Genomic DNA, 56397 nt, shown 5'->3' with positions numbered 1-56397 from the left:
AGGTGCCGCCGAAGACCCGCTCGCTCGCGCCGACCCGGTCGAGGTACGGGGTGATCCCGCCCATCTGGAACGGCCAGCCGGCGCCGAGGATCATGCACAGGTCGATGTCCTCGGCTGCGTGCACCACGTCGTCGTCCAGCATCCGCTTGATCTCGTCGACCAGACCGTCTTCGACCCGCTGCAGAATTTGCTCGGCGGTCATCGGGGTGCTGCCGCCGGCGACGATCTTCAGTGCACCCTTGTCGAAGCCGGTACGGCGGCCCTTTCCGTCCCGCTCAAGGATCTTGCCGTGTTCGGCAAGCTTGTGCAGGTTGTCGCTCTCGAAGAACCGGTCGGGGAACGCCGCATGGTGCGTGTCGAGCACGTGAGCGCCCACGGTGAGGCCGACCAGCTCGAGCAGCTCGAACGGGCTCATCGGCAGCCCAAACGGTGCCACGGCGGCCTCCACGACCTCGAACGGGGTTCCGGTGTCGACGGCGTGCATCGCTTCACCGAGCAGCTTGGCGAGTACGCGGTTGACCACGAAGCCGGGCGTGTCCCGGGTGATCACCGCATTCTTGCGTAATTTGCCGGCGATGACCATGGCCGTGGCGAGGGTGACCTCGTCGGTCTGCGGGGTGTTGACCACCTCGATCAGTGGCATGACGGCGACCGGGTTGAAGAAGTGGAAGCCGACCAGGCGCTCCGGGTGGGCAAGCTTCGACCCGATCTGCTCGACCGACAGCGACGATGTGTTCGTCGCCAGAATCGCCTCGGGCGACACGAACTTCTCGATCTCGGCGAACACGTTCTGCTTGACGCCGAGTTCCTCGAAGACTGCCTCGATCACCCAATCGGCATCGGAGAACAACGACTTGTCGGTCGTACCGGTGACGAGCGCGCGCAGCCGGTTGGCCTCGTCGGAGGAGATGCGATTCTTAGCCTCAAGGGCCGCGATCTCACCGTGAATGTACGCGATGCCCTTGTCGACGCGGGCCTGGTCGAGGTCGGTGATGACGACGGGGACCTTGAGCCGCCGCACGAACAGCAGCGCGAACTGGCTGGCCATCAGGCCGGCGCCGATAACGCCGACCTTAGTGATGGGGCGGGCGAGCTTCTTGTCCGGCGCGCCGGCCGGCCGCTTGGCCCGCTTCTGCACGAGGTTGAAGGCGTAGATGCTCGCCTGCAGCTGGTCACCGGTGATGAGACCGGCCAGGGCCTCATCTTCGCGCTCGAAGCCCTCGGTGCGGCTGCCGCTCTTGGCGGCCTGCAGCAGATCGAGTGCCACGTAGGGGGACTTCGCGACCTCACCGATGCGGTTCACCAGCATCTTGCGGGCGATGCCGATGGCAACGTCCCACTTGACCAGGCGTTCGATCTTGCCGGGCGCGTTTGGACGCGACACCTTCGTGGTACCGGCGATCACCCCGTCGGCCCAGGCGATGGAATCTTCGAGGAACCGCGCCGACCTGAACATGACGTCCGCGATTCCGAGCGCGAGGGCATCCGCTCCGGTGAGGGTGCGGTTGTTCTTGAGCGGGTTCTCGATGATGACCTTCAGGGCATTCTCAATGCCGATCAGGTTGGGCAGCAGGTAGGAGCCACCCCAGCCGGGGATCAGGCCGAGAAAGACCTCGGGTAATGCGATCGCCGGCACGGCCGCGTCGACCGTGCGGTAGCCCGCGTTGAGGCCGATTTCGAGCCCGCCACCGAGTGCGAGTCCGTTGATGAAGACGAACGACGGCACACCCAGCGTGTCGAGCTTGCCGAGGGCGTGGTGGCCGAGCTGGCTGAGCAGCTTGCCGGTGTCGAGCGAGGGGATTTCGGCTACCTTGCTGAGGTCCGCTCCGGCGGCGAGAATGAACGGCTTGCCGGTGACGGCGACGCCGTGTATCTCGCCGCGCCCGGCGCGAGCTTTCAGCTCGTCCATGGTGGCGGCGAACTCGAGCAGGGTAACCGGGCCGAGCGTGTTCGGCCGGGTGTGGTCACGCCCGTTGTCCAGGGTCACCAGGGCGAGGGTACGGCCGGCACTCAGTGGCACGTCGCGCACAAAAGAGTGCGTGACTACCTCGTCAGCGGAGATCGCAACGAGCGAAGAGAAATCGAGAGAATCGTAGTTGGTCATCGCTTCGCTGCCTTCTTGTTGAAGTGCGGGTTTTCCCAAATCACGGTGCCACCCTGGCCGAGACCGATGCACATGGCGGTGAGGCCGTAGCGCACCTCCGGGTGGCGCTCGAACTGGTGGGCCAGCTGGTTCATCAGGCGAACGCCCGAGCTGGCAAGGGGATGTCCCAGCGCAATCGCTCCGCCGTATTCGTTCACGCGCGGATCCTCGTCATCGATGCCGAAGTGGTCGAGGAACGAGATCACCTGCACGGCGAATGCTTCGTTGAGCTCGAACAGGCCGATGTCGGTGATCGACAGGCCGGCCTTGCGCAGCGCCTTCTCGGTGGAGGGCACGGGGCCAAGGCCCATGACCTCCGGTTCGACGCCGGCGAAGGCGAAACTCGTCATGGTCATTTTCACGCCGAGGCCAAGCTCCTTGGCGGTGGCGCCGCTGGCCAGCAGGCAGGCGGATGCGCCATCATTGAGCCCGGAGGCGTTGCCGGCGGTGACCCGTCCGTGGGAGCGGAAGGGAGTGCGCAGGCCTGCGAGTCCCTCCATGGTCGTCTCCGGGCGCGGCGCTTCGTCGCGCGTCGCCAGGCCCCACCCTGATTCGCTGCGGGTCGCCACCGAAATCAGGTCGGGCTGAATCGTGCCAGCTTCGTAGGCCGCGGCGACCTTCTGCTGGCTGCGCAGCGCGAACCGGTCTGAACGTTCCTTGGTGTATTCGGGGAACCGGTCGTGAATGCGTTCGGCGGTCGCTCCCATGTTGAGGGCGTCTTCGCTGACCAGACGCTCGGACAGGAATCGCGGGTTCGGGTCGGCCCCGAACCCCATCGGGTGACGGCCCATGTGCTCGACGCCCCCGGCGATGGCGAGGTCGTAGGCACCGAAACCGATCGAGGACCCCATCATTGTCACCGCGGTCATCGCCCCGGCGCACATGCGGTCGATCGCGAATCCGGGCACCGATTTCGGCAGCCCGGCCAGCAGCGCAGCCGTGCGACCGAGGGTCAGGCCCTGGTCTCCGGTCTGCGTTGTGGCGGCGATCGCGACGTCGTCGATACGCTCCGGGGGTACCCCCGGGTTGCGTTCCATCAACCCGATGATCGCCTTGACCACGAGGTCATCGGCTCGGGTATTCCAATACATGCCCTTTTCGCCGGCGCGTCCGAACGGGGTTCGAACCCCGTCCACAAAGACGACTTCTGCTCTCTCGGCCACAATGCCTCCCGTACGTGTTGGATCAGATCCGAATCGACCTGTCAGGTCGTTTCGATCCTAGGGTGGTGAAATTTTCCACCCGAATCGTTTGCCGGATCCTACGACTCCAGATCCGACACGGGATCGGCAACTTGTGGAACTGCTACAAAAGCATCCGCTATTAATTGTGCAGTCGCGTCAACTTGCCAGCGGCGCGCCCCCAACTGGGTCAACGCTTCTCCGACGGATGCCGCATCCAGCGGCTCCGGCGGCGTCCACGCCACCCGGCGCAGAAAATCCGGTGTCAGCAGGTTCTCCAGGGGAATCGCCAACTCGTCGGTGACGGTCTGCAGCGCAGCCCTCGCCGCCTTATAACGCACGTCTGCCTCGGGGTTGCGGTCGGCCCAGGCACGCGGTGGCGGGAGGGTGTCGTTGCTCGCCTTGAGCGGTGGCAACTCGGTGGTGGTGCGGCCACGCTGAATGGCGGCCCACCAGCGGTCGAGTTCGTTGCGACTCGCCCGCCCGTTGAACTCGCGCAGGTCGGACAGCGCTTGGCGGGTCGCGGGAAGCACCCGTGCCGCGGCCAGCAGGGAGGCGTCGGGAACCAGGCGGCCGGGGGAGACATCCACATCACGGGCGAATTCGTCGCGGGCCAGCCAGAGTTCCCGGGCGACGGCGAGGTTGCGCTGGCCACGCAGCGAGTGCAGGCCGGACAGCCGGCGCCACGGGTCGACGCGGGCGGCCTTGGCTTCCTTGGCCAGGGTGGCGGCGAATTCTTGGTCGGCGATGTCGGTCTTGTCGGATTCCACCAACAGATCGACCATGCGGTCGCGCAGGTCGGGCAGCAGCTCCACGTCGAGGGCGGCGTAGACCAGCCACGATTCCGGCAGCGGCCGGGTTGACCAGTTCGCGGCGGAGTGTTCCTTGGCCAGGTGGATGCCGAGCAACTCTTCTACCACGGTGCCCAGGCCGACGCGGGGGAGGCCGAGCAGCCGGGCAGCGAGCTCGGTGTCAAAGATGCGTGCCGGGTCAAGCCCGACCTCACGCAGGCAGGCGAGGTCCTGGCTGGCGGCGTGCAGAATCCACTCCGTGTCGGCGAGAGCCTCGTTCAGCTCGCTGAAATCGCCGATCGGCGGCGGGTCGAACAGAAACGTTCCGGCACCGCGACGGTAAATCTGAATCAGATAGGCGCGTTGCGAGTAGGTGAAACCGGATGCCCGCTCCGCGTCGACCCCGACCGGCCCGTTCCCGGCCGCCAGGGCGGCCGTGGCGGCGAGGTAGGCCTCGCGGGTATCCACGACCCGGTGCAGAGCGATGGTCTGGTTGGATTGCGATTCAGCCACGGGCTGCTCGGCGTGCTGACAACATGCTGACTCCTTCCCCAGCGGGAGGGAGTCCGGCGAGCATGCAGAGCAGCTCGCCCCACCCCTCGACGTGGGCGGTGAGATTGTGATCCAGGGGTGTCCACGACGCGCGCAGCTCAATCTGCGCGCCATCTCCCTGTTTGGCGAGTTCGCCAAAGCCTGACGAGATTATTTTAGTCGCCGTTCCCGACGCCGCGGTGTACTTGGCCTTGCGGGAGTTCAGGGCGTCGACCAGCCAGGCCCAGGTGACCTCGGCCAAAAAGGGATCGAGTCCGATTTCTACCTCGAGCGGTGCCTGCGCAAAGCATACGACGCGAAAAGCACCGTTCCATCCCTCGGGCTCATCCGGGTCGTACAGCAGAATGAATCGGCCGGTTCCGAGCTCGGAGTCTTTGCCGGGTCGCATCGGCGTGATATTGGCCGCCAGGGCGAAGGAATACGGCGCAAGCTGGGCCGGCGCGGAAATCTCGGTGACGACTAATTCGGCCCGACTCGTCGCGCGACGAATCATTGACAAAGCCGCGGCAAACTCCACGGGCAGCGATTGATCTGTTTCGGGCACGTCTGCAGACTAGAGTTTTTTCTGGGTGTTGTCCGTGAGGCACGCCGACCAGTTGGAGGTGCGGGTGAACGAGGCACAGCCCCCAAACGGGCGCGCAGACGCTGCGCAGCGGTTGATTCTGGGGCCGATTCTGGCCGTCACGGGCCTGGCCATCGCCGGTGCGGCCGTCGTCGGTCTCGCCACCAGCGCCATTCTCGCCGCGGTCATGGCCAAAACCATCGTCACACCCCCGGCCAAACGCGCGGATGACACGCGGGTGTTCGCGGTCGACCTCGGGCGCGGCCTGATCACCCTGCAGCGGCACCGTGATTCGGTGCTCCCGGGTGACTACAGCTTTTTCTTTGGCGCCGACACCGGCCACGCCCGCGTCGGCGCGATCACCGATCGAACGGCCGCCACCGTCACCCGGCGTATCCTCGCTGTGGACTACGGCGACCTCCAGGCCGCCCGGCGCGGCCGGTTCAGCGGCTGGCTCTACACCGGCCCCGACGATCTCGGCTTCCCCTGGCACAGTGTCGCCGTCCCGACGGCGCTTGGCCCGGCCCCCGCCTGGCTCATTCCAGCGGATGCCGCAGCTGCGGGTGGTCGCTGGGTGATCCAGGTGCACGGCCGGGCGGTACGCCGGGAGGAGGCGCTGCGGGCGGTGCCCGTGTTTCGAGCGGCCGGCTACACGTCACTGCTCGTCTCCTACCGCAACGATGGGGACGCCCCGGCCAGCCCCGACGGGCGCTACGGGCTGGGCGACACGGAGTGGTCCGACGTCGATGCGGCCATGAGCTTTGCCGCTGACCAGGGAGCGACCAGCGTCGTGCTGATGGGCTGGTCGATGGGGGGAGCGATCTGCCTGCAGGCCCTCACCCGCAGCGCACAGGCGCCGCTGATCGTCGGGGTGGTGCTGGAATCTCCCGTGATCGACTGGGCCGACGTCGTGGCCGCACAGGCCATCGATCGCCGGCTGCCGAGGCAGATCGCCCGCGGAGCAGTCGCGCTGATGGGGTCACGGCAGGGACAACGGCTGACCGGACTCGGAGCGCCGATCGACTTCGGGCGGCTCGACTTCGTGGCGCGCGCCCGTGACCTGCACCGGCCCATTCTGCTGCTGCACAGCGACGATGACGGTTTCGTTCCGGTCACCGGGTCGCGCCGCCTCGCCGACCGGCGGCCCGACTCGGTGACCTTCGTGGCCTTCACCGAGGCACGCCACACCAAATTGTGGAACTACGACCCCGGCCGGTGGGACGCCGAAATCGCCGGCTGGCTGGCGCGGTTAACGCCGCGTTAACCGCGCCGAGCGTCAAGCAGCCACACGCTCCCGCAATTGACGTTTGGCCCGGCCGAGCATCGCGCTCATGCCGCGCAGGCGCAGCGGTGAGACGGCCTCACTGAGTCCGATCGTCTGCGGGTAGTCATCGGGAACGCCCAGCACCTGCTCCACGCTCAGGCCGTCGAGACCCTGCGCGAGGATCGACGCGAAGCCGCGGGTGGTGGGTGACTCGCGGGGAGCCGTCGCGTGCAGGTGGAACAAACCATCGGCATCCACTTCAACGAAGATGAAGACCGGCGACTGGCATTCGACGACGCGTTCGAGCAGGTCGGGGTGATCCTGAAACTTCTGCGGAAGTTCCGGCAGTTCGTTGGCGAACTCGAGCAGCAACAGCAGTCGGTCCTTCTGCTCGAGGGCGAGGAAATCCTCCCGAATCTCGGCCAGCAGGTCCGCGGTCATCGGCGAGGTGCCGGGGCGTCGCCGGGCTCGGTGCCGACGGCGATCGGCACGGCGACGGCGTTGCCCCACTCGGTCCAGGATCCGTCGTAATTGCGCACATTCTCGAAACCGAGCAGGTGGGTCAGCACAAACCAGGTGTGGCTGGAGCGTTCGCCGATGCGGCAATAGGCGATGACGTCGTCGCCGTCGGTCAGTCCGGCCTCATCCCGATAGATCGCGTCGAGTTCACTGCGCGAGCGAAAGGTCGAGTCGGTGTCTGCGGCGCGAGCCCACGGCACCGAGGCGGCCGAGGGAATGTGGCCGCCGCGCAGGGCACCCTCTTCCGGGTAGGCGGGCATCGTCGTGCGGGCTCCGCTGTATTCCTCGGGGGAGCGTACGTCGATGAGCGGCTGTCCGAAGTGGCCGAGTACGTCGTCTTTGAACGCCCGAATGGGAGCGTCGTCGCGTTCGACGACGGGGTAATCGGTGGGGGTGACGTTCGAAGCGTCCGTGGTCATCTCGCGTTCCTCGGCGATCCATTTCTCGCGGCCACCGTCAAGCAGGCGCACGTCGTCGTGTCCGAACAGGGTGAAGACCCAGAGGGCGTAGGCGGCCCACCAGTTGCTCTTGTCCCCGTAGATGACGACGGTGCTGTCGCGGGCGATGCCCTTGCTCGACAGCAGGGCGGCAAAGGCGGCGCCGTCGATGTAGTCGCGGTTGACCTTGTCGTTGAGGTCGGTGTGCCAGTCGATCTTGACCGAGCCGCGAATGTGGCCGACTTCGTAGAGCAGCACGTCTTCGTCGGACTCGACCACCACGAGACCGGCATCGCCCCGGTGTTGGGCCAGCCACTGCGTGGAAACCAGTTTCGAGGGGTGCGCGTAGGCGGCAAATTTCTCGGTCGTGTCGAACGGGGCAGACATGTAACCTCCAGGTGGGCAGCGGATGCATTCGCAAGTCGGGTTGACCGCGGATTAGGCTTATCGATGCCCACCAGTTAAACCTACGCGGTGCCGGCACACTGCGCATTTTGGTTACACCGCGCATTTCGCAGAACGAAGAACGAGAACGGGCGTTTCAGCATGGCACCAGAGGCCCACGAAAAGGCACAGCACACGGTTCCGCAACTCGCCGACCGCACGCCGACGATCACCGGTCGCGAAATCGTGGCCGAGCTGGTGCCGCCTCCCCAGTTTGAACACGCCTCGTTTGAGAACTACCGCCCCGATCATGACTATCCGTCGCAGATGACCGCGGTCGAGAAACTCATCGAATTCGTAAACCCCCGGCCGGCCGGGTTCTTCTCCCGCCGCCGTCAGGCCAAGGACGACCTGCCCGGCATCTACCTCGACGGCGGTTTCGGCGTCGGCAAGACCCACCTGCTCGCAGCGCTCTGGCATGCGGCGACCGGCCCCAAGTATTTCGGTACCTTCATCGAATACACTGCGCTGGTCGGTGCGCTCGGCTACCAGGAAACCATCAAGGAGCTGCGCAGCGCGAAGCTCATCTGCATCGACGAGTTCGAACTCGACGATCCGGGCGACACCATGGTGATGACCCGGTTGCTCGGCGAACTCGTCGCCACCGGCACCCGGGTAGCCGCCACGTCGAACACCCCGCCGAACTCGCTCGGCGAGGGCCGGTTCGCCGCGCAGGACTTTCTGCGGGAGATTTCCGCGATGAGCGCCAACTTCGAGACCCTGCGCATCGACGGGCTCGACTACCGTCGTCGCAACGTGTCCGGCCAGGCCGTCTCCGTCGAACCCGAAGCCCGCGAACACCTGGTGAATACCCTCCTTCAGCGCGGTTCGAAGGTAACCGAAGACGACTTCGGTGCCCTCATGCGCCACCTCGGCACAGTGCATCCCTCCAAGTACGTCAAGGTCATTCGCGACGTCGAGGTCATCGCCATCCGCGGGGTGTACCTGCTGACCGATCAAACGGATGCCCTTCGCCTGGTGGCCTTCATCGACCGCGTTTACGACGCTGAAATTCCCATCGTCGCGAGCGGGCGCCCACTCAACGAGGTGTTCGACGACGAAATGATGGCGGGCGGCTACCGCAAGAAATACCAGCGCTCCCAGTCGCGTATGGTCGCCCTCACCACCGGTGAGCTACCGCCGCACACCGATTAGCGCACATTTAGCGCACGAGGCACGAAACGTGGCGTTAACAATTCACTCAGGCTCGTAACCGGCAGGAAACACGTCGGAACGTTTGTTGTAACAGCCACCTCAGATACTTGACTCGTATCCGAGGTGGCTCACTTCGCGTTACACCCTGCACATTCGAGACGCGTGAGGACAATCTATGGATACCGGAAGCATTGCATGGGGGCTGACAGCCACCGCACTGGTGTTGTTTATGACACCGGGTGTCGCCTTCTTCTACGGCGGACTGGTCAAGGCCAAGAGCGTCATCAGCATGATGATGATGAGCTTCGGCGCACTGGGTCTCATCAGCGTCCTCTGGATTCTCTATGGCTTCAACATGAGCGCTGTCGGCAGCCCCACTCAATTCGCCGGAAACCCGTTCTCGGACTTCGGCCTGGGCCAGCTCGCCATGGGCGAGACCGGCAGCATCGATCTGCTCGGTGCCACCTACGGTGCCACCTTCGCCATCATCACCGTTGCCCTGATCAGTGGCGCGGTCGCCGACCGGGCCAAGTTCGGGTCCTGGATGATCTTCGCCGGCGTCTGGGCGACCCTCGTCTACTTCCCGGTCGCGGCCTGGGTCTGGGGCGGTGGCTGGATCATGAAACTGGGTGAGACGCTGAGCCTCCCGGGCGTCATCGACTACGCCGGCGGCACCGCGGTGCACATCAACGCCGGTGCAGCTGCTCTCGCCCTCGCGCTGGTTCTCGGCAAGCGGGTCGGCTTTCAGAAGGGCATCACCAAGCCGCACAACGTGCCGCTCGTGCTCATCGGTGCCTCCATTCTCTGGTTTGGCTGGTTCGGCTTCAACGCCGGCGCCGAATGGCTCAACGGCCTCGCCAACGTCGGCATCATCGTCGTCAACACCCTCGGTGCCACCGCCGCGGCCATCCTCGCCTGGATGCTGGTCGAGAAGTTCAAGGACGGCAAGGCCACCTCGGTCGGTGCAGCATCCGGTGCCGTTGCCGGACTTGTCGCCATCACCCCGGCCTGCGCCAACCTCGAGCCCGGCTGGGCACTGCTGCTGGGTGCCGTCGCCGGTGCCGTCTGCGCCCTCGCCGTCGAACTCAAGTTCAAGCTCGGCTTCGACGACTCGCTCGACGTGGTCGGCATCCACCTCGTCGGCGGCATTATCGGCACCCTGTACCTCGGCTTCTTCGCCATCGGTACTGGCCTGTTCACCGGTGGCGACCTCGGTCAGCTCGCCGTGCAGGCTATCGCGGCCTTCTCGGTCCTCGTCTACTCCTTCGTCATCGCGTACCTGCTTGGTCTCGCGATCGAGAAGACCATCGGTTTCCGCATCAAGAACGAAGACGAACTGGCCGGAATCGACACCAGCGTGCACGGCGAAGAGGGCTACGCCCTCGAGCGTGTCTAGGCTCTGAACAGTCCCGACTGGTCGGGTAACGGGCGGTACGGAAGCGGGATCATCCGCTTCGGTACCGCCTTTTGCGTACCCGCCCACGGTGCCGCCGGTGAACGGATACCGCGGGTTCACCGGCAACTGCCGGTGAACGGATACCGCGGGCTCACCGAAGTGCCAGCGAATGGATGCCGCTGGCCCTTCCGTGACTGCCGATAAGCAATAGCTTTGCCGCAACTGCGGGTGAGCGGATGCCGCTGACTCAGCCGCGAACGCAGGTGCCGGACGAGACCGGGGTGTTCCGGCCCGGTGCCTCGTTGATGACCGGCTGAACCTCATCGAGCGCGAGGGCGTAGCCGACATTGTCGGTGTTGGACGCCTTGGCAAAGATGACGCCAACGACGAGGCCGGACTCGTTCAGCAGCGGACCGCCCGACTCGCCCTGCTGCACGTCGGACGCCACGGTGTACACCTGGCGCGGCGTCGGGTCCTGGCCGTAGATGTCGGCGACGCTGATGGTGCCAAGCGAGATAACCTGGGCCGGGTCGGAGACGTAGGGACCGCCGAAGGGGTACCCGTCGGCGACCGCGCCACTGCCCGCGGAAAGATCGGAGCCGACAGTGAGTGGGGCTGCGTCAAGTCCAGGCACCGAAATGACGGCGAGGTCATCGACCGGGTCGAAGTAGACGATTTCCCCGGCCAAAGCCTCCCCGGACGGCGTCTCAATCACGGGCTGGTTCACCCCGGCCACGACGTGGGCGTTGGTGATGACGCGGCCGTCGGACACCACGAATCCGCTGCCCGACTGGCTCTGGCCACAGGCGTAGGCCGTTCCGGTGATGCGTACGACGGACTGCGCGGCCACGGCCAGTGCCGGGCTGCTGGTGTCGGCCTGGGCAGCATCCGGTGTCGGGCCGGTGAAGGCGTCGACGATGCGCGGCAGACCCTGGGACACCGCAACGGAGCGAAGTTGCGCGAGGAGGGCCTTGACCCGGTCAGGGGTCGCCGAGTCGATGCGGGACACCACGGTAGATTCAGCGATGGCGGGGGAGAGGAATGGTATGCCCAGGGCACCGATGCTAAACGCGACCATCGACGCCACGAGCGCCGAGGCGACCGCAGCGAAGGCTGCACCGAGTACGCGGTTGATCGTGCCGAGCGGGGAACGCTTCGATTTGCGGCCGACCATGCTGCCGGCGGAAGCACCGACCGAGTGTCCAATGAGTACGAGCAGAACGGCCACGGCGATCGTGCCGGGGGTGCGCCATTCCGGCGCGGGAATCCAGCCGCCGACCAGCGGTACCACGAAGAAGGCGGCGAATCCACCGGCGACCGCGCCGATTATGCCGGTCAGGCTGCGCAACAGGCCGCTGCGGTAGCCGTTGACGAGGGCGACGACCAACAACAGAATGAGCAAGAGGTCGAGCACGGTTGAGCCTGGCATTCGTCTCCCTTAGTTGATGCTGCACGTGTTGTTCGGTCACGATCTCGTATTGTTCATGGTTACACAGGCCTCCTTCGCGATTGCTGAGCGCAGCCGGCGCCCCGCGTGCTTTCCCGGCCGATCAACAGGCGCGGGGCACGCCAAACTGAAGTATCGTGAACCGACTACCGACGTCGGCCCGAAAGGACAGCGGTGACTCCAGCAGAGTCCTTGCCCATCTCCACGATCGCACCGCCCCTGGCCGGGCGGGCTGTGGCTAGCCAGCGCTGGTCGCACCTGGTATTTCTGCATTGGCGAGTGGATGCTGCGCTGATCGCGCCGCTCCTGCCCAGCGGCCTGGTTCCCGATGAGCATGACGGATCGAGCTGGGTGGGCCTGATCCCGTTCGTGCTCGATCGCGCGACCGTTCTCGGGAGCCCGCCGATTCCGTACTTCGGTACCTTCGTCGAGGTAAACGTGCGCCTCTACGCCGTTGACGCCCGGGGGCGTCGCGGCGTTGTGTTCGTGTCGCTGGAGGCCAGCCGCCTCGCTGCCGTGCTCGCTGCGCGTGCGCTCTTCTCGCTGCCGTACATCTGGTCGCGCACGCGGCTCTCGGTTGATTCCGGACAGTACCGGTACACCGCGACGCGCCACCGCGACCGGACCGCGCACACCGAGGTGGTGGCTCGGCCGGGTTCAGTCGCCGTGCTGGATGACCCGTTGGCCGATTTTTTGACCGCGCGCTGGGCCCTGTTCACAAGCATCCGTGGTCGCATCGTGCACCTGCGCAACCATCATGAGCCGTGGCCGTTATACCGTGCTGAGCTCCTGCGTATTGACGACAGCCTGCTGGCCGCAGCCGGTTTCCCCGGTCTGGCCGATCGCGCTCCCGACTCCGTGCTCTACTCGCCCGGCGTGACGACCTGGTTCGGACGGGGCAACTGACCGGGTGGGCGTACTCAGAAAGTTCTGAAAAAATGTTCTGATCGACCACGATACTGAAGGAGTACACCATGGGATTTCTTGATTTTCTGCTCGGCCGCAAGGAGCAGGCACCCACCGACGATCGGCCAGTGCGGTCGAACAGCGGTCCGGTCCGCAGCGAGGACGAGATCGCCGTCGAGCGCTACCAGTACCTGCTGCGCACCGCACCGCCCGAGACCATCGAGAAGGTGCACACCGAGGCGTTCTCGAAATTGACCGAGGAACAGCGCGATATTCTCTTTCGCCAGCTCACCGAGAACCTCGAACCGAGTGAGCGTCCAGCGGATGCCGCACCGGCCCACCTGGCCCAGGCGGCGACCCGGGCCGAGCTCCGCGAGCCGGGCACGCTCACCCGGACCTTCGGAAACCAGAACGGCATGGGCTTTGGCAGCATGGTCGGCGGATCACTGCTCGGTACGGTCGCCGGTTTCGTCATCGGATCGGCGCTGGTCAGCTCCTTCATGCCGATGGACGGTGGCGGCACGGATGCCGGTGCCGACGCGAACACCGAGACCAACGCCGATTCGGGCAGCGACTCCGGTGGAGACGCTGGAGGAGATTTCGGCGGCGGCGACTTCGGTGGAGACTTTGGGTTCTGATCTCCCAGGGCCGTTAGTGGACGGCGGCGATGGCCTCACCAACGGGAACGTCGCCGTCGGTGAACTCAATGAACTTGCCGATGCTGTTGTCGCTCGCGAGCACGGCTGCGGCGACGAGCGCGACGTTCTCGCGTGAGGTGTCGCCGCCCGTGCCGTCGGACCCCACCATGATGGAACCGCTCGCGGCGTCGAGGGTCAGCGCGCTCGGTCCGAGGATGGTCCAGTTCAGTGAGGTTGCTCGCAGGTAGTCGTCCGCTGCCGCCTTGGCCTCGTAGTAGGCGAACATGCCGTCGTCGGGGGAGGCGCCGTGGTCGGCGCGCGATCCCTTATAGGAGACCATCACGTAACGGGAGATGCCGGCCTGCGCTGCGGCGACCATTGAGCGGATGGCCGCATCGCGGTCGACCGCATAGGTGCGCTCAGCGCTTCCCCCGCCGGCCCCGGCGGACCAGACGATGGCGTCGTGGCCGGCCAGGAGGGTCGTGAGCTGATCGGTGGACAGATTCTCGACATCCGCTTGCAAGGGGGTTGCGCCGGTCGCCGAAACGTCGGCGGCATGCTCGGGGTTGCGGATGAGGGAGCTGACCTCGTGGCCGGCAGTCGTGAGCAGACGGGCCAGGTGGAGGGCAACTTTTCCGTGCCCGCCGATGATTGCAATATTTGTCATGTGATTAAGCCTGTCACGATTGGCTGCCGGCAGCGCTCAGGGTTGAAGAAAACCCAGCAGTATCGCGGCGAGCGTAACGCAGCCCAGTTGGACGCCGAGAAAGACGGCCACCCAGAACAGCCCCGGAACGTGGGTGAGCCGAGCCAGCTGGTCGGCGTCAGACGATGACCCGGCCCTGCGCGACCGGGACTGTTGCAGCTCGAGGGACGTGCGCAGCGCACCGAGCAGGAGAAATGCCGTTACCAGTAGGGCGAACACGCCCTGTAGCTGCGGCGTGCCGAACCAGGAGACACCGAAGACGATGGCACCCGTGACGGCGACCGACCAGAGCCCGAACCAGTTGCGAATCTGCACGAGCAGCAGCGCGAGCGCCGCGAGCAGCGCCCAAAGCAAACCCAGGTCGTACCCCCGGCTGAGCAGCCAGGCCGCGCCAAGGCCGAGCAGCGCGGGGGCGGGGTAACCGGCCAACAGGGTGAAGATCATGCCCGGCCCGCTCGGGCGACCGCGGCTCACGGTGAGTCCTGAGGTGTTCGAATGCAAGCGGATGCCGCCCAGCCGCCGCCCACAGACCACCGCGACGACTCCGTGGCCGCCCTCGTGCACGATGGTGATGGCGTGCCGGGCCAGGCGCCATACCGGCGGAAAAAACACGACCGCCGCGGCCGCCGCCACGGTCAGCCACGCGGTGAGGGGGGCGAGTGCGGCCTGCGGAGTCGTCATGCGCTGCCAGATGTCGAGGAGCAGGTCCATGCGTCTCAGACTAGGTGTCTGCCGAGCAGCCCTGGATAGCTGGGGCGGCGAGCAAATGCCACCGTGCGCCGGCGTGCTTCGGGAGGAACGCGCACTTGGGGTGCGTAAGCGAGATGGGCCGCTGGACACTGGTTCCATGGAGAAACGCACGGAACGGCAGAATATCCACGAAATTATCGAGCGGCTGACGGCGCAGTTTTCGCTGGTTACGCGATCGCGAGTTGACCACGTCATTGAACTCGAATACGTGAAATTGAATGGCAGGCCGGTTCTTCAGTACGTTTCCAATCTGGTCGAGCACGCTGCGAAGGCCCGCCTCGCCCGGGTTGCCGTGGTCAACGTTGCTGCCTGAGGACGGCGTGAATCAGGCGACTTAACCATGAAAAGCCCCGATTTCTCGGGGCTTTTCATGTATTCGCGGTGGGCGATGCGGGACTTGAACCCACGACCTCTTCCGTGTGAAGGAAGCGCGCTACCAGCTGCGCCAATCGCCCAATTGCACTCACACCACAAACCAAAGTTGCTGGTGCGACTTTTGATACTAGCCCAGACTGGCGGGTCGTCGCACATCGACGCCGCTCTCGGTGTGGCGCGGACCACCCCCGCACCAGCTCGACGGCACAGCCACGTCGCGCGGGAGCTTCGCCGCTGCGCGGGAGACGGCGGAACTGGCGCAGGTCCAGCGCAGCGTGTTGCGCGCGGGTTGTGGCCAGCGCGCTTACTCCTGGCGCAACTCCCGTGCCGCCCGCACCCCACCCACGCCACCCGGCGCAACACGCCGTAAAAGCCTCGGTTTGGTTTCCGTCTGGCTATTCAGCTAGAGTCTCTGAGTACGCAGAAATGCGAACAGTTGCGGATGTGGCGCAGTGGTAGCGCATCACCTTGCCAAGGTGAGGGTCGCGAGTTCGAATCTCGTCATCCGCTCGAATGAACTGGAATCGCACCTTTGGGTGCGGTTCCAATTCGTTTGGTATGAACCCAACTGGTGGATTGGCCGAGAGGCGAGGCAGCGGCCTGCAAAGCCGTTAACACGGGTTCGAATCCCGTATCCACCTCAATTCCTGGTGCACTCGCCGAGAACTGTATTGCAGAGACACCGTAATTCCCAGAATCTTGGGCGATTGGCGCAGCGGTAGCGCGCTTCCCTGACACGGAAGAGGTCACTGGTTCGATCCCAGTATCGCCCACACAGCATTTGAAGAAACATGAAAACCCCGGTCAGCCGGGGTTTTTTTGTACCCAAAACCGGCCGTGCACTATCTGGGCAACACCCCGGCTGGTGTGCCCTTGTGCAGCATCCACTGCCCGCGTAGTTTTGCGCGCAGGAGGTGAGTGCAATGCGCGCCACAGACGGAGATCGGATTGTCATTCGCGGCAAAACGGTGGAACGGCCAGACCGTCGCGGCGAGATACTCGAGGTTCGCGGGATCGACGGTGGGCCGCCGTACCTCGTGTTGTTCGACGACCGGCACGAGAGCATCGTGTATCCCGGTGCCGACTTCGTGATCGAACGTTCGTCGGAGTCGGTTTAGGTCAGCGCCCGATTTGCGCGTCGGCCAACCCGCGAAAGCGGATGCCGCGCCCAGGTCGACGGGAGAGGGTGAGAGTTCAGCGACGCTGAACTCTCACCCTCTCCCGTTACCGAATAACCCGCACCAATCGCGGCAGGGTCAACGCCGGAGCGTACTTCGTCGTACCCAGATAGCGGGCCACGAGCGCGTGCGTGCCCACCTTCAATGACGTGTATTTGAACGTGGCTGAACCTTTCGAAAGCGCTACCGGCTGGCCGACCTTGGTCGCCACGTCATAGAACTGCACGAACCCGGTCACCGTTCCGGCCGCTGACGTGAATGTCGCTGTGGCCGAGACGGGCGTTCCCACGTGCACATCACCCCGGGGCCTGACGGTCAGCGTTCGACTTACCCGGGCCGGCTTCGCCACGACCGTGACAACCACTGTTGGTGAGGTCGATGGGTTGTAGAAGACGGCGAAACTCTCCGCCGTGATGCGGTGCACCCCCACGGACAACCTCGTCGTCGTGATCGTCGAATGCCACTCGCCGAATACCTGGTCGCCGACCAGCGGGCGGCCATTGTCGAAGAAGGTGATCTCTTCGCTGGAACGATCACCGTCCAGGACGCGGCCCTGACTGTCCGTGACGTCTGCGGTGAAGGTGATGCGCTGGCCGGCCGTGATGGTGCCGGACGGCGTCGCGGTCAGGGTCGTTTTGGTGTCGGGTCCGGTCGGCACGAAGTAGTTAAAGGTTTTCGATGCCGGGGAAAAGTTTCTATCCCCGAGATAGTCCACTCGAAACTGGCGCGTACCGGCCTTGCTGGGGTAGGCATCGGAGAAGAAGATGCCGGCCGTGTCGCTCGGCAGGAGCGTGGGTGTCTCGGTGCGGTTGCCGGGCTCAAGCGACACGACGCGCACACTTCCCGTCGGAACGGCGGTGGCGGGGGCAACGGCCGAGATCTCGCCGTAAACGGATGCCGCCTGGCCGGCAAAGTAGAAGTCAAAGGTGCCAGCCTCAATGCTGACCGTGCCCCGCCCCGTGGAAAGGGCCGGGGCATCCGTTGCTCCCGATGCGGCGGGTGCGACGATCAGGGCACCGAGCACGGACGCAATCACCAATGCGGGCAGGCGCCAGGAACGCTTCGCGCCGCTGCGGGCGGCTGGGGTTGGGTGCGGTAAAAGTGTCATGGCTCGCTTCTTTGCGGTCAGTGGTGCTCGGACCCCCAAATCACGGACAAAGTACTCCCATATCGGCTCGGTTTGTAGGGCGTGCGAGCGCTATCGCGGGCTCGAAGTCGCTCAACCGACGATCAGCCCGGCGCACGCCGCTAAAGTTGACGGGTAGGCAAACAACAGGGAGTAATACACGTGGCTGACGGCTTTGCGCTTTTCACCGACCGATCCGTTGTCGCAATGCGCGTCAACGGTGAGTTGAAAGATCTGGCGGCCACCGTGTTGCCGACGGATGCTGTCGAACCGGTCACCATAGATTCTCCCGATGGCCTGAATATTCTGCGCCACTCGGCCACCCACGTGCTGGCCCAGGCCGTGCAGACCGTCAACCCGGCCGCCCGCCTCGGCATCGGCCCATTCGTCACCGACGGCTTCTACTACGACTTCGATGTGGCCGACCCGTTCACCCCCGAGGACATCAAATCGCTCGAAAAGGCGATGGACCGCATCATCCGCCAGGGCCAGCGGTTCGTGCGTCGCGTCGTCACCCACGACGAGGCCCGCGCCGAACTGGCCACCGAACCCTACAAGCTCGAGCTCATCGGCATCAAGGGTGGTCCCGGTGAGGGCGACGCTGCCGCCAACAACAGCCCGACCGCCGACGACGAGTCGGTCGAGGTCGGCGGCGCCGAGCTGACCATCTATGACAACGTCGACCCGAAGACCGGGGAAACGGTCTGGAAGGACCTCTGCCGCGGCCCACACTTGCCTAACACCCGCATGATCGGCAACGGCTACTCACTCACCCGCCTGGCCGCCGCCTACTGGCGCGGCTCAGAGAAGAACCCGCAGCTGCAGCGCATCTACGGCACCGCCTGGCCCACCAAGGACGAACTGCGCGCCTACCAGGCCCGTCAGGAAGAGGCGGCCAAGCGCGATCACCGCAAGCTCGGTGCCGAACTTGACCTGTTCAGCTTCCCGGAGGAGATCGGCTCCGGCCTGGCCGTGTTCCACCCCAAGGGCGGGATCATTCGGCAGGAGATGGAGAGCTACTCCCGCAAACGCCACGCCGAGGCTGGCTACGACTTTGTTTACTCACCGCACATCACCAAGTCGACGCTGTTCGAAACCTCCGGCCACCTCGACTGGTACCGCGAAGGCATGTTTCCCCCGATGCACCTCGACGAGGAGCGCGACGACACCGGTCACGTCACCCGCCAGGGCGTCGACTATTACCTCAAGCCGATGAACTGCCCGTTCCACAACCTCATCTTCAAGTCCAGTGGCCGCAGCTACCGTGACCTGCCGATGCGCTTGTTCGAATTCGGATCGGTCTACCGGTACGAGAAGTCCGGCGTGCTCAACGGCCTTACCCGCGTTCGCGGCATGACCCAGGACGACGCCCACATCTACACCACCAAGGAAGGCATGAAGGAGGAGCTCACCAGCACCCTCAACTTCGTGCTGCAGCTGCTCGCCGACTACGGCCTCGAGGACTACTACCTCGAACTCTCCACCAAAGACCCAAAAAAGTTCGTCGGCAGCGACGAAGCCTGGGACGAAGCCACCGAGACGCTCCGCGAGGTCGCCGAAGCCTCCGGTCTCGATCTGGTCGCCGACCCGGGTGGAGCTGCCTTCTACGGCCCCAAGATCTCGGTGCAGGCCAAGGACGCCATCGGGCGCACCTGGCAGATGTCGACCATTCAGCTCGACTTCAACCTGCCCGAACGGTTCGACCTCGAATACACCGCGAATGACGGCAGCCGCCAGCGCCCGGTCATGATTCACCGCGCCCTGTTTGGCTCGATCGAGCGCTTCTTTGCCGTGCTCACCGAGCACTACGCCGGGGCGTTCCCGGTCTGGCTGGCCCCGGTGCAGGTTGTCGGTATTCCCGTCTCCGAGCAGTACGGCCCCTTCCTCGACGACGTGATCGCCACCTTGAAGAAGGCCGGCGTGCGCGCCGAAGTCGACCATTCTGACGATCGCATGCAGAAGAAGATCCGCACTCACACCAAGGCCAAGGTGCCGTATCAGCTCATCGTGGGCGAAGATGACCAGGCCAACGGCGCGGTGAGCTTTCGCTTTCGCGATGGGACGCAGCAGAACGGGGTGCCGGTAGACGAGGCCGTGCGCATCATCGTGGAGTCGATCGAGAACCGCGCGCAGGTGAGCACGACCCCGGTCGCCCCCGCTGTGGCCGAAGTGCAGGCCTAGCGTGCCGGCGATTCCGGCCGATCGGCTGCGCGGTTCCGACGCGCTCGGCGCGGGTGCCAACGAAACCGATGCAGAATTCGCGGGTGTTCCGGATGCCTTCCAACGGCTCTGGACGCCGCACCGGATGGTCTACATCCAGGACGGGCAGCAGCCGCACCCCGACGACTGCCCGTTCTGCATCGCGCCGACCCTGGACGACGAGAAGGCGCTGATCGTGGCGCGCGGCACCCATGCCTACGTGCTGCTCAACCTTTTTCCGTACAACAGCGGCCACCTGCTGGTCTGTCCGTATCGGCACGTCGCCACCTACGACCAGGCCACTCCGGAGGAGATCGCCGAAATCGGCGAGTTCACCCAGATCGCCATGCGGGTGCTCACCCAGGTGTCGAACTGTGACGGCTTCAACATCGGTATGAATCAGGGACGTATCGCCGGGGCCGGCATCGCCGAGCACCTGCACCAGCACATCGTGCCGCGCTGGGCCCTGGACTCGAATTTTTTTCCGATCATCGCCGGCACCAAGGCCATCCCGCGCCTGCTCGGCGACGTTCGCCGCGAAATTGCCGACGGCTGGCCGGGCGCGTTGACTCCCTCGACCTCCACGGCAGCTTCCCTCTAGTTTTGCTCTAGGCCGGGCAGCGTGCTGGCACGCCCCGGTCATCCGTTCAACCGACACCAGCCGCCGACCAGATCACCACCGCGCAAGGAATATAATCGTAGCTATGACTCAATCAAACTCTGCCGAACAAGTTGGCTCGAGCCGCGTCAAGCGGGGACTCGCCGAAATGCTCAAGGGCGGCGTCATCATGGACGTCGTCACCGCTGCCCAGGCTCGCATTGCTGAAGACGCCGGCGCTGTAGCCGTCATGGCGCTCGAACGCGTTCCCGCCGATATCCGCTCGCAGGGTGGAGTTGCCCGTATGAGCGACCCTGACCTGATCGACAGCATCATTGCCGAGGTCAACATCCCGGTCATGGCGAAGACCCGCATTGGGCACTTCGTTGAGGCGCAGATTCTTGAGGTGCTCGGCGTCGACTACATCGACGAGTCCGAAGTGCTCAGCCCGGCCGACTACGTCAACCACATCGACAAGTGGAACTTCACCATTCCCTTCGTCTGTGGTGCCACCAATCTCGGTGAGGCGCTCCGCCGTATCAACGAGGGCGCCGCCATGATTCGCTCCAAGGGCGAAGCCGGCACCGGCGACGTCTCCGAAGCTACCAAGCACATTCGCACCATTAACGGAGAAATTCGTCGTCTCGGTTCGCTGAGCAAGGAAGAGCTGTACGTTGCCGCCAAGGAGCTGGCGGCGCCGTACGAACTGGTGGCTGAGATCGCCGCAACCGGAAAGCTGCCCGTTGTTCTCTTCACTGCAGGAGGTGTGGCCACCCCGGCCGACGCCGCCATGATGATGCAGCTCGGTGCTGACGGTGTGTTCGTTGGCTCCGGCGTCTTCAAGTCGGGCAATCCCGAACAGCGTGCCGCCGCCATCGTGAAGGCTGTTACCTTCTACGACGACGCCAAGGTCATCGCTGAGGTCTCCCGCGGGCTCGGTGAAGCCATGGTCGGCATCAACGTGTCGGACATCCCCGCACCGCACCGCCTCGCTACGCGCGGCTGGTAGCCCGACCGTTCGTGACGATTCTCTCGATGGGCACCCGACCGACAGAAACCGCCGTACCGGCAGGTCTGCGGGTCGGGGTTCTCGCCCTGCAGGGCGACTTTCGTGAGCACGCGCAGGTACTGCGCGCGCTCGGCGCGAACGTCGCCCTGGTGCGCCGTCCGGAAGAATTGCTCCAGGTCGACGGTCTGGTCATTCCGGGCGGCGAATCGAGCGTCATGGACAAGCTCGCCCGTACCTTCGGCCTCGCCGAACCGCTCCGCGCAGCCATCCGCGGCGGGCTGCCAGTCTATGGAACCTGCGCGGGGCTGATCATGCTCGCCGACACGATTCTCGATGGCATGAACGGCCAGGAGAGCCTCGGCGGACTCGACATCGCCGTGCGCCGCAACGCCTTCGGTTCGCAGACCGCTTCCTTCGAGACCGACCTGGACATTCCGGCGCTCGGCGAGAAGCCCGTGCACGCGGTGTTCATTCGGGCGCCGGTCGTGGAGATCGTCGGGCCTCGGGCGACCGCACTGGCCACCCTCGCCGACGGCCGCTGCGTCGCCGTGGAACAAGGCAACCTGCTCGGAACCTCCTTTCATCCGGAAATCACCGGCGAATACCGTTTTCACCAGTATTTCCTGCAGAAACTGGTCGCCGCCGCCCGCTGATGCCAGGCGCAATTGTGCCGCGCGCGCGAGTGTGGCTAGGGTTCAGACATGACTCAGACAACCGGTGGTCAACGATGACCCGATATGTAGCACTGCTCCGTGGCATCAACGTCAACGGCATCACCATCGCAATGAGCGATCTCGCGGACACATTTCGCGAACTCGGCTACACCGACGTCAAAACGGTGTTGGCGAGCGGCAATGTGATCTTCAGCATCGACAGTCCGCTCGTCGACACTCCGCTGATTAGCAAAGTGGATGCCGCAGCCCTCAAGGCGCGCATCGAAGCGGCCCTGACGGCTCGCTTCGAGTACGAAGCATGGATCGTGCTCGTCGACGCCGAATCGCTCGACCGCATCGTGCGCTCGTACCCGTTCGACGCCGACCGCGACGGCTGGCACCCCTATGTCATGTTCTCCTCCGACCCCGGCCACCTCAGTGAGCTGGCCGGACACGCCAAGGAACTCGATGCCACCGACGAGCGCATCGAACTCGGCCACGGCGTGCTGTACTGGGAGGTGCGCAAAGCCGTCGGCATCAAGAGTGCCTTTAGTAAGAAGAGCGCCAAGCTCAAATACCGCGACACCACCACCACCCGCAACCTGCACACGCTGCACAAGCTGCTGGAAGTCACACCGGGATAGACTGAGCCGGCACCAAGCGTGCACCAACTTCGCAGCGATCATCAGAACTTGATCGAGCACAACTCATTCGAACACAGCTAGTTCGAGCACAACAACGGGAGATGTATGTCCGGGCATTCCAAATGGGCCACCACCAAGCACCAGAAGGCGGTCACCGACTCCAGACGGGCCAAGGCGTTCGCCAAGCTCATCAAGAACATCGAGGTTGCGGCCCGCCTGGGCGGCGCTGACCTCTCGGGTAACCCGACGCTGGTCGATGCCATTCAGAAGGCCAAGAAGACCTCCGTGCCCAACGACAACATCGACCGCGCCGTCAAGCGTGGTGCCGGGCTGTCTGGCGAACAGGTCGACTACACGACCATCATGTACGAGGGCTATGCCACGCACGGTGTCGCGATCATGATCGAGTGCCTCACCGACAATAAGAACCGTGCTGCCGCCGAGGTACGCACCGCAATGGCCCGCAATGGGGGAGCCATGGCCGACCCGGGCAGTGTCGCCTACAACTTCCACCGCAAGGGTGTCGTCGTGGTCAAGCACGTGCCCACGATCACCGAAGACGACATTATGCTCGCCGTGCTCGACGCCGGCGCCGAAGAGGTCATCGACGAGGGCGAAACCTTCGAGATTCACTCTTCCGTTGGCGACCTCGTCGCCACCCGCACCGCGCTGCAGGCCGCCGGCATCGACTATGAGTCTGCCGATATCGCCTTCATCCCCTCGCTCAAAATCGAGGTCGACGTCGAAACCGCCCGCAAGGTGTTCCACCTGATCGACGCGATGGAAGACCTCGACGACGTGCAGAACGTCTATTCCAACTACGACCTGTCGGCCGAGGTACAGGCCGCACTCTCGAGCGAGTCCGAGTAGTTCGATGGCGGTCCGGGTTCTCGGCATCGACCCGGGCCTCACCCGCTGCGGTGTCGGCGTGGTCGATGTCGAAGGCAACCGTTCGGCCCGCCTGGTGGACGTGACCGTGCTGCGCAGCGCGCCCGACCTGCCCCTGGAGCAGCGGCTGCTGCTGCTGTCGCAGGGCCTCGAAGAGATGCTCGACCGGCACCGGCCGCAATTCATCGCCATCGAACGGGTTTTCGCCCAGCACAACGTTCGCACGGTCATGGGAACGGCCCAGATCAGTGGGGTGGCCCTATTGCTCGCCGCCCAGCGCGGACTACCGGTGACCCTGCACACCCCGAGCGAGGTGAAGGCGGCCATCACCGGGTACGGGTCCGCCGACAAGCAGCAGGTCGGCACCATGGTCGCGCGCATTCTCGGGCTCACCGAAATTCCTAAGCCCGCCGATGCAGCGGATGCCCTGGCCCTCGCGATCTGCCATGCCTGGCGCACCGGCGCCTCCGGCGGCACGCTGCCGACCGTCGTCTCGGTCAAAGCGGCCACGGGAACGCCTGCCGCGCTGACCCCGGCGCAAAAGGCCTGGCGTGCCGCCGAACGCGGGTCGGTGCCAGCGGTGTCGGCGGTGCCCCGTAGTCTTAAGCGGTGATCTCTTCCGTACGTGGCCTTGTCCTGTCTGCCGTGGGCTCAACAGCCAGCTCATCAACGGTGGTAATCGAGGTCGGGGGAGTCGGCCTCGGGGTGCAGGTGACGCCGGCTACCGCCCTCGGCGTGCGCATCGGTGACGAGGCGCGCCTTGCGACCACGCTCATCGTGCGCGAAGATTCCCTTACCCTCTACGGTTTTCCCACGGTTGATGAACTCGCCGTGTTCGAACTGCTGGTCGGCGTCACGGGTGTTGGCCCCAAATCCGCCCTCGGCGTGCTCGCCGTGCTCACCCCCAACCAGATCGGGCAGGCCGTCAATGCAGACGACGACGCAGCCTTCCGCAAGGTCAGCGGCATCGGTCCCAAGACCGCGAAACTCATCGTGCTCTCCCTCGCCGGAAAAATCGCCGTCACCGCCGAAAGCGCCCCGACTCGCCGACCCGGCGCTACCTCGGTCGCCGCGAGCGTGCAGGCTGCCCTGATCGGTCTGGGCTGGTCCGAACGGGTCGCCGCTGAGGCCGTCGATGAAACCCTCACCGAGCTGGCGGATGCTGCCGGTGCCGATTCCGTGCCGCCGACCGTCGCCGCTGTGCTCCGGCTGGCCCTCGGCCGCCTCGGCCCGGCGGCGCACCATGCCACCGGGTCTGCAGCTGCGTCGACCGGATCGGGCCGTTCGTGACCACGGACCCGGGCGTCGAGCTCACCAACCCCTCGCTCGAAAGCGAATCCGAGCTCGCCTTCGAGGGCGCGCTGCGCCCGGCGAGCCTGGCCGAATTCGTCGGCCAGAAGAAGGTGCGCGGGCAGTTGCAGCTGCTGCTGACCGCCGCGACGATGCAGAACCGCACGCCGGACCACATCCTCCTGGCAGGCCCGCCCGGCCTCGGAAAGACTACCCTCGCCATGATCGTCGCCTACGAGGGCAACCGGCCGCTGCGCATGTCGAGCGGACCGGCCATTCAACACGCCGGTGATCTCGCTGCGGTGCTGTCCTCACTGGTTCCCGGTGAGGTGTTGTTCATCGATGAAATTCACCGCATGGCGCGATCGGCCGAAGAGATGCTCTACCTCGCGATGGAAGACTTTCGCATCGACATCATGGTGGGCAAGGGCGCCGGGGCCACCTCGGTGCCTCTCGACCTTGCCCCGTTCACCCTGGTGGGGGCCACGACACGCTCCGGCCTGCTGCCGAACCCGCTGCGTGACCGATTCGGCTTTACCGCGCACCTGGAGTTTTACGCCGAGAGCGAGTTGGAACAGGTGCTCTATCGCGCCGCCCAGCTCATCGACCTGCCGATCGAACGCGACGCGCTGGCCGAGATCGCCGGCCGGTGCCGGGGCACACCCCGCATCGCGAACCGCCTGCTGCGCCGGGTGCGCGATTACGCGCTCGTGCACGGGGGCGGCGCCAACATCGCCGCGGTGCACGCGGCGCTCGAACTCTACGACGTCGATCCGATCGGCCTGGATCGTCTGGACCGGGAAGTCATGAAGATCATCCTGACGCGATTCGGTGGTGGACCGGTCGGCCTGAACACCCTGGCCGTCTCGGTCGGCGAGGAGTCCGAAACCGTCGAAGCGGTCGTCGAGCCGTTCCTGGTACGGATAGGATTCCTCACGCGTACCCCGCGCGGCCGTGTTGCGACCAGCGCGGCCTGGCAACATTTTGGTCTCACACCGCCCCTGGGCATTACCCCACAGGGAAGTGCGACCCTTCTTGACCTATAATTCAATTTGGCCCGCCTGTCTAGAGGCATATTCTCTCTAGGCCTACTGGCGGGTCTTCACCCACAAGCTTCGGCCACCCGCGCCGCAATCGGAAGGTTTTACCGCTCCATGGATTCTTTGACTCTCGTCATGCTGGCCGTTTTGGCCGTACTCGTCTTCTTCATGTTCCGCAACGGCCGCAAGCGCAAGAAGGACCAGGAAGCCCTGCAGGCGACCATGGTTCCCGGCGCCGACGTCATGACCAACTTCGGTATGTACGGCACGATCATTGCCATCGACGAAGAGGCCAACAAGGTCGAACTTCAGATCGCTCCCGGCGTCATCGTTGAGATCCACCGTCAGACCATCGCTCGCGTGGTGGAGCCGATTGTCGCCGACGACGTCGAAGATGACTCTGCCGTTGAAAGCATCGACTCACTGCGTGAATCGGAACTGTCTGAGCCGGAATTCGGCCAGCGCGTGGTCGAGAGCGACACCGACACCACCGAACAGCCCAAAAAGGGCGACGCATAATCTAGCTCCCGCACCAACAACGCACGTACTGCAACACGCGGCGCGCCCACACATTCTGGTGTGGGCGCCAACAGAAAGCTGAGTTCATAGGTGGCTAAGTCGTCGTCTCCGGCCAAAAAGGCCTGGCGTTCCCTGACCTGGCTGGGCGTGCTCATCGTCGGCCTGATCGCTCTGAACGCGTTCGGCGTGTTCACTCAGAACGGGTCGTGGACGCCGAAGCTGGCGCTCGACCTCGAGGGTGGAACGCAGATCATTCTCGCCCCGCAGGTCGAGAGCGGCGCGACCGTCACGTCTGAGCAGCTCACCGAGGCCGTGGGCATTATTCGCCAGAGGATCAACTCCTCGGGAGTCTCCGAAACCGAGGTCAACACTCAGGGCGGCCAGAACATCGTCGTATCGATCCCCGGTACCCCCGATGACGCCACCCTGGAGCGCATCAAGTCTTCGGCCAAACTGGAATTCCGCGCCGTGCTCGTGGCCGGTCAGCCCTCGGGCCAGACCGTCGGTGCCGACGGTACCGCGACCCCCGCACCGGAGGCAACCGTCGACCCGAGCCTGTCCACGACTCCGACGGTCGAGCCCACCGACGCGAGCGACCTGAACTACGTCACCCCGGCCCTGCAGGCCGAGTATGACGCCTTCGACTGTGCCGCGATCAACACCACGAACGTCGCGCCGGCCGATGAACCCCTCATCACCTGCGAAACGGATGGCTCGATTAAGTACATCCTCGGCCCGGTCGAGGTTGACGGTTCCACCATCACCGACGCGACCAATGGTCAGCGCACCACCTCGTCGGGCGCAACCACCGGCGAGTGGGTCGTCAACATTGTGTTCAACAGCGAGGGCACCACGAAGTTCGCCGACGTCACGACGCGGCTGAACAGCCTGACCGGGGCGCAGAATCAATTCGCCATCGTGCTCGACGGCGCTGTCATCTCGGCGCCGTCCAACACGCAGGGAGCCATCCTCAACGGCAAGCCGGAAATTTCGGGCTCCTTTGACCAGGACAGCTCGAAGGCCCTCGCAGACCAGCTCAAGTTCGGCGCTCTGCCGATCAGCTTCACCGTACAGAGCCAGGACACCATCTCGGCCACCCTGGGATCGACGCAGCTGCTCAACGGACTCATCGCCGGCTTAATCGGTCTGATCCTCGTCGTCATGTACTCGCTCGCCCAATACCGTCTGCTGGGCCTCGTGACCGTTGCTTCGCTCGCAGTCGCGGCCGTGATCACCTACCTGCTCATCACGATCCTGTCCTGGCGTGAGGGCTACCGTCTGTCGCTGGCCGGTGTTGCCGGCCTGATCGTGGCGATCGGTATCACCGCCGACTCCTTCATCGTGTACTTCGAACGCGTACGCGATGAACTGCGTGACGGTCGCGGGCTGGAGTCGTCGGTCGAGGCCGGCTGGAAGCGTGCCTTCCGCACCATCGTCGCCTCTGACGTCGTGAACTTTCTCGCCGCCGCCGTATTGTTCGTGCTCGCCGTCGGAAACGTGCGCGGCTTCGCGCTGACCCTCGGCCTCACCACCATCGTCGACCTGCTCGTGGTGAGCATGTTCACCCACCCGATGTTGCAGCTGGTTGCGAAGACCCGGTTCTTCAACGAGGGCCACAAACTCAGCGGCCTCGATCCTCGTGCCCTCGGCGCGGTTTACCGTGGCCGTGCCCGCTTTGAACCCTCGTCGACCATGTCGGCGACGAAGGTGGCGTCCTCGAGCAAAGAGGCCGCCAAGCGACAAACGATCGCCGAACGTAAGGCGTCTGAGCTGGTAAGTACCAGTACTGATCGATCGACAGACGGGAAGGATTCCTGATGGCCAGCTTCTCGCAGTTCGGAAATGACCTCTACACCGGGGCACGGTCGCTCAATATCGTCGGGCGCCGCAAACTCTGGTACCTGATCGCCGGTGGCATGATCCTCATTGCCCTGGTCGGCCCGTTCCTGCTGCGCGGTGGTTTCGTGTTCGGCATTGAATTCACCGGCGGCAGCGAATTCGTCGTCTCCCAGACGACGAGTCAGTCGCAGACCACGGCAACGGATGCCGTCGCGAGCGTCGCTCCCGACGTCGTTCCGAAGGTCTCCACCGTCGGCTCAGACGGTGTTCGGATCCAGACCGACCAGATGTCTGAGGGGGAGACGACGGAAGTACGCGACGCCCTCGCCGCCGCCTATGACGTTCCGGTCACCGAAGTGGCCACCTCTTTCATCGGAGCGACCTGGGGGCAGGACATCACCGGCCAGGCGCTGCGCGCCCTGATCGTGTTCCTCGTGCTCGCCGGTATCATCATGGCGATCTACTTCCGCACCTGGAAGATGTCGGTCGCGGCGATGGTCGCGCTGCTCCATGACCTCGTGATCACGGCCGGGTTCTACGGCATCACCGGATTCGAGATCACGCCGGCCGCGGTGATCGGGTTCCTGACCATTCTGGGCTACTCGCTCTACGACACCGTCGTGGTCTTCGACAAGATTCGGGAGAACACCAACTTCGATGGATCCGGCTCAAGCCGCACCTTCGCGGAGTCGGTCAACCTCGCCGTGAACCAGACGCTGGTGCGCTCGATCAACACCTCCGTCGTCGCCGCCCTGCCCGTGGCATCCATTCTGTTCATCGGTGCCTTCGTGCTCGGTGCTGGCACCCTGCGCGACATTTCGTTGGCATTGCTCATCGGCATCCTGGTCGGTACCTACTCGACGATCTTCATCGCTTCGCCGCTGTATGTTCAGCTGCGCGCCGGCGAGGCCGCCATTCGCAAGCACGACAAGCAGGCTTTGGCGGCACGCGCCAAGGCTTCGACGCCGGCTGCGGAGTCCGTTACCGCGTAGCATTCGCTCCATGATCGAAACGGCCAGCCCCGATGGGCTGGCCGTTTCGCTGCATGTGGGCAGGGCGGATCGCTTGCAGCGTACGGGAGAGGCGTCGCGAACCGGCATAATTGAGGGAACGCAAACACAGCCCGCGCGGTTTCAACCGCTGTGAGTTAAGAGGTGAGACTATGACGGACACGACGACGCCATCTCCGGCCTCGCTGCGCCGTTTGGTTCCGCGCATCTTCTCTCGGGCCCAGCCCGCTGGTGCCGTCGACCGCCTGATCAAGACGGTGCGGCTGAACCACCCCAAGGTCGACCTGTCGATCATTGAGCGCGCCTACACGGCCGCCGAGCGTGCCCACGACGGGCAGATGCGGCGCAGCGGAGAGCCGTACATCACCCATCCCGTTGCCGTGGCCCAAATTCTGGCCGACCTCGGCATCGGCACCAAGACCATAGCCGCTGCGCTGCTGCACGACACCGTCGAAGACACCGACTACACGCTCGACGCCCTGCGGGCCGACTTTGGCGACGAAATCGCGATGCTGGTCGACGGCGTCACCAAGCTCGACAAGGTGAAGTACGGCGACTCTACTCAGGCCGAGACCGTGCGCAAGATGATCGTCGCCATGTCCAAGGACATCCGCGTACTCATCATCAAACTCGCCGACCGGCTGCACAACGCGCGCACCTGGGGCTTCGTACCCAACGAATCCGCCGTGCGCAAGGCTACTGAAACCCTTGAGATCTATGCACCGCTGGCTCACCGCCTGGGTATTCAGACCATCAAGTGGGAACTCGAAGACCTCTCTTTCGCCGTGCTGTACCCCAAGCTTTACGCCGAGATCGAAAGCCTGGTCAAACAGCGCACTCCGCAGCGCGAAGAGTTCGTGCAGCAGATTATCGACACCATCAGTGATGACCTCAAGTCCGCTCGAATTCGGGGAAAGGTTGCCGGGCGCCCCAAGCAGTACTACTCGATCTACCAGAAGATGGTCGTGCGCGGCCGCGAATTCGACGAAATCTACGACCTCGTCGGCATCCGCGTTCTCGTGAATTCGGTAAGGGACTGCTACGCCGTGCTGGGTTCCATTCATGCCCGCTGGACCCCACTGCCCGGGCGGTTCAAGGACTACATCGCCACCCCCAAGTTCAACCTCTACCAGTCGCTGCACACGACGGTGCTCGGCCCGAGCGGTCGCGCGGTCGAGATCCAGATTCGTACCACCGAAATGCACCAGCGCGCCGAATTCGGTGTCGCCGCGCACTGGAAGTACAAGGAGCAGGTCAACGGCAAGAGCGCCGGCGGCCCGGGCCCGCAGAGCGACACCGATATGGCTTGGCTGGCGCATATCTCCGACTGGCAGGCCGAAACCGCCGATCCCGGCGAGTTCCTCGACTCCCTGCGTTACGAGATCGGTGCCAAAGAGGTTTATGTCTTCACGCCGAAGGGCCGCGTCATCGGGCTGCCCTCGGGCGCGACCCCGGTTGACTTCGCCTACGCGGTGCACACCGAGGTCGGCCACCGCACCATGGGCGCCAAGGTCAATGGCCGTCTGGTTCCGCTGGAGAGCGAACTTATCACCGGAGACGTTGTCGAGGTATTCACCTCGAAGAACCCCGACTCCGGGCCCAGCAAGGACTGGCTCAATTTCGTCAAGAGCCCCCGCGCGCGCAACAAGATTCGGCAGTGGTTCACCAAGGAGCGCCGCGACGAAGCCATCGAGCAGGGCCGCGACGCCATCGCCAGGGCCATGCGCAAGCAGAACCTTCCGCTGCAGAAGCTGATGAACCAGGACTCCTTCGCGGAGGTCGCGGCTCAACTCAAATATGACGACGTGTCGGCCTTGTATGCGGCGGTCGGTGAAGGCCACGTCTCGACGCAGTCCGTGCTCGAAAAGGTTGTGTCCTCGGTGCAGAGCATCGACGACAACGACAGCAACGACTTTCCGGTTGCTGCCCGCGGCCGGCCGCAGACCACCCGGAACACTGATTCTGGTGTGCTCGTGCGCGGTGCCCCGGACATTCTGGTCAAGCTGGCCCGCTGTTGCACGCCGGTTCCCGGCGACAAGATCGTCGGGTTCGTCACCCGTGGTGCTGGTGTCTCGGTGCACCAGGCGGCGTGCCACAACGTGCAGTCCCTGCTCAAGGAACCCGAGCGAATGATCGAGGTCGACTGGGCGCCAACGTCGAAGAGCCTGTTCCTGGTGCACATCCAGATCGAGGCACTCGACCGATCCGGTTTGCTTTCCGATGTCACCCGGGTGCTGTCTGAGCATCACGTGAACATTCTCTCGGCCACGGTCAACACTTCGAGTGACCGCCTGGCGCTCAGCCGGTTTGTGTTCGAGATGGGTGACACCACCCACCTGGATCGCGTCCTCAACGCCGTGCGCCGCATCGATGCTGTCTACGACGTCTACCGGGTCAACGACGGCTAGACGCCCACTGCTTTCTCGGTTGCTGCGCTCGACTGGTACAGGGAGCGCAACGCCTCGTTGACCGCCGCGAACCTGGCCACGGCGACGACGCTGTACGCTGGGCTGCCGCGCTGGCAGAGGCGCACGGCCGCGGAGATGTCAGCATACCCGCCGTAGTGCAGCAGCCGGGCTAGAAGCGCGATGATCTCGGCCCCCGAGGTCGCGGGCGGATAGCGCGCCAGGTCGACGGCGGTACGCAGGGGAGTGGTCACCCGGACATTCGCGATGGTGCGCACGTCTTCGGGAGAGCGCACGATTTCGCGCAGCTGAACACGTGGTGACCAGACGGCCGTCGTGCGCGCACCGATGAGCACACAGAATTGGTGGCGACGGGGCTCAGGTGCGACGCCGTAGATCCACGCGGCGGTGAGGCGCTCGGCGATGGCGCGGGGTGGGACCAGCCGGCTGGCGGAGACGGCCCGTGTGGAGCATCCGTCTATTTCATCGATCACACACCAGGAGTCGGCGAGTTGAAAAACCTGCCCGTCGAGCCGGGCGCTGCACAGCTCGGCGAGGGGCAGGTCGTTGACCGTGCGCGTTCGTTCCCGGGGATTCATCATGCCGCCATGCTGTCCCTTAACGAGGTCCAGGCCCCCGAAGGAGCCTGGATCTGTGGAGAAAATAGCACCGGTTTGGGGTGGGGATAGTTCCTGCCGGGTGTTGCAGTCGTGCCTACTGGCCCATCGCCTTGAGCCAGGCCTTGCGGGCCTCGAGCGCTTCGTTGGCGTCCTTGATGGCGCGGGCGTTCTGGCTCTTCTGAGCGGTGGCCAGTTCATCTTCAAGCTTGGCGATCGCGTCGTTCAACTGGCCGGCGAAACCCTCGGTGCGGGCCTTGGTCTCTGGATTATTGCGCTTCCAGTGGTCGTCATCGAGCTTGCGCACGACGGCTTCGACCTTGCGCAGGCGATCCTCGATCGGCTTGACCTGGTCGCGCGGAACCTTGCCGATGACATCCCACTTGCGCTGGATGACCGTGAGCGTCTCGCGAGCGGCATTGCGGTCGGTGGTCGTCAGCAGGGTCTCTGCCTCGGTCAGGAGTTCCAGCTTGAGTACCAGGTTCGCGGAGAACTCCTCGTTGTCCTGAGCTTCCACCTCGCTCTTGACGGAGTAGAGCACGTCGCCGGCAGCCTTGAACTTCGCCCACATGGCGTCGTCCTGCTTTTTGCCGCTGCGGCCGGCCTGCTTCCACTCGTCGAGCAGCTTGCGGTAGGCGGACACCCCGTCGGCACCCTGCGGCGCGAGCGCCTCAGCCTGCTCGATTAGGTGCTGCTTCTTGGTGCGAACGTCCTTGTGCGTGCTGTCGAGCTCGGCGAAGAACGCCTTGCGGTTTTGCTCAATCGTCGTTCGGGCCGCCCGAAAGCGCTTCCACAGGTCGTTGGCCTCGCCCTTGGGAATGCGCGGGGCATCGTGCTGGTGCGCCTGCCACTTCGCAAAGAGGGCGTCGAGGGCAGCGCTGGTCTGCTTCCACTGCGTCTTGGCCGGATCTTCGGCGGCGAGGCGCTCGGCCTCGGTCACGATCTCGGCCCGTTCGGCGACGGCGGCAGCGGATGCTGCTTTGGTCTCGATGCTCTGCTGCTCGGTGAGTTCGGTGACGGCTCCGCCGAGCGCGCCGAGGCGTTCTGCCAGCGCGGCCAGGTTACCGACGGCGTTGGCGTTGGCAACGGCGACGGTGAGATTGGCCACCGATTTGGCCACGTCTGCGGCCGGAGCGCCACCCTTCGCACGCTGCTCGAGCAGGGTGACCTGCCCGTTGAGTTCAACGTACTTGCGTTCGAAGTAGGCCAGGGCCTCTTCCGGAGTGGCATCCGGGTATTGGCCGACGGCGCGTTCGCCATCCGCCGTGCGCACGTAAACCGTGCCGGTTTCGTCTACGCGACCCCATGGTTGCTGATCTGTCGTAGTCAAGAGCCTCACCTTTGCTGAGTTGTTGTGTGGGCGCCGCGGGAAGAAAAAATGCGGAGCCAGGAAATACCCTGATAAGCCTATTGCAATAGCGCAGGGGGATCGATCGATCCTACTGAACTGTTATGCCGGTAATCGTGGTCGGTACGACGGGCGAGGCGCCGCCTGCCGTGATTCCGGCATCCGTGATCTCGGTTTTGATCTGGTCGAGGCCACTCGTGACGCGCCCGAGCACCGTGTAGCCGCCCGCACTGTCGGCGGGGATGGTGCTGTCTTCGTAGACGATGAAGAACTGGCTGCCGTTGGAGAAGCCGTCGTTGCCGGAACGTGCCATGGCGAGGGTTCCAGCTGGGTACACGTCGTCGGTCGGTGCATTCTCCACCGGTCCGTAGCTGTAATCGGGGCCGCCGGTGCCATCGCCCACCGGGTCGCCGCACTGCAGCACGAAAATGCCCTCCACCGTCAGACGGTGGCAGGTGAGGCCGTCGTAAAACCCGGTCTGAACGAGGCTGATGGTCGACGAAACCGCCTGCGGCGCCAGGGCGCCGTCGAGCTCGATTCCCACCGGAATGTCGTTGAGGGTCATGGTGCCGGTCCAGGTTCGATCCTCGGCCAGCGTGCTGGCGGGCACCACACCCGAATTGGCACCGGCGGCAGCCGTCGGCGTCGTGGTCGGGGTGTCGGTTGCCGCAGTGGTCGCTTCCGGAGTACCTGGTCCGCCGGTGAAGTAGAAGACCTGCGCCACCACGATCAATGTGAGTACGACGAGCAGCCCCCCGCCGGCGATCAGGTTGTCCCGCACGCGCCGCTTCGACTGGTGCTCGTGCACCGCACGTCGGGCCTGGTAGGAACGAACACGTCCGCGCTCTTCACGTGCTGCACGCTCGAGCTTGTAATTCGAAGCCACTTGGAACCCCTCCAGGGCCGTCGGGGTTGGCGACGACCGGACAAACGCAGTCGGGCGCCAACGCTCCCGACCTCGTAGAACTCTACGCACAAACTACGCTAGAGGAATGTCGGATGCTCAACCGGGTCTGCGGAGTGGCCAGGCCCCCCTCGCCGTACGAATGCGCCCGAAAACCCTGGACGAGGTGGCCGGCCAGCGTCATCTGCTCACCCCGGGGTCGCCCCTGGTCAGTCTGGCCAGCGACAAGACGGGGGAGCGCGGCAGCGTGTCGGTCATTCTTTGGGGACCGCCCGGCACCGGCAAGACCACGCTCGCGCAGGCGATCGCGCACAGTTCCGGACGTCGTTTCGTTGAACTCTCTGCTGTGACGGCCGGCGTGCGCGACGTGCGCCAGGTGATGGAAGACGCCCGAACCAACCGCGACCTCTACGGTCTCGCGACGGTGCTCTTTCTCGATGAGATCCACCGCTTCTCCAAGGCCCAGCAAGACACCCTCCTGCCAGGGGTCGAGAACGGCGTCGTCATCCTGGTCGCCGCGACGACCGAAAATCCGTCGTTCTCGATCATTTCCCCTTTGCTGTCTCGTTCACTATTACTCACCCTCGAAGTTCTGAGCGACGACGACCTCGGGATCGTCGTTGATCGTGCGGTCACCGATTCGCGCGGCCTCGCTGACCGGTTTGAACTCGAGGTCGAGGCTCGCGGCGCGATCATTCGCCTGGCCTCGGGGGATGCGCGGCGGGCGCTGACGGCGCTGGAGGCGGCATCCGTTTCGGCGGAATCGACGCTCGAACCCGGCGCGACCGGCAAGCCTGTCATCACGACCGACATCGTCTCGCTCGCCGTTGACCGTGCACTGCTGCGCTACGACCGCAACGGTGACGAGCACTACGACGTAATCAGCGCGTTCATCAAATCGGTGCGCGGCAGTGACGTCGACGCGGCGCTGCACTACCTGGCCCGCATGATCGAGGCCGGCGAAGACCCGCGATACATCTGCCGCCGCATCATCGTCCTCGCCTCCGAAGACATCGGCATGGCCGACCCGCAATCGCTCCTGATCGCCGTCGCCGCCGCCGATGCCGTCGCGCTGATCGGCATGCCTGAGGGGCGAATCCCGCTCGCCCAGGCCGTTGTGCACCTCGCGACGGCCCCCAAATCGAACGCCGCCTACATGGCGCTCGATGCTGCCATAGCGGATGTCCGCGCCGGCAAGATGGGCCGCGTGCCCAAGGGCATGCGTGACGCGCACTACCCCGGCGCCAAGCGCCTCGGCCACGGCAAGGGCTACGTCTACCCGCACAATGACCCGCTCGGAGTGGTCACCCAGCAATACCCCCCAACGGAGCTGAAATCCACCCGCTACTACGAGCCGACCGAGCACGGCCACGAGCGCGATATCTCCGCCCGCCTCCTAAAAATCCGCCGTATAGTCCGCAACGAATAGACCGCGCATCCAGTTTTCATGAGAGGGCTCGCGACCGACGCTGCCCGCCTTGGGAACTCGCGCTGGTCTGCAGAGCCTGAGCAGGGCATCCGCTGTGCTAACCTTGACTCTGCCTACAACTGGTTTCGGCATGCGGCTGCGTCCGTTTCCAGTTTGGAGGGGTTTCGTTCTGTAGCCGAACGTCCCATGGCACCCAATCCTCTGATCTCCCATGACGAATGTGTCGATTAGACACTGTGCTGAAAAGACGCACTCGCCCTGGTATCCCTGTTATTGAGTCCGATTGAAAGGAAACCGTGTCTACCAAGTCACGTACCCGCAGTAAAACTCGCCTCTCGCGCGCCCTGGGCATTGCCCTCACGCCGAAGGCAGCCCGCTTCCTTGAGAAGCGCCCCTATGCACCCGGTGAGCACGGCCGCACCAAGCGCAAGACCGATTCGGACTACGCCGTTCGTCTGCGCGAAAAGCAGCGCTTACGCGCCCAGTACGGCATTCGCGAAGCCCAGCTCAAGATCGCCTTCGAGCAGGCTCGTCGTCGTCAGGGACTGACCGGTGAGAACCTCGTCGAGATCCTCGAGACCCGTCTCGACGCCCTCCTCGTGCGTTCGGCCATCGCCCGCACCACCGCCCAGGCTCGCCAGATGATCGTGCACCGTCACATCCTCGTTGACGGCGAGCTCGTTGACCGGCCCTCCTTCCGCGTGAAGCCGGGCCAGCTCATGCACGTCAAGGCTCGCAGCGAGGGCATGGAGCCCTTCCAGGTTGCAGCAGCCGGCGGACACGTCGACCTGCTCCCCAAGCTCCCGCCGTACCTCGAGGTTGAGCTCGACAAGCTTCAGGCCCGCCTCGTGCGCGCACCGAAGCGCATCGAGATCCCCGTGACCTGTGAAGTTCAGCTCGTCGTGGAGTACTACGCAGCTCGCTAACCTGTGCAGGTGGATAGTTAGTTAACCGGTCTTTGACCGGTACGCTGAAGGGCGGATCATCTCTGGGTGATCCGCCCTTTTTTGTATTCCCGGGCCTCCCAGGGGCCCATTGATCTGAGTGGAGTCACCGTGTCGGGTGGAGATATTGCAGGGCTGATCGCCGCCGGCGTATTCGCGATTCTGGTGGCGGTCATCGCCGTTCCACTGGTCAAGCTGGGCCGGGTGTTCGATGAAACCACCGCGGCCATCCACGATCTCAGCGAGGGAATCACCCCGATACTTGCCGAGACGACCGAAACCATCCGATCCACGAATCAGCAGCTGGCGAGGGTCGACACGATCACCAGCAACGCAGCGGATGTCACCGGTAACGTCTCAGCGCTCGTCGCGCTGTTCGCCGCCACCGTCGGCGGTCCGCTGATCAAGCTCGCCGGATTCTCGGCCGGCGTGCGAGCCGCCTTTCGTGGCGGGCGGTCGGGGTCCGGGCGAAATCGGGGTTGACCGGCTACTCTGGAGACGGCGCTGATATTCTCGCGCCCGACTTATCGATAGCTGCGGCTAGCGGTGCCAGGCTCCAGTCAATTCGGTTCTATTGACTGAAAGCACAGGCCGCGCAGATTCAGGGAGAAGTGCCATGAAGAACGTCATCTGGTTGGTCATCGGTGTGGCCGCTGGCTTCGTCGTTGCCCACGAGGTCAACAAGACTCAGCAGGGTAAGCAGTTCTTCACCGAACTTGACACCAAGGCGCGCGAGTTCGGCGAGGCCATCTCCGAGGGGTATCGGCAGCGCGAGGCCGAGTTGCACGCAGCGCTCGGTGACGTTGCGGATGCCGTTGGCGACGCGCCGGCACCAAGCGCGTCCTGAGCATCCGCTTGAAAAGGGCACCACGCTCCACCTCACTCATGCACTTCAATAGCTACGGACACCATGCAGACTGCTGACATTCGCGGGCGCTGGCTCGACTTCTTCGCCGATCGTGGACACACCGTTGTGCCGTCCGCTTCCCTGGTGAGCGACGACCCCACCCTTCTCTTCACCGTGGCCGGCATGGTGCCGTTCGTGCCGTACCTGACCGGGTTGGTTCCGGCACCGTATCCGCGCGCCACGAGCGTGCAGAAATGCATTCGCACGAACGACATCGAAGAAGTGGGCAAGACCCCGCGCCACGGCACGTTCTTTCAAATGAACGGAAATTTCAGCTTCGGCGACTACTTCAAGGAAGAGGCCATCGGCTTCGCCTGGGAACTGCTGACTACCCCGGAAGACCAGGGCGGGTACGGCTTTCGCGAGAGCGACCTCTGGGTCACCATCTACCTCGACGACGATGAGGCGCACCGCTACTGGCGCGCGCTCGGCGTGCCGGACAACCGCATCCAGCGCCTCGGCATGGACTCCAACTACTGGTCCACGGGCCAGCCCGGCCCGGCCGGCCCCTGCTCGGAGATCTTCTTCGACCGCGGCCCCGCCTACGGCGCCGATGGTGGCCCGGCCACCGACGACGACCGTTATGTCGAAATCTGGAACCTCGTCTTCATGCAGTACCTGCGCGGCGAGGGCAACGGTAAGGGCGACTTTCAGATTCTGGGCGACCTGCCGAAGAAGAACATCGACACCGGCATGGGCCTCGAGCGCGTCGCTTTTTTGAAGCAGGGCGTCGAGAACATGTACGAGATCGACCAGGTGCGCCCGGTATTGGACCGGGCCGCCGCACTCTCCGGACGACGTTACGGCGCCGACCACGCCGACGACGTGCGCATGCGCATCGTCGCCGACCACGTGCGTTCCTCGCTCATGCTGATGAGCGACGGCGTCATGCCGTCGAACGAGGGTCGCGGCTATATCCTCCGCCGCCTGCTGCGGCGCAGCGTACGCGCCATGCGCCTGCTCGGCGTCGACACCGTGAGCATGCCCGAACTACTGCCGGCTTCCCGCGACGCCATGAGCGCCGCCTACCCGGAGGTGAAGAGCGACTTCGGGCGCATCAGCCAGGCCGCGTTCGCCGAGGAAGAGACGTTTCTGCGCACCCTCGCGAGCGGAAGCGCGGTGCTCGACCTCGCCGTGGCCAAGACCAAGAAGGCCGATAAGACCGAACTGGCCGGACCGACCGCTTTTCTGCTGCACGACACCTACGGTTTTCCGATCGAGATCACCCTCGAAATCGCCGAGGAAGCCGGCCTCAGCGTCAACCGTGACGCCTTCGACGTGCTCATGACCAAGCAGCGCACCATGGCCAAGGCTGACGCGAAGTCCAAGAAGACCACCCTGGCCGACCTCGGGGTCTACAGCGCGTTCCGCGCCCTTGGCGAGACCGTGTTCACCGGTTACGAGAACCTGCAGAACGAGTCCAGCGTGCTCGGTCTCATCGTCGATGGTGAGTCGGTGACGAGCGCCGTTGCCGGAGAAACAGCCGAGGTCATCCTCGCCGAGACGGCGCTCTGGGCCGAAGCGGGCGGGCAGGTAGCGGATGCCGGCCTTATCGTTGGCCCCGGCTACGAGCTCAAGGTGCTCGACGTACAAAAGCCGGTTAAGGGTCTGATCAGCCACAAAGTGCTCGTGCAGTCCGGCGAGGTCGGCGTGGGCGAGCGCGCCACGAGCGTGGTCGACGAAAACTGGCGCCGCGGCGCCCGCCAGGCGCACTCCGGCACGCACGTGCTGCACGCAGCCCTGCGCCAGGTGCTCGGCCCGAACGCGCACCAGTCCGGTTCGTACAACAAGGCCGGCTTCTTTCGCCTCGACTTCTCCTGGAACCAGGCGCTCTCGCCGGCGACTCGCACCGAGATTGAAGAAATCTCCAACAACGCCATTCGCGACAACCTGCCGGTGACCACCCGGGAACTGCCCATTGCCGAGGCGAAAGCGCTCGGTGCCATGGCGCTGTTCGGCGAGAAGTACGGTGACGTCGTGCGCGTCGTCGACATCGGCGGCCCGTGGTCGCGCGAACTGTGCGCCGGTACCCACGTGGGCAGCAGCGCTGAAATCGGCATGATCAACCTGATCAGCGAGGCGTCGGTCGGTTCGACCAACCGTCGCGTCGAATCCCTCGTCGGCCTCGAAGCCTTCCGCGACCTCGCCGCCGAGCGCATGCTGGTGTCGCAGCTGACCTCGAGCCTGAAAACTCCTCGCGAGCAGCTTCCCGAACGCATCAGCGACCTGGTAGCGAGCCTCAAGAGCGCCGAGAAGAAGATCGCGGCCTTCGAAGCCCGGGCCCTGACCGACCGGGTCCCCGCGCTGCTGGCCACGGCCCGCCGGGTCGGGGCAGTAACGATCGTGGCCGAAGACCTCGGCGTGCTCGGATCCCCGGACGACGCACGGATGCTGGCCCTCGCGACCCGCGAACGCCTCGGCACCGACGCCGTCGTCGTGGCGCTCTCGGCCATTGCCGCGGACAAGCCCGTCGTGATCGTCGCCACCAACCAGGCAGCTCGAGATGCCGGCCATAAGGCCGGTGCCCTTGCCAAGACCGTCGCCGGAATCCTCGGTGGTGGTGGCGGCGGCAAGGACGATCTGGCTCAGGGCGGCGGCCCCAACGGCGCCGCCATCCCGGCCGCTCTCCAGGCGGTTGTCGCGGCGGTCAGTCGCTAACGATGAGGTCCGACCGCGCTCGCTCACGCTCTGGCTCCGCCGACCCTGGTCGTTCGGCGGCGCTGTCCGGCTGGGTCGCGCCGGGTGCGGTCGCCGGCACGATGCGCTCAGGCGTGCGCCTCGGCGTGGATGTGGGCAAGGTGCGCATCGGCCTGGCCCGCAGCGACAACCACGGCATGCTCGCGACCCCGGTGGAAACCGTCGCCCGCGACGATGCCGGAGTGACCGATCTGGCCCGCATTCTCGCGGTGGCCCTCGAGCTTGACGCCGTCGAGGTCATCGTCGGCCTGCCGTTGGCGTTGTCAGGCAATGAGACCGCCTCCACGGACGACGCGGTCGGTTTCGCCGCGCGCCTGGCCGCAACTCTCGCCGTGCCGGTGCGGCTCGTCGACGAACGTCTCTCGACGGTGTCGGCGCAATCCGCGCTGCGGGCATCCGGTCGTGCCGCGAAAACGCAGCGGCCAGTAATCGACCAGGTGGCCGCAACTATTATTTTGCAACATGCGCTCGACAGTGAGCGTTCCTCCGGGCGACCGCCAGGGTCGCCCGTCGAACCGACCGAGAGGCCGTAATCGTGCCCAGTACCCCGGAAGAGCCCCTGCCGAGCCGACGCCAGTTACGCGCGCAACAGGCCGCTGCGGAGCAGTCCGCCGCGGAACAGGGCGCGACGGAGCGAACTGGCGCCGAGCAATCCGGAGCGGGGCAATCCGGAGCCGAGCAATCCGGAGCCGAGCCGGCGGCAGCGTCCGGGGGAATGGCATCCGTTCAACCGCCGTTGCTGCCGCGACAAGCGGCCGAGTCGGCAGGAGCGGGCGATGATGCCGCTGCGTTCCTGACGGCGCGCGACGTCGGTGGCTCCGGTCGGGGTCGCACAAACCGTCGCTCACTGCTCGCGGACGAACCGCCGCGGGAGAAGAGGAGCTACAAGGGAGCCTGGGGCTGTCTGATTGTCTTTGTCGTTCTTTCCGCTCTCGTGGCCGGAGTCGCGCTGTTTCTGCAGGGACCCATCTCCCAGATTATTGCTGCCACGCAGGGGCCGGCCGACTTCACCGCGGAGGAAGCGGCGACCGGCGAAGACGTGATCGTCATGATTCACGACGGCAACGGTGGCTCGGAGATCGCCGCGACACTCGTCGAAGAGGGCGTGGTCAAGAGCTTTGATGCGTTCTACTCCATCCTGTTGCAGACGGCCCCGGAGCCGGTGTTTCAGCCCGGTGCGTACCAGCTCAAGACGAAGATGGTCGCGAGCACTGCGCTGGACGCCCTGCTCGATGAGGGCACTCGACTGAACCAGACCGTTATCGTGCCTGAGGGGACCGCGGCCGTTCACGTGCTGGCGTCGATCTCCGAGGGAACCGACATTCCCCTGGCGGACCTGCAGGCGGCGGCCGCCAATGTGGCCCAGTTCGGTCTGCCCGCCGAAGCGACCACCCTTGAGGGTTTTCTCTTTCCCGCGACGTACACCTTCTCGCCGGAGGCCACCGCCGCCGTCGCGTTGCAGACCATGGTCAACCGGCAGTATGAGGCCCTCGATGCGGCCGGTGTCGCCGTCGCAGACCGCTGGTCGACGATCGTGTTCGCCTCGTTGATCCAGCGTGAAGCCGGCCTGCGTGATGACTATTACAAGGTGTCGCGGGTATTTCAGAACCGGCTCGACCCAGCCCAATGGGACAGCGGCCTGCTGCAATCGGACGCGACCGTCGCCTATGGCACGGGCAAAACCCACCTGGTCACCACGACCGACGCCGAACGTGCCGATGCCGGCAACCCCTACAACACCTATGCGCACCCCGGCATGGTCGTCGGCCCGATCTCGAATCCCGGTGACCTCGCGATCGATGCGGCCCTGCACCCGGTCGACGGATCCTGGCTGTTTTTTGTGACGATCAACCTCGACTCCGGTGAGACGGCTTTTTCCACCACGGTCAAGGAACATGATGCTGCCGTTATCGTTTGGCAGAACTGGATGAGGGAGCACCCCGAATATGGTTGATCTGACGCTAAATCGGGCCCCATCGAACAGGCTCGCGGTGCTCGGTTCGCCGATCAAGCATTCCCGTTCGCCGTTGCTGCACCGGGCCGCCTACCGGCAGCTGGGACTGGACTGGTCCTACGATGCTGTTGAGGTGAAGGCCGGTTCGCTCGCCATGTTTCTGAGCTCTATCGGGCCGGACTGGCGTGGTCTTTCGCTCACCATGCCGCTCAAACACGAGGTGCTTCCGTTCATCGACGACTGCGACCGGGTGGCACAGCTGACCGGATCGGTCAATACCGTGCTGCTGCGCCAGGTGGCCGGGCGCGGCACCCTCACCGGCTATAACACGGATGTCGCTGGTCTGGTGCGCGCGTTGGCCGAGGGCGGCGTCACCCGGGCGAAGCACGTGACCCTGCTCGGAGCCGGCGCGACGGCGGCATCCGCTCTGATGGCCGCCGCGGAGCTCGGTACTGAGTTCGTCAGCGTGCTCGTGCGCGACCTGCCGAAGGCGCAGCCGCTCGTTGAACTCGGTCGGTCGCTCGGAGTCGTCGTCGACCTCAGTGATTTCAGCGGGTCCGGCGGCAACGGAAGCGACCTCGTGATCAGCACTCTGCCCGGCGGGACGGTGCTGCCGACCCCGCTGCCGCTCGAACTGCGCGAGCGTGCGACGCTGTTCGACGTTGCCTACTCACCGTGGCCAAGCGGGGTGGCACGCGAGTGGGAATCGGCCGGCGGAACTGTGCTGAACGGTCTCGGCATGTTGCTGCACCAGGCGCTCATCCAGGTGCGGGTGTTCGTGACCGCTGACCCCTTCGAACCACTCCCCGGCGAGCCGGACGTGCTCGCCGCCATGCGTAGTGCCCTGACCCGCGACGCGGCCCCCGGTGACACTGGCTCGCACGATGCTGTGGAAAGATAGGAACTATGCTTCGTTGGCTCACCGCCGGAGAATCCCACGGCCCCGAACTCATCGCTATTGTCGAGGGTTTGCCCGCAGGGATCCCGGTCTCCCTTGATTCGATCCGCCTCGATCTCGCGCGCCGCAAACTCGGCTACGGCCGGGGCGCGCGCATGAAATTCGAAGAGGACGAGCTCACCCTCTCCGGCGGTGTTCGGCATGGCCTCACCCTCGGCGGCCCGGTCGCACTGCGCATTGGCAACTCCGAATGGCCCAAATGGGTCGATGTGATGAGTGCCGCCCCGGTCGACCCGGCCACCCTGACGCGTGGCCGCGGGGCACCATTGACCAGGCCCCGCCCAGGTCACGCCGACCTCGCCGGCATGCAGAAGTACGGTTTTGACGAGGCGCGCCCCGTGCTGGAGCGCGCGAGTGCCCGCGAGACCGCCGCCCGCGTCGCGCTCGGCGCCGTCGCCCGCTCATTCCTGAACGAACTCGGAATCCACCTGGTCAGCCACACCATCGCCATCGGGCCGGTCCGCGTGCCCGACGGCGCGCCGCTTCCTGAGCCTGAGGACGTCGACACGCTCGATGCTGATCTGCTGCGCTGTTTCGACGCCGCGACATCCGCTCTGATGGTGGCTGAAGTGGATGCTGCCCATCACGACGGCGACACCCTCGGCGGCGTCGTCGAGGTGCTCGCCTACAATCTTCCCCCCGGGCTTGGCTCCTTCGTGCACTGGGATCGTCGGTTGGATTCCCAGCTGGCCGCGGCGCTCATGGGGATCCAGGCGATCAAGGGGGTAGAGGTCGGCGACGGCTTCGAGACCACGCGCCGCCGCGGCTCCGAGGCACACGACGAACTCGTACAAGCGGATAGCGCCATTCAGCGAGTCAGTGACAAGGCCGGCGGAACCGAGGGCGGCATGAGTACCGGAACCGTGCTGCGCGTGCGGGCCGGCATGAAGCCGATCGCGACCATTCCGCGGGCGCTGCGCACCGTCGATGTCGCCACGAGCGAGCCGGCCCCGGCGCACCACCAGCGCTCCGACGTCTGTGCGGTTCCGGCGGCCGGCGTTGTGGCCGAGGCCATGGTGGCGCTCGTGCTCGCGAACTCGGTGCTGGAGAAGTTCGGCGGAGACTCGATCGGGGAGACCCGGCGCAACCTGGAGTCGTACCTCGCCAACATTCCGGCGAACCTGCGCACGGGCGCGTCGAGCGACGCGTCGCTCTAGACCTGCGATGCTGACTCTGCGGAACGCCTTGTTGCCGATCGTGTTCATCGGTCCGATGGCCGCCGGCAAGACCAGGATCGGTCGACGAGTGGCGCGCGACCTGAATTTGCCGTTCATCGACACCGACAAGCGCATCGTCGAAAGTTACGGTCCGATTCCGGAGATCTTTGCGCGTGAGGGCGAAGAATACTTTCGCATCGTCGAACGTGAAGCGGTGGACTGGGCCCTCGGCGAGCCGGCCGTCATCTCCCTCGGCGGGGGAGCAGTGCTGCACGCCGAGACGCAGGCCGACCTCGAATCCGCGACCGTGGTGTACCTCAGCGTGACCACCGCGGCCGTCGAGGCCCGCCTCGGCGGCAGCAAACGGCCTCTCCTGGCCGGCGGTATCGGCGACTGGGAACGCATCTACAACCAGCGCCGCCCCATCTATGAGGCCCTGGCGACGATTCGCCTGGACACCTCCAACCGACCGATCACCGGCATCGCCGATGAGATCGTAAATTGGGTACAAGAAAGAAATGATGATTGAGAAGTCAGGGACAACACAGATGACCGAACAGTCCAGTACCACCGTGATCACCGTGACCGGGGTCGACAGCTATCCGGTCAGCGTGGGGCGTGGCCTGGTCAACACGGTCGCCGAGCAGCTCGGCACCGGTGTCAACAAGGTGCTCATCGTGCACACCTCGACCGTCGGCGCCCGCGCGGTCGCCCTGCGCGACAGCCTGCTCGAAACCTACGCCGAGGTTTTGCTGGCCGAAATTCCCGACGCCGAAGCGGCCAAGCGGGTTGAGGTTGCCGCGTTCTGCTGGGGCGTCATGGGCCAGTCCGACTTCAGCCGCACCGACGCCGTGATCGGCCTCGGCGGTGGCGCAGTGACCGACCTCGCCGGATTCGTGGCCGCCACCTGGCTGCGTGGCGTGAAGCTCGTGCAGATTCCCACGAGCGTACTCGGCATGGTCGATGCGGCCGTCGGCGGCAAGAACGGCATCAATACCGCCGAGGGCAAGAACCTCGTCGGCACCTTCTACGCGCCTGCCGCCGTATTGTGCGACCTCGACCTGCTCGACGCCCTGCCGAAAAACGAGATCCTCGCGGGCTTCGCCGAAATCGTCAAGGCCGGCTTCATCCAGGTTCCCGAAATCCTCGACATTATCGAAGCGGATGTCGAGCGCGCCACCGACCCGACCACCCCCGAATTCCGTCGGCTGATCGAACTGTCGATTGCCATGAAGGCGCGCATCGTGGGGGAGGACTTCAAGGAAGCCGGCCTCCGCGAGATCCTCAACTACGGTCACACCCTCGGCCACGCCGTCGAGCACGCCGAACGCTATGGCTGGCGCCACGGCGCAGCCGTCGCCGTCGGCATGATGTTCGCTGCGGAACTGGCCGCGCTCAGCGGACGGCTGTCGGTGGAGGTCGTCGACCGGCACCGCAGCATCCTGGAATCGCTGACCCTGCCGACCGGTTACCCGGTCGGACGCTGGCCCACCCTGCTGGCCACCATGCAGCGCGACAAGAAAACCCGCAGCGGGATGTTGCGCTTCGTGGTCCTCGACGATGTGGGCAAGCCCACCATCCTCGAAGGCCCGGACGCCTCGTTGCTGTTCAGCGCCTACCAGGCGATCGGGCAGTAGCCGCTACGCCGGGATTGTCGCCTGCGCGGGCGGGGCTACGGGATCCGCTTCGATCTGGTCAGTGCCGGCAAACGGGGTCATCGTGGTCATGAGCTCGGAACGGATCAGAAAGCGCACGCCGCGCGGGGCCTCTGCACTGAAGCCGCTGCCGCGGCCGGGCACCACGTCGACCGTGAGAAAGGTGTGGCTCCAGTAGTTGAACTGTTCGGCTGACATCCAGAAGTCGAGCGGCTGGGCGGGGTCGCCGGCCGGAGCGAGATCGAATTGGCCGAGCCGCACGTCCTGGTCGGAGGTGATGAACTCGTCGGCCATGAACAGCATCGGCGAACTGCCGTCGCAGCAGCCACCGGACTGGTGGAACATGAGCGGGCCGTGTTCCTCCCAAAGGCTGCGGAGCAGGTCAACGGCGACGGGTGTGAGCTCGACGCGGGGAACGGTTTCGCCGGCGATCGTGACCGACGCGGTTATTGTGGTAGTCGACATTGACGGACCTTTCTGCTCATGGCGGACCCTTCTACTGCTGTAGCGGGGCTGCCTACGACGTTACGTCGTCGACAGCCCCCGGGCCAGACCTTCAGCGAACTCCCACCGAACGGGTGGGCATCCTCTGGTCTAACGGTTCGGTTTAGAAGAAGCCGAGCTTGTTCTCGGAGTACGACACGAGCAGGTTTTTGGTCTGCTGGTAGTGACCGAGGGCGAGTTTGTTGTTTTCGCGGCCGATTCCTGAGCTCTTGTAGCCTCCGAAAGCGGCACCGGCCGGATAGGCGTGATAGTTGTTGACCCAGACGCGACCGGCCTGGATATCACGGCCAGCCCGGTAGGCGACGTTGCCGTTGCGCGACCAGACCCCGGCACCGAGACCATAAATCGTGTCGTTGGCGATCGAGATGGCATCCTCGTAGTCGGTGAAGCTCGTCACGGCGAGCACCGGTCCGAAGATCTCCTCCTGGAACAAGCGCATCTTGTTGTGGCCCTCGAAGATGGTCGGCTGCACGTAGTAGCCGTCGGTGAGGTCGCCGCCGAGGTCGGCACGTTCGCCACCGAGGGCCAGCTTGGCACCCTCCTTGGTTCCGATGTCGATGTAGGAGAGGATCTTCTCAAGCTGGTCGTTGCTGGCCTGCGCGCCCATCTGGGTGTCGGTGTCGAGCGGGTTGCCCTGAATGATCTTCTTAGCGCGGGTGACAGCGTCGCCGAGGAAGCTGTCGTAGATCGGCTTCTGCAGCAGGGCTCGGCTTGGGGCCGTGCAGACCTCGCCCTGGTTGAAGGCGAACAGCACGAAGCCTTCCTGGGCCTTGTCATAGAAGGCATCCTTCTCCTGCGCGACGTCGCTGAAGAAGATGTTCGGGCTCTTGCCGCCGAGCTCAACGGTCGACGGAATGATGTTGGCCGAAGCATATTGCAAAATGAGGCGACCGGTCGTGGTCTCACCGGTGAAGGCGATCTTGCGGATGCGGTTGCTCGAGGCGAGCGGCTTGCCGGCCTCCAGGCCGAAACCGTTGACGACGTTGACAACGCCCGGGGGGAGGATATCGCCGATGAGTTCCAGCAGCACGAGGATCGAGACCGGGGTCTGCTCGGCGGGCTTGAGGACGACGGCGTTGCCGGCGGCGAGGGCCGGGGCGAGCTTCCAGACGGCCATCAGGATGGGGAAGTTCCAGGGGATGATCTGGCCGACGACGCCGAGCGGTTCGTGGAACTGGTACGAGACGGTGTCGCCGTCGAGCTGGGCGTGGTCGCCGTCCTGGGCGCGGATCGCCGAGGCGAAGTAACGGAAGTGGTCGGCGGCGAGGGGGATGTCGGCGTTGATGGTCTCGCGCACGGCCTTGCCGTTGTCCCAGGTCTCGGCGACGGCGAGCATTTCGGTGTTGGCGTCGATAATGTCGGCGATCTTGTTCAGCACGGCTGCGCGCTCGGCGGGGCTGGTCTTGCCCCAGGCCGGTGCGGCCTTGTGCGCGGCGTCGAGGGCCAGCTCGATGTCTTCGGCCGTGCCGCGAGCGACCTCGGTGAACGGCTTGCCGGTGACCGGGGTGATGTCTTCGAAGTACTGGCCCTTGACCGGGGCGACCCATTCGCCGCCGATCCAGTTCTCGTACCGCGACTTAAAGGTAACTTTGGAGCCGGGTGTTCCGGGGACTGCGTAGACGGTCATGTCACTCCTATATATCGACGACGGTGTCGGGCTCGCAATGCTGCGGCCTGCTTCGACTCTAGGAGTGGGAACGTTGCAGAATGTTGCGATGCCCGCCGATTTCGTCTTCAATGCGCGCCAGGTGCGCCACGACCATTGCGCGTTTGGGTGAACGGGCCGGGAGCAGCTCCAGGCAGGCACGCCACACCTCGGTGTCCCAGGTGGCCTCTTCGGTGCGCGCGTAGCGCAGCAGCAGGTCGACCGACGCATCGGCGAGCATGGCCTCGCGCAGCCGGCTGCTCACTTCCTGGCGAATTTCGACGATACCGGGCGCTGACGATGCCGGCAGCACAGCTCCGCGGTAGGCGCCCAGGGCGACGCGGTGGGCGCCGCGCTCGAGGAAGGCCAGCACGCGTTGGGCATCGAGCTCGAGTTTGGATTCCAACCGATACGGGCGGGACGTGATCGTGATGGGGGAGTCGAGGAGCGCGAGTACCTTCCGTACCCGCACCATTTCGGCGCGCAGCGTCTCCACCGCAGTGTCCTGGTCCGAGAGAAAGCTGGCCAGGCGATCGGCAGAAAGTCCTTCGCGGTGCCAGGCCAGGAGCGTGAGAATCTCGGTGTGGCGGGGCGAGACATCCACTATTCTGCTGCCGCAGTGCAGCTGGCCGTGATCGGTACCGAGAACGCTCAGGCCGGCCGGCGCCAGTCGCGGCACGCTCAGCGACACTGATGCCCGCGACCGCGGGGCGGGCGGTGAATCGGCCGGTCGGTCGAGGCGTTGGATGCGCAGCTCCGCCTCCATCGCGGCGACGGCAGCCTCGACCAGCGGCAGGGTCTGTGGTGCGACAGCCTGGTCGCCGCCGGTGATGTCGATGACCCCCAGGATCTTGCCGGTGTCCGGGTCGTGAATGGGCACCGCCGTGCAGCTCCACGGGTGCGCCAGAGCGTTGAAGTGTTCAGCGCGCCGAATCTGGATTCCGCGGTCGAGGGCCAGCGCCGTTCCCGGTGCGCTCGTGCCGACCCGGCTCTCCGACCAGTCGGCGCCCTCGACGAAGAGCATCTCCTCAACCCGGCGGCGCAGCACTCGATCGCCGTCGATCCAGAGCAGCCGACCGGATTCGTCACCGATGGCAACGATCAGCTCGGCGTCGATGGCGTGGCGGATGAGCAGGTTGTGCACGACGGGTAGCACTGCGGCGAGCGGATGCTGATTGCGCAGGTCGCGCAATTCGCTGTCGGTCAGCGTCCGCTCAGGAGCCACACTCGACGGGTCGAGGCGGAGCGACAGCGAACGCTGCCAGGAGTCCTGCACGAGCTGGCGCACCCCGGTTTTAAAGACTCGATCGGTGATGGCGGATTCGTGGGCCCGCTCCAGGGCGACAATGCTCTCCCGCGCGTCGCCGGTCGGGACCGACGAAGAACTCTTCAAGCCGTATCCCATGAGCGTCTGCCTCCGTTAGCAGTGGACGGGTTCGTGCTGCCGAGATCGGCGTCGGTGTCAGTCTAGGGTAGCTGCTAGAGATTTCCCGGAGTGCTGGGCAGTCTCTGCCCTTTGGGACTCTGAACCACGGTTGTTCGATCCGCCGACAGGCGCGAGGACTACGAACCTGCCACGGGAGCGACGGCCCCGATTTCGTCGCCGGAAGATATCCACAGGCGAGGAGTGGCACATATTTTTTGTGCATTACCTCGGTGCAGGCGGATGTCCCGCCCATTCTGGGCGCATGACGATGACAACGAAACTCGAAGACGCCCCGCCCGTGACCACACTGCAGGAGGCCCGCACGCGCGTCTTCGACTTGGTCGGTCACGCCATCCGTCCACAGCTCTGGCTCATGTTGCTCGATCCGTATGGCCAGCAGTTGTCCGTGCTAATCCCGATTGACGGCATTCCGGTGCGGCCCGAGCCCGGGTCAACCCAGCCCTTCGCCGTGCGCATCAATGACATGCTCGCCCAGGAGGCCCCTGGCGGCAGCATCATTCTGACTCTGGAGCGGCCGGGCTCCGCCGCCCTGACCGCACCGGACCAGGCCTGGGCCGCCGAATTGACCCAGTCCTTCGGGAAGCTCATGCGCATCACGGGCCTGTTCGTCGCGCACGACGACGGAGTCGCGGTTCTCACACCCTAGGCTGAGGCGATGAATACAGTGCTGGTTCTGAACGGTCCGAACCTCGGGCGCCTGGGCAGTCGTGAACCCGATGTCTATGGGTCGGCCAACCTGGACGATCTGCGTGTGCTGCTCGTCGCATCCGCTCGTGATGGAGTCGTGATTGACCTGCGGCAGACCGACGACGAGGCCGAACTCATCCACTGGCTGTATGAGGCCGTCGATGAGCGGATGCCGGTGATCCTGAATCCCGCCGCGTTTACCCACTACAGCTACGCCTTGCGGGATGCCGCGGCCCTCGTGACCAAGGCCGGCCTGCCGCTGATCGAGGTGCACATCTCGAATCCGCACGCGCGCGAGACGTTTCGCCACACCAGCGTCGTGAGCGCCATCGCGACCGGCGTGATCGCGGGCCTCGGCTTCGACTCCTATCGCCTGGCGCTCGACTTCGTCACCCAGCCGTAATCGACAATTGCTCTGCAGTGCCTTTGGAGCCTGTGCCTCTGAAGCCTGTGCCTTTGAAACCTGTGGCTTGGACACGTAGACTCGACAAGGTGCCATTTGCACCCGCGCACCTTATCAATTGAACGGAACACCCCTCCCATGGCTTCTACCGCTGATATCAGAAACGGCGTCGTACTCAACATGGATGGCCAGCTTTGGGCCGTCGTCGAGTTTCAGCACGTCAAGCCGGGCAAGGGTGGCGCCTTCGTTCGCACCAAGATGAAGAACGTCGTCTCGGGCAAGACCGTTGACCGCACGTTCAACGCCGGCGCGAAGATCGAGACCGAAAACGTCGATCGCCGCGACTTTCAGTACCTCTACAACGACGGCGACGCCTACGTTTTCATGGATGTGGCCGACTACGACCAGATCACCGTCTCCGCCGCCGTCGTCGGCGATGCGAGCAACTTCATGCTCGAAAACCAGGCCGTGACCGTGGCGCTGCACAACGGCAACCCGCTCTATGTCGAGCTGCCGGCATCCGTTACCCTCGAAATCACCTACACCGAGCCGGGTCTGCAGGGCGACCGTTCCACCGGCGGCACCAAGCCGGCCACCGTGGAGACCGGCTACCAGATTCAGGTTCCGCTGTTCCTCGAGCAGGGCACCAAGGTCAAGGTCGACACCCGCACCGGCGACTACCTCGGTCGCGTCAACGAATGAGCGCTCGTACCAAGGCCCGCAAGCGCGCCATCGACATTCTGTATGCCGCCGATGTGCGTCAGATCAGCATTCCGGAGTCGCTCGCAACCGAGGCCGAGCGTGCCGCGAGCGAGCCGGCACGTCTGGCTTCCTGGCTGTACGCCCGTGAGCTCGTCGATGGGGTCGTCGACCATCGCGAAGAGATCGATGAACTGATCGAAACGTACTCGCAGGGCTGGTCCCTCGCGCGCATGCCCAATATTGATCGCGCCATTCTGCGCATCGGAATCTGGGAGATTCTGTACAACGACGCCGTTCCGCACGCCGTCGCGATCGATGAGGCCGTTGAAGCGGCCAAAATTCTCTCAACGGATGACTCGGCCGGGTTTGTCAACGGATTGCTCGGCAAGATCGCTCAGACCGGTCCGTCGGCCTAACTCGGCGAATCGCCGCTTCCAGCGCGCACCGTCAACGAAGGGCACGAAGATGACCAGCACCGGACAAGGCGCCCAGCCGAACCGGCCGAACCCGTACGCACCGCCGGCCGAGCCGATAACCGCCTTTGCGATGGCGCCGAAGACCAACACCATGGCGATCGTGTCGTTCGTCTCGTCATTGGTGATCGGGCTCGTCGGCATCATCACGGGTCACATCGCCCTCGGGCAGATTCGAGCTCGCGGTGAGGTCGGCCGCGGTTTCGCCCTGGCCGGCCTCATCATCGGGTACGTCAGCACCGCGGTGTTCGTGATCCTGGTGGCACTCGCGGTCATCTTCGCATCCGCTCTCGCAGCATTTCTGGTGAACGTCGGATCCAACGCGGGCTCGTCCAGCTCGTCGTCAGCTCCGCTGCCGACCGGTGAGCTGGGCGCCGCCAACTTCGATGGCGGCTATCTCGAATTCGGTGCCGGTCCGGTCATTATCGACGAATACATCGATCCGATGTGCCCGTTCTGCGCCCAGTTCGAGCAGACCAATGGGGAACTGCTTCTCGCCGGCGTCGAGAGCGGCGTCATCACCCTGCGCGTGCACTCATTGACCTTTCTGGACAGCAAATCGCAGGGCACGAACTACTCGAGTCGGGCTTCGGCGGCGCTGACCTGCCAGGCCACGCTCAACCCCGGCGAGACCCTCGATTTTCTGTCGGAGCTGTTCGCGAACCAGCCGCTCGAGAACACCACGGGGCTGAGCGACGCCGACCTCGCCGACCTGGCTGGGGGTGATGCGAACATCACCGACTGTATTCAAAACGGGGACTATCAGGCCTGGTCGCAGCAGAACACCGAGTCCGCGCTGACCGGTCCGATCGCGGGAGCCGAGATCGAGGCCGTATCCGGCACCCCGACCGTGCTTGTTGACGGCGCGCAATACCGGGGCAGCCTCACCAATCAGGCCGAATTCTCCGCCTTCGTCGCCGCCGCGTTCTAGCTGCCTCGAACTCCAAGCAGACTCCCGGCTCGGGAACGGCTAAGCTAGACCCATTCAGACATCCTTTAATGATCCGTCCTGTGAGACGGGGAAGGAGGTCGGCATTTGGCGCACATTGTGCTCACTCAGGCTGACATCACCCGCGCGTTGACTCGAATCTCCCACGAGATCCTGGAGTCCAATCGGGGCCCGGACAACCTCGTCATCCTCGGCATTCCGACCCGCGGCGTCATTCTGGCCCACCGGATTGCCGAGATCATCCAGCGGATCGAACCGGCCGCGACCCCGGTGCGGGTCGGTTCCCTGGACGTGACGCTGTACCGCGATGACCTCGCGCACGGCCGCACGCGCACCCCCTCGCGCACCCAGATCCCCGGCAGCATCAACGGCGCCACGGTGGTCCTCGTCGACGACGTGCTCTACTCGGGGCGCACCATCCGCAGTGCTCTGGATGCGCTCGGCGACCACGGCCGCCCGAACATCGTGCGGCTGGCCGTGCTCGTCGACCGCGGGCATCGCGAACTGCCGATCCGCGCTGATTTCGTCGGTCGCAACCTGCCAACGGCTGCCGACGAGCGCATCAACGTGCACATCGACGAGGTCGACGGCGACGAATTCGTCTCGATCGACGGGCGGAGTGAGCAATGAGGCATCTGCTCTCGACCAAGGACATCGCCCGCGATGAGGTCATCAACCTGCTCGACATTGCCGAGGACATGGCGGATGTCGGCCAGCGTGAGGTCAAAAAACTCCCGACCCTGCGCGGCAAGACCGTCGTCAACCTGTTCTTCGAAGACTCCACCCGCACCCGCATCTCGTTCGAGGCCGCCGCGAAACGGCTGAGCGCCGATGTGATCAACTTCAGCGCCAAGGGATCCAGCGTCTCCAAGGGCGAAAGCCTCAAGGACACCGCGCAGACCCTCGCCGCGATCGGCGCCGACGGCGTCGTCATTCGCCACCCGGCCTCCGGCGCCCCCGCGGTGCTCGCCGCTAGCGGATGGATCGATGCCGGCATCATCAACGCCGGCGACGGTACCCATGAACATCCCACCCAGGCGCTGCTCGATGCCTTCACCATCCGGCGCCGCATCCACGGAGCGGCATCCCGCGGCAAGGGACTCGATGACGTCACCGTCACGATCGTCGGCGACGTGCTGCACTCCCGCGTCGCCCGCTCCAACCTATGGCTGCTCACCACCCTCGGCGCCGAAGTCACGTTCGTCGCCCCGCCGACGCTGCTGCCGAGTGATACCTCGCTCTGGCCCGCCCGGTTCAGCTTCGACCTGGACGACGCCATCGATGCCGGCCCGGATGTGGTCATGATGCTGCGCATTCAGACTGAACGGATGAGCGCGGCCTTCTTCCCCAGCACCCGCGAGTACTCCCGGGTCTGGGGACTGGATGACGCGCGTTTCGGCCGGCTCGGTCCGGCTAGCATTGTTATGCACCCCGGCCCGATGAATCGCGGTCTGGAGATCTCATCTGCGGCGGCCGACTCCGCCAACTCGACAGTGCTCGAACAGGTCACCAACGGCGTCTCCGTGCGAATGGCCGCGCTCTACTTGCTCTTATCCGGTGACCGGAAGGAATCGAAGAATGCCGATTGACGGAATGGCCCAACGCTGGCTCATACGCGGGGCGACCCTGCCGGACGGCACGAGCACGGACATCCGTTTGGATGGTGCGCGCATCGCTGAGCTGGGAACCGGCCTCTCGCAGAGCGGCGCGAGCGTGATCGACGCCGCCGGCCTCGTAGCGTTGCCCGGCCTCGTCGACCTGCACGCCCACCTGCGTGAACCCGGGTACGAGCACAGCGAAACCGTGCTGAGCGGCAGCCGTGCCGCTGCCCGCGGCGGGTTCACGAGTGTGTTCGCCATGGCCAACACTCTGCCGGCCCAGGACACCGCCGGGGTGGTCGAACAGGTGCTCGCGCTCGGCGAAAGCGCCGGCTACGTCGACGTGCAGCCGATCGGCGCGGTCACCGTAGGGCTGGCCGGCAAACAACTCGCCGAATTGGGCGCCATGGCATCGAGTCGGGCCAGGGTGCGGGTATTTTCCGATGACGGATTCTGCGTCTCGGACCCGCTCCTCATGCGTCGCGCCCTCGAATACGTCAAGTCCTTCGACGGCGTCATCGCGCAGCACTCCCAGGAACCACGCCTGACCGAAAAAGCCCAGATGAACGAGGGTGCCCTCTCCGGCGAACTCGGCCTCGTGGGCTGGCCGGCCGTCGCCGAGGAATCGATCATCGCCCGCGACGTACTCTTGGCCGAACACGTTGGCTCCCGCCTGCACGTCTGCCACGTTTCCACCGCCGGCTCCGTCGACGTCATCCGCTGGGCCAAGGCCCGCGGCATCCAGGTGACCGCCGAGGTCACCCCACACCACCTGCTGCTCACCGAAGATCTCGTGCGTGGCTACGACGCCCGATTCAAGGTCAATCCTCCGTTGCGCAGCCGTGAAGACGTCGAAGCGCTGCGGGCCGGACTCGCCGATGGCACGATCGACATCGTCGCGACCGACCACGCTCCGCACCCGGCCGAAAGCAAGGACTGCGAGTGGGATGCCGCTGCCAACGGCATGGTCGGGCTGGAATCAGCCCTGTCGGTCGTGCACGCCGCGGTCGTCGCGAACGGAATGCTCAACTGGTCCGACATCGAACGCGTGCTCTCCCGCACGCCCGCTCAAATCGGCCGGATCACCGGTCAGGGCAAACCGATCGCGGTCGGGTCGCCAGCCGAACTGACCCTGTACGATCCCGCTGCCACCCGCGTCTTCGGTCGCGCCGACCTGTCGGGCACGAGCGTGAACTCGCCGTACCTGTCGATGACGCTGCCCGGCGAGGTGCGGGCGACCTTCCACCGCGGCTACGCCACGGTGCTCGACGGAACTGTGCAGGGCGAAATCGCGCGCAGCAGCCTCGAAATAGCCGGCCACGCGCGCGGAGTCCCGACCCATGGATAGGTCCATTCCCGCCATCATTACGGCGCTCTTTCTGCTGGGCGTACTCGTGCTGATGTGGCGCAGCTGGCACAAGCGCAGCCAACGTGACCGTACGCTCACGGCCGGTTACCCCCGGCCGGAGGGCGGCGCTGCCGCCGACCTGTTGGCGACCGCCGAAGCGTACTACGTGGCCACGACCCCGCGGGACGCCCCGCTGGAGCGACTGGCCATTCCCGGCCTGGGTTTTCGGGCCCGTGCCGCCCTGACCGTGACCGCGCAGGGCATCACTCTCGACCTAGATGGCAACGCGCCCCTGTACGTGCCCGGCGACGCCATCGACCAGGTCGGTGCAGCGCAGCTCGCCATCGATCGCGTCGTCGAAACCGACGGGCTGGTTCGCCTGAGCTGGCGCCTGAACACGCCCGGCA

At 65.1% G+C, this 56397-nt stretch carries 56 protein-coding genes and 4 tRNA genes (2 of these 60 cut by a window edge); 43 read left to right on the top strand and 17 right to left on the bottom strand.

Translation table 11 applies throughout. The features are described 5' to 3' along the window. The 4 genes from E3T46_RS01640 to E3T46_RS01625 all read right to left on the bottom strand — a co-directional run. Positions 1 to 2104, bottom strand: partial view of a 3-hydroxyacyl-CoA dehydrogenase NAD-binding domain-containing protein gene (locus E3T46_RS01640; RefSeq protein WP_134577202.1) — the 5' portion only. The gene continues 62 nt to the left of window position 1, outside the view; the window shows 2104 of its 2166 coding nt (coding positions 1-2104); its start codon is at positions 2102 to 2104; its stop codon lies beyond the left edge, outside the window. After that, entirely contained in the window at positions 2101 to 3306 is a 1206-nt protein-coding gene (locus tag E3T46_RS01635; RefSeq protein WP_134441035.1) for a thiolase family protein, read from the bottom strand. Before E3T46_RS01635 ends, E3T46_RS01640 begins: the two co-directional genes overlap by 4 nt. Positions 3307 to 3404: 98 nt before the next feature. Then, complete coding sequence (locus E3T46_RS01630; RefSeq protein ID WP_134577219.1) at positions 3405 to 4601, bottom strand: HRDC domain-containing protein; 1197 nt, start codon at positions 4599 to 4601, stop codon at positions 3405 to 3407. 19 nt (positions 4602 to 4620) lie between these two features. Next, on the bottom strand, positions 4621 to 5211 hold the full coding sequence (locus E3T46_RS01625) for a DUF3000 domain-containing protein (protein WP_255411865.1): 591 nt from the start codon (positions 5209 to 5211) through the stop codon (positions 4621 to 4623). A gap of 25 nt (positions 5212 to 5236) precedes the next feature. Here E3T46_RS01625 and E3T46_RS01620 point away from each other — a divergent pair, with 25 nt between their 5' ends. Continuing rightward, entirely contained in the window at positions 5237 to 6493 is a 1257-nt protein-coding gene (locus E3T46_RS01620; protein ID WP_134577201.1) for a prolyl oligopeptidase family serine peptidase, read from the top strand. A gap of 12 nt (positions 6494 to 6505) precedes the next feature. Here E3T46_RS01620 and E3T46_RS01615 read toward each other — a convergent pair whose 3' ends face one another. Together E3T46_RS01615 and E3T46_RS01610 are read right to left on the bottom strand one after the other, a co-directional pair. Then, on the bottom strand, positions 6506 to 6934 hold the full coding sequence (locus E3T46_RS01615; RefSeq protein ID WP_134577200.1) for a SufE family protein: 429 nt from the start codon (positions 6932 to 6934) through the stop codon (positions 6506 to 6508). Then, positions 6931 to 7836 (bottom strand): sulfurtransferase, encoded by a 906-nt coding sequence (locus tag E3T46_RS01610; RefSeq protein WP_134577199.1) that lies wholly within the window; start codon positions 7834 to 7836, stop codon positions 6931 to 6933. The genes E3T46_RS01615 and E3T46_RS01610 overlap by 4 nt, the downstream gene beginning before the upstream one ends. A gap of 159 nt (positions 7837 to 7995) precedes the next feature. Here E3T46_RS01610 and zapE point away from each other — a divergent pair, with 159 nt between their 5' ends. Together zapE and E3T46_RS01600 are read left to right on the top strand one after the other, a co-directional pair. Continuing rightward, a complete protein-coding gene (gene zapE, locus E3T46_RS01605) occupies positions 7996 to 9048 on the top strand; it encodes a cell division protein ZapE (RefSeq protein WP_104135025.1) in 1053 nt (350 codons plus the stop codon). Between the two features lie 175 nt (positions 9049 to 9223). Then, entirely contained in the window at positions 9224 to 10444 is a 1221-nt protein-coding gene (locus tag E3T46_RS01600; protein ID WP_134441032.1) for an ammonium transporter, read from the top strand. Positions 10445 to 10691: 247 nt separating this feature from the next. Here the strand turns inward: E3T46_RS01600 and E3T46_RS01595 are convergent, their stop codons facing one another. After that, positions 10692 to 11873 carry a MarP family serine protease gene (locus E3T46_RS01595; RefSeq protein ID WP_134577198.1) on the bottom strand — a complete coding sequence of 394 codons (1182 nt, stop codon included), beginning with the start codon at positions 11871 to 11873 and terminating at the stop codon, positions 10692 to 10694. Positions 11874 to 12065: 192 nt separating this feature from the next. On the opposite strand from E3T46_RS01595, the gene E3T46_RS01590 reads away from it, so the two are divergent. Both E3T46_RS01590 and E3T46_RS01585 read left to right on the top strand, forming a co-directional pair. Continuing rightward, the gene (locus E3T46_RS01590; protein WP_134577197.1) at positions 12066 to 12797 is read left to right on the top strand and encodes a DUF2071 domain-containing protein; all 732 of its coding nucleotides are present in this window, start codon (positions 12066 to 12068) and stop codon (positions 12795 to 12797) included. Positions 12798 to 12865: 68 nt separating this feature from the next. After that, a complete protein-coding gene (locus E3T46_RS01585; protein WP_134577196.1) occupies positions 12866 to 13435 on the top strand; it encodes a hypothetical protein in 570 nt (189 codons plus the stop codon). 13 nt (positions 13436 to 13448) lie between these two features. Here E3T46_RS01585 and E3T46_RS01580 read toward each other — a convergent pair whose 3' ends face one another. Both E3T46_RS01580 and E3T46_RS01575 read right to left on the bottom strand, forming a co-directional pair. Further along, positions 13449 to 14102, bottom strand: coding sequence for an SDR family oxidoreductase (locus tag E3T46_RS01580; protein ID WP_134577195.1), 654 nt, complete (start codon positions 14100 to 14102; stop codon positions 13449 to 13451). A gap of 36 nt (positions 14103 to 14138) precedes the next feature. Continuing rightward, entirely contained in the window at positions 14139 to 14852 is a 714-nt protein-coding gene (locus E3T46_RS01575) for a M50 family metallopeptidase (RefSeq protein WP_134577194.1), read from the bottom strand. 136 nt (positions 14853 to 14988) lie between these two features. On the opposite strand from E3T46_RS01575, the gene E3T46_RS01570 reads away from it, so the two are divergent. Continuing rightward, the gene (locus E3T46_RS01570) at positions 14989 to 15204 is read left to right on the top strand and encodes a hypothetical protein (protein WP_134577193.1); all 216 of its coding nucleotides are present in this window, start codon (positions 14989 to 14991) and stop codon (positions 15202 to 15204) included. A 69-nt stretch (positions 15205 to 15273) separates the two neighbouring features. On the opposite strand, the gene E3T46_RS01565 is transcribed toward E3T46_RS01570, so the two are convergent. After that, a tRNA-Val gene (locus E3T46_RS01565) sits at positions 15274 to 15346 on the bottom strand. 358 nt (positions 15347 to 15704) lie between these two features. Between E3T46_RS01565 and E3T46_RS01560 the strand changes: the two genes are divergently transcribed. The 4 genes from E3T46_RS01560 to E3T46_RS01545 all read left to right on the top strand — a co-directional run bounded on the left by E3T46_RS01560 (position 15705) and on the right by E3T46_RS01545 (position 16384). After that, a tRNA-Gly gene (locus E3T46_RS01560) sits at positions 15705 to 15776 on the top strand. Between the two features lie 60 nt (positions 15777 to 15836). Further along, positions 15837 to 15907 (top strand) — tRNA-Cys (locus E3T46_RS01555). A 60-nt stretch (positions 15908 to 15967) separates the two neighbouring features. Beyond that, positions 15968 to 16039: transfer RNA gene (locus tag E3T46_RS01550), tRNA-Val, on the top strand. A gap of 150 nt (positions 16040 to 16189) precedes the next feature. Beyond that, positions 16190 to 16384 carry a DUF1918 domain-containing protein gene (locus E3T46_RS01545; protein ID WP_134577192.1) on the top strand — a complete coding sequence of 65 codons (195 nt, stop codon included), beginning with the start codon at positions 16190 to 16192 and terminating at the stop codon, positions 16382 to 16384. A gap of 106 nt (positions 16385 to 16490) precedes the next feature. On the opposite strand, the gene E3T46_RS01540 is transcribed toward E3T46_RS01545, so the two are convergent. Further along, positions 16491 to 17552 (bottom strand): Ig-like domain-containing protein, encoded by a 1062-nt coding sequence (locus E3T46_RS01540; RefSeq protein ID WP_134577191.1) that lies wholly within the window; start codon positions 17550 to 17552, stop codon positions 16491 to 16493. Positions 17553 to 17777: 225 nt separating this feature from the next. Between E3T46_RS01540 and thrS the strand changes: the two genes are divergently transcribed. The 13 genes from thrS to E3T46_RS01475 all read left to right on the top strand — a co-directional run bounded on the left by thrS (position 17778) and on the right by E3T46_RS01475 (position 31667). Continuing rightward, the gene (gene thrS / locus E3T46_RS01535) at positions 17778 to 19751 is read left to right on the top strand and encodes a threonine--tRNA ligase (protein WP_241980397.1); all 1974 of its coding nucleotides are present in this window, start codon (positions 17778 to 17780) and stop codon (positions 19749 to 19751) included. Between the two features lie 25 nt (positions 19752 to 19776). Further along, positions 19777 to 20370, top strand: coding sequence for an HIT domain-containing protein (locus E3T46_RS01530; RefSeq protein WP_134577218.1), 594 nt, complete (start codon positions 19777 to 19779; stop codon positions 20368 to 20370). A 103-nt stretch (positions 20371 to 20473) separates the two neighbouring features. Next, positions 20474 to 21376, top strand: a complete 903-nt coding sequence (pdxS, locus tag E3T46_RS01525) for a pyridoxal 5'-phosphate synthase lyase subunit PdxS (protein WP_092449122.1) — start codon at positions 20474 to 20476, stop codon at positions 21374 to 21376. A 26-nt stretch (positions 21377 to 21402) separates the two neighbouring features. Then, complete coding sequence (gene pdxT, locus E3T46_RS01520; RefSeq protein WP_134577217.1) at positions 21403 to 22029, top strand: pyridoxal 5'-phosphate synthase glutaminase subunit PdxT; 627 nt, start codon at positions 21403 to 21405, stop codon at positions 22027 to 22029. 74 nt (positions 22030 to 22103) lie between these two features. Then, a complete protein-coding gene (locus tag E3T46_RS01515; RefSeq protein WP_134441023.1) occupies positions 22104 to 22673 on the top strand; it encodes a DUF1697 domain-containing protein in 570 nt (189 codons plus the stop codon). Between the two features lie 105 nt (positions 22674 to 22778). Beyond that, positions 22779 to 23543: a YebC/PmpR family DNA-binding transcriptional regulator gene (locus E3T46_RS01510; protein ID WP_134577189.1), complete on the top strand. Its 765-nt coding sequence runs from the start codon at positions 22779 to 22781 to the stop codon at positions 23541 to 23543. 4 nt (positions 23544 to 23547) lie between these two features. Then, a complete protein-coding gene (gene ruvC, locus E3T46_RS01505) occupies positions 23548 to 24174 on the top strand; it encodes a crossover junction endodeoxyribonuclease RuvC (RefSeq protein ID WP_092449119.1) in 627 nt (208 codons plus the stop codon). Next, positions 24171 to 24851: a Holliday junction branch migration protein RuvA gene (ruvA, locus tag E3T46_RS01500; protein WP_134577188.1), complete on the top strand. Its 681-nt coding sequence runs from the start codon at positions 24171 to 24173 to the stop codon at positions 24849 to 24851. Before ruvC ends, ruvA begins: the two co-directional genes overlap by 4 nt. Beyond that, the gene (gene ruvB / locus E3T46_RS01495; RefSeq protein ID WP_134441020.1) at positions 24848 to 25897 is read left to right on the top strand and encodes a Holliday junction branch migration DNA helicase RuvB; all 1050 of its coding nucleotides are present in this window, start codon (positions 24848 to 24850) and stop codon (positions 25895 to 25897) included. The genes ruvA and ruvB overlap by 4 nt, the downstream gene beginning before the upstream one ends. Before the next feature lie 108 nt (positions 25898 to 26005). Then, on the top strand, positions 26006 to 26410 hold the full coding sequence (gene yajC / locus E3T46_RS01490) for a preprotein translocase subunit YajC (protein WP_092449116.1): 405 nt from the start codon (positions 26006 to 26008) through the stop codon (positions 26408 to 26410). A gap of 90 nt (positions 26411 to 26500) precedes the next feature. Next, complete coding sequence (secD, locus tag E3T46_RS01485) at positions 26501 to 28228, top strand: protein translocase subunit SecD (protein ID WP_134441019.1); 1728 nt, start codon at positions 26501 to 26503, stop codon at positions 28226 to 28228. After that, positions 28228 to 29241, top strand: a complete 1014-nt coding sequence (gene secF, locus E3T46_RS01480) for a protein translocase subunit SecF (RefSeq protein ID WP_104133159.1) — start codon at positions 28228 to 28230, stop codon at positions 29239 to 29241. The genes secD and secF overlap by 1 nt, the downstream gene beginning before the upstream one ends. A gap of 170 nt (positions 29242 to 29411) precedes the next feature. Next, positions 29412 to 31667: a bifunctional (p)ppGpp synthetase/guanosine-3',5'-bis(diphosphate) 3'-pyrophosphohydrolase gene (locus tag E3T46_RS01475; RefSeq protein ID WP_092449113.1), complete on the top strand. Its 2256-nt coding sequence runs from the start codon at positions 29412 to 29414 to the stop codon at positions 31665 to 31667. Here E3T46_RS01475 and E3T46_RS01470 read toward each other — a convergent pair. From E3T46_RS01470 to E3T46_RS01460, 3 genes are all read right to left on the bottom strand, one after another. Continuing rightward, the gene (locus tag E3T46_RS01470; protein WP_166790148.1) at positions 31664 to 32266 is read right to left on the bottom strand and encodes a type IV toxin-antitoxin system AbiEi family antitoxin; all 603 of its coding nucleotides are present in this window, start codon (positions 32264 to 32266) and stop codon (positions 31664 to 31666) included. The two genes, E3T46_RS01475 and E3T46_RS01470, sit on opposite strands and share 4 nt — an antisense overlap. Before the next feature lie 112 nt (positions 32267 to 32378). Beyond that, positions 32379 to 33611, bottom strand: coding sequence for a DUF349 domain-containing protein (locus tag E3T46_RS01465; RefSeq protein WP_134577186.1), 1233 nt, complete (start codon positions 33609 to 33611; stop codon positions 32379 to 32381). A 109-nt stretch (positions 33612 to 33720) separates the two neighbouring features. Next, positions 33721 to 34515, bottom strand: coding sequence for a peptidylprolyl isomerase (locus E3T46_RS01460; RefSeq protein WP_134577185.1), 795 nt, complete (start codon positions 34513 to 34515; stop codon positions 33721 to 33723). A gap of 106 nt (positions 34516 to 34621) precedes the next feature. Here E3T46_RS01460 and E3T46_RS01455 point away from each other — a divergent pair, with 106 nt between their 5' ends. From E3T46_RS01455 to aroB, 11 genes are all read left to right on the top strand, one after another. Then, a complete protein-coding gene (locus tag E3T46_RS01455) occupies positions 34622 to 35962 on the top strand; it encodes a replication-associated recombination protein A (protein WP_134577184.1) in 1341 nt (446 codons plus the stop codon). A gap of 296 nt (positions 35963 to 36258) precedes the next feature. Continuing rightward, a complete protein-coding gene (rpsD, locus tag E3T46_RS01450) occupies positions 36259 to 36888 on the top strand; it encodes a 30S ribosomal protein S4 (protein WP_092107727.1) in 630 nt (209 codons plus the stop codon). Between the two features lie 129 nt (positions 36889 to 37017). Next, complete coding sequence (locus tag E3T46_RS01445; protein ID WP_134577183.1) at positions 37018 to 37389, top strand: DUF948 domain-containing protein; 372 nt, start codon at positions 37018 to 37020, stop codon at positions 37387 to 37389. 133 nt (positions 37390 to 37522) lie between these two features. Further along, positions 37523 to 37753: a hypothetical protein gene (locus E3T46_RS01440; protein ID WP_092449107.1), complete on the top strand. Its 231-nt coding sequence runs from the start codon at positions 37523 to 37525 to the stop codon at positions 37751 to 37753. Between the two features lie 63 nt (positions 37754 to 37816). Continuing rightward, positions 37817 to 40471, top strand: a complete 2655-nt coding sequence (alaS, locus tag E3T46_RS01435) for an alanine--tRNA ligase (protein WP_134577182.1) — start codon at positions 37817 to 37819, stop codon at positions 40469 to 40471. Between the two features lie 101 nt (positions 40472 to 40572). Continuing rightward, entirely contained in the window at positions 40573 to 41043 is a 471-nt protein-coding gene (ruvX, locus tag E3T46_RS01430) for a Holliday junction resolvase RuvX (protein ID WP_134577216.1), read from the top strand. Positions 41044 to 41045: 2 nt separating this feature from the next. Next, positions 41046 to 42464 (top strand): endolytic transglycosylase MltG, encoded by a 1419-nt coding sequence (gene mltG, locus E3T46_RS01425; protein WP_134577181.1) that lies wholly within the window; start codon positions 41046 to 41048, stop codon positions 42462 to 42464. After that, positions 42457 to 43365 (top strand): shikimate dehydrogenase, encoded by a 909-nt coding sequence (locus E3T46_RS01420; protein WP_134577180.1) that lies wholly within the window; start codon positions 42457 to 42459, stop codon positions 43363 to 43365. The genes mltG and E3T46_RS01420 overlap by 8 nt, the downstream gene beginning before the upstream one ends. A gap of 5 nt (positions 43366 to 43370) precedes the next feature. Continuing rightward, the gene (aroC, locus tag E3T46_RS01415; protein ID WP_134577179.1) at positions 43371 to 44579 is read left to right on the top strand and encodes a chorismate synthase; all 1209 of its coding nucleotides are present in this window, start codon (positions 43371 to 43373) and stop codon (positions 44577 to 44579) included. Between the two features lie 7 nt (positions 44580 to 44586). After that, positions 44587 to 45108, top strand: coding sequence for a shikimate kinase (locus E3T46_RS01410; protein ID WP_174845361.1), 522 nt, complete (start codon positions 44587 to 44589; stop codon positions 45106 to 45108). Between the two features lie 19 nt (positions 45109 to 45127). Further along, positions 45128 to 46216 carry a 3-dehydroquinate synthase gene (gene aroB / locus E3T46_RS01405; RefSeq protein WP_134577214.1) on the top strand — a complete coding sequence of 363 codons (1089 nt, stop codon included), beginning with the start codon at positions 45128 to 45130 and terminating at the stop codon, positions 46214 to 46216. A 3-nt stretch (positions 46217 to 46219) separates the two neighbouring features. On the opposite strand, the gene E3T46_RS01400 is transcribed toward aroB, so the two are convergent. The 3 genes from E3T46_RS01400 to E3T46_RS01390 all read right to left on the bottom strand — a co-directional run bounded on the left by E3T46_RS01400 (position 46220) and on the right by E3T46_RS01390 (position 49776). Further along, positions 46220 to 46699: a DUF779 domain-containing protein gene (locus E3T46_RS01400; RefSeq protein ID WP_134577178.1), complete on the bottom strand. Its 480-nt coding sequence runs from the start codon at positions 46697 to 46699 to the stop codon at positions 46220 to 46222. 142 nt (positions 46700 to 46841) lie between these two features. Next, positions 46842 to 48365, bottom strand: coding sequence for an aldehyde dehydrogenase family protein (locus E3T46_RS01395; RefSeq protein WP_134577177.1), 1524 nt, complete (start codon positions 48363 to 48365; stop codon positions 46842 to 46844). A 58-nt stretch (positions 48366 to 48423) separates the two neighbouring features. Next, positions 48424 to 49776: a GAF domain-containing protein gene (locus E3T46_RS01390; protein WP_241980395.1), complete on the bottom strand. Its 1353-nt coding sequence runs from the start codon at positions 49774 to 49776 to the stop codon at positions 48424 to 48426. 295 nt (positions 49777 to 50071) lie between these two features. Between E3T46_RS01390 and E3T46_RS01385 the strand changes: the two genes are divergently transcribed. The 9 genes from E3T46_RS01385 to E3T46_RS01345 form a co-directional block, all read left to right on the top strand. Then, positions 50072 to 50476, top strand: coding sequence for a hypothetical protein (locus E3T46_RS01385; RefSeq protein ID WP_134441007.1), 405 nt, complete (start codon positions 50072 to 50074; stop codon positions 50474 to 50476). A gap of 9 nt (positions 50477 to 50485) precedes the next feature. Then, entirely contained in the window at positions 50486 to 50920 is a 435-nt protein-coding gene (locus tag E3T46_RS01380; protein ID WP_134441006.1) for a type II 3-dehydroquinate dehydratase, read from the top strand. 138 nt (positions 50921 to 51058) lie between these two features. Next, entirely contained in the window at positions 51059 to 51622 is a 564-nt protein-coding gene (gene efp, locus E3T46_RS01375) for an elongation factor P (RefSeq protein WP_092107753.1), read from the top strand. Then, positions 51619 to 52038, top strand: coding sequence for a transcription antitermination factor NusB (nusB, locus tag E3T46_RS01370; protein WP_134577175.1), 420 nt, complete (start codon positions 51619 to 51621; stop codon positions 52036 to 52038). The genes efp and nusB overlap by 4 nt, the downstream gene beginning before the upstream one ends. Before the next feature lie 49 nt (positions 52039 to 52087). After that, a complete protein-coding gene (locus E3T46_RS01365) occupies positions 52088 to 53026 on the top strand; it encodes a thioredoxin domain-containing protein (RefSeq protein WP_166790147.1) in 939 nt (312 codons plus the stop codon). Positions 53027 to 53131: 105 nt separating this feature from the next. Beyond that, entirely contained in the window at positions 53132 to 53674 is a 543-nt protein-coding gene (gene pyrR / locus E3T46_RS01360) for a bifunctional pyr operon transcriptional regulator/uracil phosphoribosyltransferase PyrR (protein WP_134468674.1), read from the top strand. Further along, the gene (locus tag E3T46_RS01355) at positions 53671 to 54633 is read left to right on the top strand and encodes an aspartate carbamoyltransferase catalytic subunit (RefSeq protein ID WP_134471253.1); all 963 of its coding nucleotides are present in this window, start codon (positions 53671 to 53673) and stop codon (positions 54631 to 54633) included. Before pyrR ends, E3T46_RS01355 begins: the two co-directional genes overlap by 4 nt. Positions 54634 to 54637: 4 nt before the next feature. After that, positions 54638 to 55990 carry a dihydroorotase gene (locus E3T46_RS01350; RefSeq protein WP_134471298.1) on the top strand — a complete coding sequence of 451 codons (1353 nt, stop codon included), beginning with the start codon at positions 54638 to 54640 and terminating at the stop codon, positions 55988 to 55990. Next, positions 55983 to 56397, top strand: the 5' portion of a protein-coding gene (locus E3T46_RS01345) for a hypothetical protein (protein WP_134577173.1). 119 nt of this gene lie beyond the right edge of the window; 415 of the gene's 534 nt are visible here — the first part of the coding sequence; the start codon lies at positions 55983 to 55985; its stop codon lies beyond the right edge, outside the window. The genes E3T46_RS01350 and E3T46_RS01345 overlap by 8 nt, the downstream gene beginning before the upstream one ends.

It is taken from the genome of Cryobacterium sp. Hh11 (assembly GCF_004404045.1).
GTDB classification, from domain to species: Bacteria; Actinomycetota; Actinomycetes; order Actinomycetales; family Microbacteriaceae; genus Cryobacterium; species Cryobacterium levicorallinum.
This window is presented reverse-complemented; position numbering and strand designations above follow the sequence as displayed.

Bases quoted from the DNA above. Each gene is read 5' to 3' on its own strand.
- E3T46_RS01570 (WP_134577193.1), top strand. From the start codon at position 14,989: ATGGAGAAACGCACGGAACGGCAGAATATCCACGAAATTATCGAGCGG.
- ruvX (WP_134577216.1), top strand. From the start codon at position 40,573: ATGCGCTCAGGCGTGCGCCTCGGCGTGGATGTGGGCAAGGTGCGCATC.
- nusB (WP_134577175.1), top strand. From the start codon at position 51,619: ATGAGCGCTCGTACCAAGGCCCGCAAGCGCGCCATCGACATTCTGTAT.
- aroC (WP_134577179.1), top strand. From the start codon at position 43,371: ATGCTTCGTTGGCTCACCGCCGGAGAATCCCACGGCCCCGAACTCATC.
- E3T46_RS01470 (WP_166790148.1), bottom strand. From the start codon at position 32,266: ATGATGAATCCCCGGGAACGAACGCGCACGGTCAACGACCTGCCCCTC.
- E3T46_RS01380 (WP_134441006.1), top strand. From the start codon at position 50,486: ATGAATACAGTGCTGGTTCTGAACGGTCCGAACCTCGGGCGCCTGGGC.
- E3T46_RS01455 (WP_134577184.1), top strand. From the start codon at position 34,622: ATGTCGGATGCTCAACCGGGTCTGCGGAGTGGCCAGGCCCCCCTCGCC.
- secF (WP_104133159.1), top strand. From the start codon at position 28,228: ATGGCCAGCTTCTCGCAGTTCGGAAATGACCTCTACACCGGGGCACGG.
- E3T46_RS01600 (WP_134441032.1), top strand. From the start codon at position 9,224: ATGGATACCGGAAGCATTGCATGGGGGCTGACAGCCACCGCACTGGTG.
- E3T46_RS01410 (WP_174845361.1), top strand. From the start codon at position 44,587: ATGCTGACTCTGCGGAACGCCTTGTTGCCGATCGTGTTCATCGGTCCG.
- pdxS (WP_092449122.1), top strand. From the start codon at position 20,474: ATGACTCAATCAAACTCTGCCGAACAAGTTGGCTCGAGCCGCGTCAAG.
- E3T46_RS01385 (WP_134441007.1), top strand. From the start codon at position 50,072: ATGACGATGACAACGAAACTCGAAGACGCCCCGCCCGTGACCACACTG.
- E3T46_RS01510 (WP_134577189.1), top strand. From the start codon at position 22,779: ATGTCCGGGCATTCCAAATGGGCCACCACCAAGCACCAGAAGGCGGTC.
- efp (WP_092107753.1), top strand. From the start codon at position 51,059: ATGGCTTCTACCGCTGATATCAGAAACGGCGTCGTACTCAACATGGAT.
- E3T46_RS01350 (WP_134471298.1), top strand. From the start codon at position 54,638: ATGGCCCAACGCTGGCTCATACGCGGGGCGACCCTGCCGGACGGCACG.
- E3T46_RS01575 (WP_134577194.1), bottom strand. From the start codon at position 14,852: ATGGACCTGCTCCTCGACATCTGGCAGCGCATGACGACTCCGCAGGCC.
- zapE (WP_104135025.1), top strand. From the start codon at position 7,996: ATGGCACCAGAGGCCCACGAAAAGGCACAGCACACGGTTCCGCAACTC.
- pdxT (WP_134577217.1), top strand. From the start codon at position 21,403: ATGGGCACCCGACCGACAGAAACCGCCGTACCGGCAGGTCTGCGGGTC.
- E3T46_RS01595 (WP_134577198.1), bottom strand. From the start codon at position 11,873: ATGCCAGGCTCAACCGTGCTCGACCTCTTGCTCATTCTGTTGTTGGTC.
- E3T46_RS01585 (WP_134577196.1), top strand. From the start codon at position 12,866: ATGGGATTTCTTGATTTTCTGCTCGGCCGCAAGGAGCAGGCACCCACC.
- E3T46_RS01400 (WP_134577178.1), bottom strand. From the start codon at position 46,699: ATGTCGACTACCACAATAACCGCGTCGGTCACGATCGCCGGCGAAACC.
- yajC (WP_092449116.1), top strand. From the start codon at position 26,006: ATGGATTCTTTGACTCTCGTCATGCTGGCCGTTTTGGCCGTACTCGTC.
- E3T46_RS01615 (WP_134577200.1), bottom strand. From the start codon at position 6,934: ATGACCGCGGACCTGCTGGCCGAGATTCGGGAGGATTTCCTCGCCCTC.
- E3T46_RS01420 (WP_134577180.1), top strand. From the start codon at position 42,457: ATGGTTGATCTGACGCTAAATCGGGCCCCATCGAACAGGCTCGCGGTG.
- E3T46_RS01440 (WP_092449107.1), top strand. From the start codon at position 37,523: ATGAAGAACGTCATCTGGTTGGTCATCGGTGTGGCCGCTGGCTTCGTC.
- E3T46_RS01475 (WP_092449113.1), top strand. From the start codon at position 29,412: ATGACGGACACGACGACGCCATCTCCGGCCTCGCTGCGCCGTTTGGTT.
- E3T46_RS01545 (WP_134577192.1), top strand. From the start codon at position 16,190: ATGCGCGCCACAGACGGAGATCGGATTGTCATTCGCGGCAAAACGGTG.
- ruvC (WP_092449119.1), top strand. From the start codon at position 23,548: ATGGCGGTCCGGGTTCTCGGCATCGACCCGGGCCTCACCCGCTGCGGT.
- E3T46_RS01395 (WP_134577177.1), bottom strand. From the start codon at position 48,365: ATGACCGTCTACGCAGTCCCCGGAACACCCGGCTCCAAAGTTACCTTT.
- aroB (WP_134577214.1), top strand. From the start codon at position 45,128: ATGACCGAACAGTCCAGTACCACCGTGATCACCGTGACCGGGGTCGAC.
- E3T46_RS01580 (WP_134577195.1), bottom strand. From the start codon at position 14,102: ATGACAAATATTGCAATCATCGGCGGGCACGGAAAAGTTGCCCTCCAC.
- E3T46_RS01365 (WP_166790147.1), top strand. From the start codon at position 52,088: ATGACCAGCACCGGACAAGGCGCCCAGCCGAACCGGCCGAACCCGTAC.
- alaS (WP_134577182.1), top strand. From the start codon at position 37,817: ATGCAGACTGCTGACATTCGCGGGCGCTGGCTCGACTTCTTCGCCGAT.
- E3T46_RS01540 (WP_134577191.1), bottom strand. From the start codon at position 17,552: ATGACACTTTTACCGCACCCAACCCCAGCCGCCCGCAGCGGCGCGAAG.
- E3T46_RS01355 (WP_134471253.1), top strand. From the start codon at position 53,671: ATGAGGCATCTGCTCTCGACCAAGGACATCGCCCGCGATGAGGTCATC.
- thrS (WP_241980397.1), top strand. From the start codon at position 17,778: ATGCGCGTCAACGGTGAGTTGAAAGATCTGGCGGCCACCGTGTTGCCG.
- E3T46_RS01610 (WP_134577199.1), bottom strand. From the start codon at position 7,836: ATGTCTGCCCCGTTCGACACGACCGAGAAATTTGCCGCCTACGCGCAC.
- E3T46_RS01515 (WP_134441023.1), top strand. From the start codon at position 22,104: ATGACCCGATATGTAGCACTGCTCCGTGGCATCAACGTCAACGGCATC.